The organism is Streptosporangium sp. H13245, assembly GCF_055690525.1.
The window spans coordinates 114853-171885 of the sequence record NZ_JBSZKT010000014.1; the positions used below are offsets into that span (position 1 = coordinate 114853).

Below are 57033 nucleotides of genomic sequence, written 5' to 3' on the forward strand. Positions count from 1 at the left end.
GCCTCTCGCGCCCGTTCCTCCTCCGGCAGGCCGGTGAGGTCCTCGACGGGCAGCTCGACGCGTACGCCGGGGTCGAAGCGCAGCACCGGCACGTCGCCGACGAGTGCCACGCGGGCGCGCAGGTTCTCGTGCCGCGCGACCAGCGCGTCGAACGCGGCGCGCAGGGCGTCCACGTCGAGCGGGCCGCGCACCCGGTAGGTGACGGCGGCGATGAAGTCGCGGGCGTCGCCGCCCGCCAGCTGCTCGTTGATCCAGATCTGCAGCTGCGCGGTGGACAGCGCGCTGGTGTCGGGCTCCTCGCCGTCCCGCTCGATCTCTCCCACGGGTGCCGTACGGCCCGCGCGACCGGCGCGGCCCGCGTCGCCGAGCGTGTGCTCCAGCGCGGGATGCCTGGCCGCCATGTAGTCGGCGAGGTCGGCGGGCGTGCAGTTCTCGAACAGGGCCATCAGCGGTACGCGTACGGCGAGCACGGAGGCGATCTCGCGTACCAGCCGGGCCGCCAGCATCGAGTGGCCGCCCAGGGCGAAGAAGTCGTCGTCGGGCTCCACCTCGTCGAGGTTCATGACGCGCGCCCAGATGACGCAGAGCGCGGCCTCCAGGGCGGGCAGCTCGGTCCGCTCGCCGCGCTCGCCCGCGTCGGGCAGCCGTCCGGTCTCGACGCGGCCGTCCTCGGTACGCGGGATGCGGTCCACCGGCACGATGACGGCGGGCACCATGTACTGCGGCAGCCGCTCGACGAGGGTGGCGCGCAGCGCGTCGGGCGACGGGCCCTCGACGGTGTAGGCGACCAGCTCGCGGCCCGCGCCGCCCTCGACCGCCACCACGGCGGCGTCGCGTACGGCGGGATGGGCGCGCAGGACCTCCTCGACGTCCTCCAGCTGCACCTGGAACGGGCCGAGAGCGACCAGCCGGTCCTCGCGCCCGCGCTCGACCACCCGCCCGTCGGGCCTGCGGATGGCCAGGCGGCCGGTGGGACCTGCCCCCGGGGAGTGGCGGACCAGCTGGCCGACGGCCCCGGCGGGCAGCACGTTGCCGTCGTGGTCGAGCACGGTCACGTCGCCCTGGGTGAGGGTGACCCGCTCCTCCGGGGTGATCATCGGGATGTCCGCCAGGGGCTGGGCGGGATCGTCGGCGACCGCCCGCAGCACCCGGTCGTAGTGGCGCATCACGCGGGCGATCGTGGCCTCGTCGAAGAGGGCGTCGTCGTACTCGACGAAGAAGTCGACCCGGTCGCCCCGGCGCACGGCCTCGACCGCGACGTCGAAACGGGACCGGCCGCGCGTCACCTCGACCTCGGCGGCGGGCACGCCGCCGATGGAACGCTCGGCCGCCCCGGCGTCCCACATGGTGAAGACGACCTGCACCAGAGGGGTGTGCCCGGCGTCGCGCTCGGGCTGCAGGAACTCCACGAGCTTCTCGAATGGTACGTACTGGTGGTCGAAGGCGTCGAAGGCGGCCTCGCTGACCGCGTCGGCCAGGTCGGCGAAGGGGGTCTCGCCCGCCGGGCGCAGCCGTACGGGCACGATGTTGGCGAAGAAGCCGAGCGCGCCGTCGAACTCGCGCCCGGGACGGCCGGGGGCGCCGGTGCCGAGCACCATGTCGCCGCGCCCCGTGTATCGGTAGACGGTCGCGGCGAAGGCGGCCAGCAGCACGGTGAAGACGGTGCCGCCGACCCGCTCGGCGACCTCGCCGAGCGGTCCCGTCAGGGCGGGGTCCAGCGGGAAGCGCTCGCGCCTGCCCGCGCTGGCCCGGCGGCGCGGCCGGGGCCGGTCGGCGGGCAGTTCCAGCACGGTGGGCGCGCCGTCGAGCTCCTTCCGCCAGTGGTCGACGTCGGCGGCCAGACGGCCCCCGGCGAACTGCTCGCGCTGCCAGCGGGCGAAGTCGCCGTACTGGGCGGGAAGCTCGCTTTGGGACCCGCCCTTCGACTCACCGCGTGATCCTGGCTGCGGCTCATCGGGGGACCCGCTCTGTGAGTCGCCGGGGAGTTCGCCCCGGTAGGCGGCGTCCAGTTCGTCCAGCAGCAGGTTCATCGAGAACCCGTCGCTGATGATGTGGTGGACCCCGAGCACCAGCGCCTGCCTGCCCGTACCGGGCGTATCGGGCGTACCGGGTGTGCCGAGGGTGACGAGCGAGGCGCGCAGCAGCGGTCCCGAGGCCAGGTCGTAGGGGGCCTCGGCGACCTCGCGGGCGTACTCCATGAGCGCCTGCTCGCCGCCGACGGCCGCCTCGCGCAGTACGGGGCCCCGGTCCCAGACCGCCTGCACCGGTTCCGCGCCCTGGTAGACGAAGGTGGTGCGCAGCACGTCGTGCCGCGCGACCACCCTCTCCAGCGCCCGCCCGAGCCTGGCGGCGTCGAGCGTGCCGTCCAGGACGAGCACCTTCAGCTCGTTGTACGAGCCGTTGCCCGGATCGTCCTGCTCGACGAACCAGAGCTGTTCCTGGAGGTAGGACAGCGGGGCGGTGCGGACGGGCAGACCGGTCACGACGGCCCCTCCGTCTTTCTCGCGATCACCCAGAGGAAGCGCGACTCCCCGAGCGGTGTCCGCTGCGCCACGACCTCGTCGCGTTCGGAGACCAGGCCCGCCTCGCGCAGCAGGCGCAGGTTCTCCTCGGTGGGGAAGCCGGAGAAGAACATGGTCGAGCCGAACCACTCCTCCACCGCGCCGGGGATGTCCTCGGTCATGAGCGTGGCCAGCAGCAGGCCGCCCGGCTTCAGCCAGCGGGCGATGCCCTTCAGCAGGCCGGGCAGTTCCTCCCTGGGCAGGTGGGTGAGGGTGTAGATGGACACGACGGCGTCGAAGGAGGCGTCGGGGAACTCCGCCTCGGCCATGTCGGCCTGGACGAGCGTCGCGCCGGGCAGGGTCTTCTCGGCGAGTTTGAGCTGTTCGGCGGAGATGTCCACGGCGGTGAGGTCGTGCGCCTCGGCCAGGCGGCGCGACGACTCGTGGCCGCCGCCGACGCCCAGCTCCAGCACGGCCGCGCCCTGGCCGGGCAGCATCCCGAGCAGGTGGTCGGTCCAGGTCATACGGGGACCGTCGGAGAACTCCGACTGGAAGGCGGCGTAGCGGTCGGCGATGTCGTCCCAGCCCTCGCGGACGATGTCCTTGATGTCGGAGCGGACCTCGGAGTCGACGGCGTCGGCGACCCCGGCGATGGTGGGCCGGTCGAAGAACTCGACGACCGGCACCTCGATGCCGAAGGTGGTGCGGACCTTGCCGAGGAGCTGGATGACCTGGATGCTGGTGCCGCCCAGCTCGAAGAAGTGGTCGTGCGGGCCGAGGGAGTCGACGCCGAGCAGCGGTTTCACGATCTCCTCGGCCACCCTGCGCCGGGTCGGCGTCCAGTCGGCGTCCTCGGCGTTACCCACGGTGCCGGTACGTTCCCCCCTGGCCTCGGCCAGGGCGTCGCGGTCGACCTTGCCGGCCGGGGTGAGCGGGATCTCGGGCACGTGGACGAACTCGTTGGGCACCAGCGGGGCCGTCAGCCACCGGGCCGCGGTCTCGCGCAGCTCGGTCACGCCGGGCGGCTCCTCCGCGGTGCAGACGACGTAGGCGATCAGGCGGGCGTCGCCGTCGTCGCGCGCCTCCGCCTCGACCACGGCGTGCGCGATGTCCGGGTGCCTGCAGAGGGTCGCCTCGATCTCCTCCAGCTCGACGCGGACGCCGCGCACCTTGACCTGGCGGTCGGCCCGCCCGGCGAAGACCAGCTCGCCCTCGGGGGTCCAGCGCACCAGGTCCCCGGTGCGGTAGAGGCGCTCGCCGGGCGTGGTGGCGAACGGGTCGGGGACGAAGGAGGCCGCGCTCGTACCGGGGAGGCCCAGGTAGCCGCGTCCGAGGCCGGGGCCGCCGACGTACAGCTCGCCGACCGTGCCGACCGGGACGGGGCGCATCGACTCGTCCAGGGCGTAGGCCCGGTGGTTGGGCATGGCGCGGCCGATGGGCGGCGAGGCGTCCCAGCTTCCCGCGCACTCCTGGGTGATGACGCCGACGGTGGTCTCGGTGGGCCCGTAGCTGTTGACGAACCTGCGCCCGGCCGCCCAGCGGGTGGTGAACTCGCCGGAGTAGCTCTCGCCGCCGACGGCGATGACCCGCAGGTCGGGGAAGTCGCCGGGCTCCAGCAGCCTCAGTACGCCGGGGGTGCCCATGTAGACGGAGATGCGGCGCTCGCGCAGCAGGTCGCGGAAGCGTTCGGAGGAGGTGCGGGTCTCGGTGGAGGCGACGTGCAGGGCCGCCCCCGACAGCAGCGCCCCGAAGGCGTCGAAGGTGGAGACGTCGAAGGCGATCGAGGAGAACTGCACGAAGCGGTCCCGCTCCGAGAGCCCGTACAGGTGCTGGGCGCCCCGGACGAACGCGGTGACCGCGCGGTGCTCGATGAGGACGCCCTTGGGTGTCCCCGTGCTGCCCGAGGTGTACATGACGTAGGCGAGGTTGGCCGGGTGCAGCGGCACGCCGGGGTCGCTCTCGTCGCTGCCCGGGTGGGTGTCGACGTTGACCACGCACCACGGGCCCGGCGGCACCTCGGCCTCGGTGGTGGAGTCGGCGAGCACCACGGCGGTACCGGCGTCGCGCAGGATCGCCTCGACCCGCTCGGGCGGGTTGCCCTCGTCGACCGGGACGTACGCGCCCCCGGCGGCCAGTGTCCCGAACATGGACACGACCATGCCCGCGGAACGGCGCTGGTAGATGGCGCAGCGGTCCTCGCGGCGCAGGCCCAGGCCGAGCAGGTGCCCGGCCAGGCGGTTGGCGGCGCGGCGTACCTCGTCGTAGGTGAGGGCGGCGCCCTCCTCGTCCGTCAGCGCGGGGGCGGCGGGCGACCTGGCGACCTGGGCGGCGAACCGTTCGATGACGGTCGCCGGCTCGTCGGCCAGCTCGGTGCGGTTCCACTCCTCGACGACCAGGCGCGCGTCGTGCTCCTGGATCGTGTCCATCGGCTCCTCCTTAGGGACCGTCCTCGGGGACCGTTCGTCGGCGGGCCTGCGGGTCAGGAGCCCTCGCCGTCCATCCAGCGGCGCAGGCTCAGGGGCCGCATGTCCGTCCAGACCTCCTCGATGTGGGCGAGGCACTCCTCGCGGGTGCCGTTGTGGCCGACGCTCCGCCAGCCCTCGGGAATGTCACGGTCGGCCCACCATATGGAGTACTGCTCCTCGTGATTGCGCACCACTGTGTACTCGGTGGTCTCCACTGAGTCTGCCATTCGGGTCTCCTTTGCCTCATTCAGCATTCGACACGACGTTGCAATCAAACAATGCCATGGTCAAGCAGAAGCGATTTAACGTACTTTCCGCGAAATGTTAGGGTTTTGAAGGGGAGCTATGTGTGGAATAGCCGGCGTATCTGTTCTCGACGGGACGGCCGGGCAGCCGGCCTTCGATGGGCTCGTCACCCTGCAGCACCGTGGCCAGGAGTCATGGGGCATCGCGGTGGCCGGGCCGGACGGTGTGGAGGTCAGGCGGTCGCTGGGGTTCGCCTCACGCTCGGAGCGCGGTGACTGCGGCGGCTGGCCGGACGGGAGGCTGGCGGTCGCCCACACCCGATACTCCACCACGGGCGCCACGCTGCTGGAGAACTCCCAGCCCTTCGTCCACGAGGCGAGGCGTATCGCGCTGGCGCACAACGGGGACCTCACCAACGCCGCCGACCTGCGCGCCAGGCTCGGCCGCGAGGGCTACGGGTTCCGCTCGACCAGCGACTCCGAGGTCATCCTCGCCCTCCTCGCCGACGCCCTGGACACCCCGGACGCCTCTGATCCCCAAGACCCGGTCGTGGCGGCGGTCGCGCGGGCCGTACGGGTGCTGCGGGGCGCGTACTCGGTGGTGTGCGCGGTCGGCGACCTGCTCGTGGCCTTCAGGGACCCGCACGGCATCCGCCCCCTGGTCGCGGGGTTCGCCGAGGGCAGGGCGGCCGTCGCCTCGGAGACCTGCGCGCTCGACGCGCTCGGCTGCTCCGGGCAGCGGGAGGTGGAGCCGGGCGAGCTGCTGATCCTGCGCGACGGCCGCCTGGCCGGGACGCACCGCGTGGCCGACCCCGCGCCGCGCAGCTTCTGCGTGTTCGAGCACCTCTACCTGACCAGGCAGGACTCCAGGATCGACGGTTCCAGGACCGGCGCGACGCGGCTGGCGTTCGGCGAGCGGCTGGCGCTGGAGGCCCCGGCGGACGCCGACCTGGTCGTGGCCGTCCCGGCCTCCGGCGTGCCCGCCGCCCGGGGGTACGCGCGGGCGGCCGGGCTCCCGCTGGCCGGGGCGCTGGTCCGCGACGAGCAGGTGGGCAGGACGTTCATCGAGCCCGACCAGCGGCGGCGCGAGCGCAAGCTGCGGCGCAAGTTCTCCATCGGCTCGCCGGTGGACGGGGCCAGGGTCGTGGTGGTCGACGACTCGATCGTGCGCGGGTCCACCATGCGGCGCATCGTCACGCTGCTGCGCGAGTCGGGGGCGAGCGAGGTGCACGTGCGGATCGCCGCCCCGGCGCTGATCGCGCCCTGCCACTACGGGGTGGACATCGTCGACACCGGCGAGCTGGTGGCGACCGGCCGCGAGACCGAGGAGGTGTGCCGGATCATCGGCGCGACGAGCCTGGCGTACCTGTCGGTGGCGGGCATGCGCCACACGGTCGGGAGCGCGGCGGGCGAGGGGTTGTGCGAGGGCTGCCTCACCGGCGAGTACCCCACCCCGGTGACTCCGGGACGCGACAAGTTGAAGCTCGTACCCGCACAGGCCCCACGGCACGTGACGCCTCCGGCGGCCGTCCACCCCCGTTGACGGTGATCAAGGCCACGCCTAGCCTCCGCCAAATGGGACCTAACACACAGCCGAACGGCTACGACGACGGTGGTTGCGACGCCCGCTACACCAGGACCGCCTGCCTGTGGGGACGCAGGCCGGACCAGATCTCCGACGTGCTGGGGGACGCGCTCTCCCTGCCCGGAGCGCCCGAGGAGATCGGCCCGCCCGCCACCCCGCCCGGCCCGGACGCGCCCGCCGTCCTCGACGTGGGATGCGGCGAGGGACGCAACGCGGTGCGGCTCGCCCAGCGGGGCGCGCGGGTGCTGGCGATGGACGTGTCTGCCGCCGCACTGGAGAACGGCGCCCAGGCGTGGGGCGACGCCGGGGGGATCGAGTGGCGGCAGGGCGACGCGCGCACCGCCGGGCTGGAGCCCGCCTCGCTCGACGGGGTGCTGGCGTGCAGCGTCCTGCACTGGCTGGAGGACGAGGAACAGGTCGCCGACGTCGTCGCCAGACTCCAGGCCGCGACCAGGCCGGGAGGGGTCAACGCCCTGCTGATGTTCAACCGCGGCCACGCCTACCTGCCTCCCGCCGGCGAGATGCGCATGCCGGTCCTGCTGCCCCACGACTGGTACCTCGCCCGGTACGCCGGGTGGACCGTGCTGAGCGCCACCGACACCGACTCCACGCACACGCACAAGGGCCACGAGGAGCCGCACACCCACGCGGTGACCAGGCTCGTGGCCCGCAAGGGGGACGGCTCATGAGCCCGCTGAAACCCGGAGAAACGGACGCGCGACAGACCGGCCACACGGACGCGCGGGAAACCGGGCCCACCGGCCGTGAAGCCGGACTCGCCGGTCGTACGGCCGTGCGGCAGGCCGGGCTCGCGGTCCCCCCGAAGACGGAAGCCGAGTCCCCGGGACCGCCGCATCCGCTCGAATGGCCGGTCTACGACGACGGCGTGGCGGCCAGGGTCACCGAGCTGATCACCCAGGGACGCACGTTCGACTACGACTACGGACCCGAGCTGGCCGAGCTGGAGCGGTCGTTCGCCGAACGGCACGGCCGCGCCCACGCCCTGGCGCTCACCTCGGGCACGACGGGACTGCTGGCCGCGTACTTCGCGCTGGGCGTCGGGCCCGGCGACGAGGTGATCGTCCCGGACCTCACGTTCTTCAGCACCGCCTCGCCGCTGTTCCTGCTGGGCGCGGTGCCGGTGCTCTGCGACGCGGGCGACGCCACCGGGAACATGACCGCCTCGGACGTGGAGGCGCTGGTCACACCCCGTACGGTCGCGATCGTCGTCACCCACCTGTGGGGGCACAGCTGCGACATGGACGCCCTGCGCGCGGTGGCCGACCGGCGCGGGCTCGCGCTGGTCGAGGACTGCTCGCACGCCCACGGCTCCACCTTCCGCGGCCGTCCCGTGGGCTCCATGGGCGACATCTCGGTCTTCAGCGTGGGCGGCAGGAAGCTGATCTCGGGGGGCATGGGCGGCATGCTCCTCACCGACTCCGAGGACGTCTTCGCCCGCGCCTGCCTGCTGACCAACTTCCGGCACCGCACCGACCTGACCATCGACGCGGTCCGCTACAAGCCGTTCCTGCTGACCGGTCTCGGCGGCAACTTCCGCATCTCCACGCCGGGCGCCGTGCTCGCCCAGAGCCACCTCGACCGGCTGGACGAGCTGGTGGAGCGCAGGGTGTCCAACATGTCCGCCCTCTCCGCGGGGCTCGGCGAGCTGCCCGGCGTGCGCCCCTCCCCCGTCGCCGAGGGCGTCACGATGGGGGCCTGGTACGACGGGGTCGTCGAGGTGACGCCGGAGTGCCCGTTCAGCCGGGACGGGCTGGTGGCGGCCGGTCAGGAACGCGGCCTGAAGGTGCGCGCCCCGGCCACCCGGCCGCTGCACGTCTTCCCGCTCTTCCAGGGCACCGCGCCCGACTGGTCCCCCCAGGTCGCCGCCGCCGTACGGGCCGCCGCGGCGGTGAACGACCGGCCGTTCCCGCGTTCCACGGAATTGTTCGCCCGGTGGATGAAATTGCCGGTGAATTTTCTCTGGGAACCGAACTCACCGCTGGTCGGCGCGTATCTCGAAGCGTTCGACGACGCATTCTCGATGGCGCGAACCGCGTAACGTCATTCCTGTTTCCAGCGTCGATTCCGGAGTAATCCACATGAGCCGACAAATGTCTCCCGTCATCCACGCCGTCGCCCCGGCCAGCCTGGAGAGCTGGTTCGGCCACTTCGTCGACCTCGGCCCGCGGGACCGGACCGTCTTCACCGGCGAGGACCACCGCGTCGACATGGCCCCGCTGCTCGACGCGATCGGCGGGGCGCCACGGGCGACGGTGGTCTTCCACTCCAGCCACACGACGCTCGGCCGCGACCAGCTGCTGGCCTTCCGGCTCCGCGAGCTCGGCCACCGGGCCGAGTGCCAGTCGCGGCTGTGCGCCTCATTGGGCAGCGACAAGATCCTGATGAAGGAGTTCTTCGACCGCTACCGCCTGGTCTCCCCGCCATGGGCGCGGGCCGGCCAGCCGCTGCCCGAGACGGACCCCGACACCCCCGTGGTCATCAAGGACCGGCACGGCACGCAGAGCGTCGGCACCCGGCTGGCCCGCGCGGACGAGTGCCACCTGGCCCCCAACGAGCTGGGCGAGCTGTACGTCGACGGGATCGAGTACTCGGTGCTGATCTACCGCGACGAGCACGGCACGGCGACGTTCCCGCCGGTGTGGAAGGGGGCGACCTCGCCGGAGCTGGTCCCGCCGTGGCAGCGGCTGCGGCTGTGCCCCGGCCCGGCGCTCGGCGGCACCTGGGAGCGCAAGCTGCGGGCCGTCGGCAAGCGGCTGGCCGACCTGGCCGAGGCGCACGGCTACCTGGAGGTGGAGTTCCTGCTGACCCGCAGTGGCGAGGTGCACCTGCTGGAGATCAACCCCCGGGTGTCGGGCACCATGCGGCTGGCCGCGATGGCGACCCAGCTGCCGATCTTCTCCCTGCACGCCAGGCCCGAGCTGCGCGACCATCTCTGTGCCGCCCGCTTCAGCGGCGAGGTCCCCTACAGCGGCGACCCGATCACCGACGCCGACGGCGAGGTGTTCGCCACCTCCCGGCTCACCGTCGCCGGGGAGAGCCCGGACGAGGTCCGCGCCAAGCTGCGCGAGCTGGGCACGGAACCCCAGGCGCTGCCCCGCGCCTCCTGACCTCGCTCCTCCAGGAAAGCCGTTCCTCGTTCCTCTCGGAAACCCGTAACCCGTTCCTCCCGGAAATCCCGTTTTCCCCGGTCCGCGAAGCCCGGGTCCCAGGCGCCCAGGCCCTCGGGCCTCGGGGCTTGGGCCGGAAGGCCCGGCCCCGCTCCCCCGATCTCCCGTTCAGGCCGATCGGCGTACCGCTCCCGCCCCCTCGGGCTCCCCGGGCACCCCGTCCCGCGCCCTCGCGTCGCGCCGCGCGTCCCACCGGTCCAGCAGCCCGAGCAGGGGCGCGGTCGCGGCCGTGGAGACCAGCGCGACGATCACCAGCATCGTGAACAGCACCTGGGTGATGATGCCGAGGCTGAGGCCGATGCTCAGGATGACCAGCTCGGTCACCCCCCGGCAGTTCATCAGCACCCCGAGCCGCATGGCCTCCCGCCCCGGCACGCCCATCGGCCTCGCGATGACCAGCACGCCGCCGACCTTGCCCGCCACGGCGACGACGAGGATCAGCAGGCACCAGCTCCACATGGTCAGGTCCTGGCTGAGCAGCCCGATCTGGGTGTTGAGCCCGACGAAGGCGAAGAAGGGCGGCAGCAGGAAGGAGGTGGTGAAGTCCTGGGTGCGCTCGCGGACCCGCCGCAACCGTACGTCGCCGTCGCGCGGGAACAGGGCGCCGAACAGGAAGGCACCGAAGATCAGATGGATGCCGATCAGCTCGGTCAGCAGCCCGGAGACGAGCAGGCCCACGATGACGATGGGCAGCGTCGCCTCCTGGGAGAGTCCCCGGCGCAGCAGCCGGGTCAGCAGTGGCCGTACCACCCCGACCATGACGGCGGCGAAGGCGATCGTCAGGCCGAGCGTGCGCAGCGCCTCGGCGGGCGAGGAGCCCTTGGCCATGGTGACCGCCACGGCCAGCAGCAGCCACGCGGTCACGTCGGCGATGGCGGCGCAGGTGACGGTGAGCGCCCCGGTCGGGGTGTGGAAGAGCCCGCGTTCCAGCAGGATCCTGGCCAGTACGGGAAACGCGGTGACGCTCAGCGCGGCGCCGATGAACAGCGCGAAGACCGGGAAGCCGACGGGCGCGGTCGCCAGCGGCGTGTAGATCAGCAGGGCCAGCGCGACCCCGAGCGCGAACGGGATCGCCACGCTCGCCTGGCCGCAGAGCACCGCGACGCGGCCCCGCCCGCGCAGCAGGTCGCCCCGCAGCTCCAGCCCGACCAGGAACATGAAGAAGGCCAGCCCGAACTGGGCCAGCAGGTTCAGGTACGGCATGACGGCACTGGGGAACAGCGCGCGGTAGGCCTCGGGCCACACGGCACCGAGCAGGGAGGGGCCGAGCACGATGCCCGCGGCCATCTCCCCGATCACCCGGGGCTGGCCCATCGCGCGGAAGACGGCCCCGCCGAGATGGGCCAGCGCGACGACCACGGTGATGGACAGCAGCAGCAGGGGCGTGGCCGGAACCGCCTCCTCCCGTCCCGGCTCCACCGAGGGCACGGGGACGGGCCCGGTGGCCGTCCCCGGGTCGAGCCCCAGCATCAGCAGCGCCAGCACGGAGGGCAGCACGACCGCGAGACCGTACGCGATCAGGGAGCGACGCAGCGTGTCTTTATTCGCCGACCGAAACCATGGATATGTCATGATTGATTCCATTTCCGAGAGGTTGAATTCCGAACCGGCGCGTATATCACAGAGCGAAAAAAATTGCCGAGCTGATTGGAGACTCAGCTGGTCAACGGCTTGATTCCGTCTTTCCGTTGTACCTCAGGAAGGCCATCTGAAAATTACTCATGATCGAAAGTGCGCTTTCCAGAACCACGGGTAAGGGATCGTCCTGACTCACTCCAAGTGCACAGAAATCCGGAGGAACAGTCGCATGCAGGTGCTCTCCCCCAACCGAGAGGCGAACCGCCAAACCCCGCCGTCCTGTGATGAGAGGCCCCCCGTCCCGGCCCCGCGCCGAACCCCCGCCCCGGGCTCCAAGCTGGCCCTGGACGCGTCGGCCAAGCCGCGGCGAACCGGGCTCCAGCTCCCGTCGAGCCTCCCCTTCGACACCTGGCGGCGAATCGGCCACCAGATCTCCCTCATCGCCGACTCGTCCGCGTGGTGGCTCGGCGACTGGCTGGTCTACGGCGAAACCGAATACACCGACCGCTACAAGAGAGCGGTCGAGGAGAGCTCCCTCGATATCCAAACCCTGCGCAATTACGCCTGGGTCGCGCGGCGATTCCCGGTATCCCGCCGGCGAGACAAGCTCAGCCTTCAGCACCACGCCGAAGTGGCCGCGCTTCCCGAGCACGAGCAGGTGCTCTGGCTCGACCGCGCCGAACGCTTCAGCTGGTCCAGAAACCGGCTCCGCAGCCAGATCAAGGCGCACCGCACCGCCGCCCTGTCCGCCTCGGGCCGGGCCGCGGAGGCGGCCAAGGAGAAGGCCGTCATCCACATCGACGTACCGGTCGACCAGGAACAGTCGTGGCGTGACGCGGCTCGCCGGATGAACCGCAGCGTGGAGGAGTGGGCGCGGCTCATCCTCAACCAGGTCGCCACCGGCGAGATCCCCGCCCGAGGGATCCACGACGCCAAGGCCGGGTGAGGAACGGAGGACAGGTGGGCACCGTCCACACGCTGTTCGAGAGAAAGGCGTCCGAGGTACCGGACAGGACGGCCCTGGTTTCCGGGGCCGTCCTGTTCACGTATCGGGACCTCGACGCCCGTGCCAACGGCCTCGCCCTGTCGCTCCTGCGACGCGGCGTCGGCCCCGAGACCCTGGTCCCCCTGAGGCTGGACCGCTCCCCCGACCTGCTCGTCGCGCTGCTCGCCGTCTGCAAGGCGGGCGGCGCGGCGGTACTGCTCGACCCCGGCTGGCCCGAGGACCGCGTCGCCGAGGTCCTCGACGGCGCTCCCGTGGTGATCGGCGGTCCCCCCGGCGCCCCCGGCCTCCCCGGTCCCCCCGACGCACCCGACACCCCCGATGCCCCCGACATCCTCAGCGCCTTCGACGCCGAACCCTCCGCCGAGGGTCCCGGCGTGCGCGTGCACGAGGACCAGCTCGCGTACGCGGTGCACACCTCCGGGTCGACGGGGCGGCCCAAGCTCGTCGGGGTGACCCACCGGGCGATCGCCCACCGGGTCGCCACCCACGCCGAGGCGTACCGCATCACCCCCGCCGACCGCTCCAGCTGGCTCGCTCCCCCGGCCTCGTCGGTCTCGGTGGTGGAGCTGTGGCCGTACCTCTGCACCGGCGCGAGCGTGCACGTCGCCGACGCGGCGACCGCGGGCTCGCCGCCGGAACTGCGCGACTGGATGGTCGCCTCCGGGATCACCCGCTCGTACGTGAACATGCCGCTCGCCGAGCTGCTGTACGGCCTGCCGTGGCCGGAGGAGACGGCGCTGCGGCTCATGACGGTCGGCAGCGACGCGGTGCGCGTGTGGCCCTCGCCCGGCCTGCCGTTCGAGGTCGCGGTGGAGTACGGCTCCGCCGAGGCCAACGGCGTGACGAGCTGCCTGGTCCCGCTGGACGACCGCTGCACCTCGGTCACGGCCGACGAGACCGCCAGGCGCGCCCGGCCCCCCATCGGGCGCGCCTGGCCCGGCGTCGGCGTCCCCGTCCTCACCTCCGGCCTGGAGCCGGTCGCGGCGGGCGAGGTCGGCGAGCTGTTCGTGTCCGGGCCCGAGCTGGCCCGGGGCTACCTGGGCGAACCGGCCCGCACCGCCGAACGCTTCCTGCCCGACCCCTCGGGCGGGGGTGGCCGCGTCTACCGGACCGGCGACCTCGTACGGGAGCGGCCGGACGGGCGGCTGGAGCACCACGGCCGCGTCGACCAGCAGGTCAAGATCCGTGGCCACCGGGTGGAGCCCGCGGAGGTGGAGGCCGTGCTGCTCGACCACCCCGAGGTGCGCGAGTGCGTCGTGACGGGCGTACCCGGCCCCGGCGGCGACCTGAGACTGTGCGCCTACGTCGTCCCCACCGCAGGCAGCGCGGGCGGCCCGGACAGTACGAACGGTGTCGTGCGCGGAACGTGGGCCGGGGAGCTGCGCGCCTTCGCCGTGACGCGGCTGCCGGGACCGATGGTGCCGACCTCCTGGACCGCGATGGAGCGGCTGCCGCTGAACTCCAGCAACAAGGTGGACCGCCGCGCGCTGCCCGCGCCCTCGTGGGGCGACTCCCCGGCGACCGTCCCCCTCCCGGAAGGCGACACCCCGGAAGGCGACGCTCCAGGAGCCGACACTCCGGAAGGGGAAGGCGGGCCCGACCCGGTGACGACCGGGGTGCTTGAGCTGTGGGAGCAGGCACTCGGGGCGCGCGGCGCGCTGGGCGACCACTTCATCCGCTCCGGCGGCGACTCCCTGTCGGCCACCCGTCTCGTCGACCGGATCGGGACCCGCTACGGCGTGCGGATCCGGCTGCGTGACTTCCTGAGGGCGCCGACACCCGAGACCCTCATCCGGAACATCAAGGCGGAAGGAAAGACCAGATGACCGACCAGGTGCCCGAGAGGAAGCGGAGGAAGAGCCGCCCCACGTGGCTGCTGCGCACCCCCGACCCCGAGGCGAGGGCCAGGCTGTGGTGCCTGCCCTACCCGGGGTCGGGGGCGTCGATGTACCACGGGTGGCCGGCCGAGGTGGACGGGGTCGAGCTGTGCCCCGTGCAGCTGCCGGGCAGGGAGAACCGGCTGCGCGAGCCGTTGTTCGAGAGCTACGCGGCGGTCGCCGCCGAGATGCTGGAGGGCCTGGAGCCCTACCTGGACCGGCCGTTCGGCTTCATCAGCCACTGCGGCACGGTCTTCATCGGCTACGAGGCGACGCTGCTGCTCATGGAGCGCGGCGGGCCGCTGCCCGCGCACCTGTTCGCCTCCTCGATGGTCCCGCCGCACCGGGCCTCGTGGCCGAGCATCCTCAAGCTCGACGAGGAGCAGGTGGGCGCGCTGGTGTCGGACCTCATGCGGGCGCGCGGCGCGGAGCCGCTGCCCGAGCTGGTGGAGATGGCCGCGGACATCATGCGCGCCGACGTGGCCGCCTACAGCCGCTTCGACAAGACCGACCCGGTGGAGCTGCCGTGCCCGATCACCGCGATCGGCTGGTCGGGGGACACGCAGATCCCCCCGGAGCAGATGGCCGGCTGGGAGTCGTACGGAGAGGCCCGCTACACCGTGCTGGACGGCGGGCACTGGAGTTACCTCCAGGCGCCCGCCGCCCTGCTGGGCGAGATCTCGCGGAGCATGTCCGCGCGCGTCCCGGGCTGAACGGTTGACCTCAGGCGCCCTTGCCGTCCCTGTCCTCGCGCCCGCCGGGTCCATCGGCCTCGGCGGGCTCCTGGATGTCCTGAAGGAGCTCGGCGTCCTCCAGCCGGCGCAGGTTCGGCACCGGCGACAGGAACAGCAGGATGATCCAGGGCAGCAGGAACGCGGCACCGGCGTAGATGGCGGGCTTGATGCCGATCAGCTCGCCCAGCACCCCGGCCAGCATCGCGGCCAGCGGCAGGATGCCGAGGTAGACCGCGCGGCTCGCGCCGATGACCCTGCCCCGCAGGTGGTTGGGGATCACGTACTGGAAGAGCGTGAGCTGGCCGATGTTCCCGGCCACCACGCCGAAGACCGTGACGAACCAGATCACCGAGAACAGGGTGATCTGCAGCCACTGCGGACCGGCCACGAACGGCGTGAAGCACAGCACCCGGAACGCGATCAGGGCGGTCATGATGCCGCGCCCGTAGCCGAACTTCTCGAACAGCTTGCTCGCGAAGACGGCGCCGACGACGCCACCGATGCTGCCGATGGCGTAGATGAAGCCGATCCAGGTGCCCGACATGCCGAGTTCCCTGGCCGCGTACAGGATGAACAGGGTCAGGATCATCATCGACCCGAAGTTCGCCCCGGCGGAGTTGAGGATCAGCGGCCGGGCGTAGTCGTTGCGGTAGGTGACCTTCAGGCCGTGCTTGATGTCGTGGAGCATCGCCGCGACGGCGCCCCGGCCCTGGTTGCTCTGGCGCTCGACGGGCGGCTCGACGTGGCGGATGCGCGACAGGGCGAAGGCGGAGACGAGGAAGGAGACCGCGTCTCCCAGCATCACGTACGCCGGCTTGAACAGGTCGATGAGCACGCCTCCGGCGCTGGAGCCCGCGATGGCGCCCACCGACTCGGTCGCGGCCATCCGGCTGTTCCCGGCGACCAGCTGCTCCTCGCTCAGCAGGGTCGGCATGTAGGCGGCGTAGGCGATCTCGAAGACCACCGAGAGGCCGCCGACCACCACCGCGACCACGTAGAGCACCCACATGTCCATGAAGCCGACGAAGGCCGCGATGGGGATGAGGGCCACGACCGCGGCACGCCCGATGTCGGCGCCGACCATCAGCGGCCTGCGGCGGTAGCGGTCGATGAGCACACCGGCGATCAGTGTCAGCAGGAGCGCGGCGATCGTGCGCATGGTGTTGAGCAGGCCGACCTCCAGGGAGCTGGCCTGCAGCATGAGGATCGCGGTCAGCGGCAGGGCCAGGGTGGTCAGCTCGGAGCCGAGGACCGAGATCGACTGACCGGTCCAGAGCCGGTTGAAGTCGGGGTTTCGCCAGAGAGAGGGCGGCTTTTCCTCCGGCGCCCTGACTTCCGCTCTCTGAGTGTCCATAAGATCATTCCGTCCTAGTCGGGTTTCACCTCTGGTTGACTGGAATAAGGTTTTTGTTAAGGGTGATGATATGCGAAATCAGCGTAGAGGCACACTGGAAAACAATCAGCGGGTGCGTCAGATGACACTCCCGGACGGTCATGTGGTATTCCAGCTCAATCCCGCCGAGACCAGCCTGCAGTATCGCAGTATCGTGGGCGACAGAAGCTACTTCAGGCATGACGTGCGCCTTGAGCCGGGAATGACGGTGTTCGACGTGGGGGCTAACATCGGAATCGCCGCCCTGGCGTTTCATTGGGAATGTCCGGGCACACGGATTCTCGCCTTCGAGCCCGCCAGGCCGCTTTACGACGCGCTGTGCGCGAATCTGTCCGCCCACGGCCTGAACGCGAAGGCGTTCGACTGCGCGCTCTCCCATACCCCGGGTACGGCGGTTATCACCGTCTACCCGGAGACGACCGCGATGTCGGGGATGTACACCGACGTCGACCACGATGCCGAGGTGACCAGGACGTTCCTGGCCAACAGCGGTTTCGCCCCCGAGGACGTGACCGACATGGCCGAGGGCAGGCACGTCACGGAGAAGCAGGAGTGCCAGGTGCGGACGATCTCCGAGGTGATGGCCACCGAGGGCGTCGACCGCATAGGACTGCTGAAAATCAACGTCGAGAAAGCCGAATGCGATGTCCTGGACGGAATCGCTCCCGGCGACTGGGAGGCGGTCGATCAAATCGTCATGCAGGTCCACGACATCAACGGCAGGCTCGCGTCCGTGCGCGACGGTCTCACCGGTCGTGGATTCCAGGTCGACATCGGCCAGGATCCCCTGCTGAAGGACACGGACATCTTCGACGTGTACGCACGGAGGAATTCCCCATGACAGTGGACACGACCGTGAATCTGAACGATCTGGACCTGGCGGATCCGGACATCTACACGGCCCCCGACTCCGGTCTCGGCGTCCTGCATTACCTGCAGGAGCACCGGCCGATGTTCTGGAACAAGAGGTCGGACGGGCCGAGCTTCTGGGCTTTCACCAAATACGCGGACGGCGTCGCCGTCTATCTCGACAAGACGAATTTCACCTCCGAGCGGGGCATGCAGGTCGGGCAGACCGAGTCCGCCGCCCGCGCCGCCGCGGGCAAGATGCTCATCGTCACCGACGGCCGCCACAGCCAGCTGCGCGACGTGATGAACCCCGCGCTCACCCCCCGGGTGGTCCGCCGCCTGGAGGGCGCGATGCGCGAGACGGTCGGCGGGATGCTGGAGGAGAACGCCCAGAAGGACTCCTTCGACTTCGTCGACACGGTGGCGGGCAGGCTCCCGCTCTCGGTCATCTGCGAGCTTCTGGGCGTGCCCCGCGCCGACTGGGACCTGATGATCCAGTGGACGCGCACCGCGTTCGGCTCCGCCACCTCCGACGACGTCATCTCCGACGCCGAGAAGGCCGAGGCGAACGCCAACATCTTCGCCTACTACGCCGACCTGCTGGCCGAACGGCGCGACAACCTCGGCGACGACGTGATCAGCGTGCTGATCCGCGGCCAGATCGACGGGACGCCCCTCACCGACGAGGAGATCCTGCTCAACATCAACGGCCTCATCACCGGCGGCAACGAGACGACCCGGCACGCCTCCGCGGGGGCCGTCATCGCCCTCGTGGAGAACCCCGGCGAGTGGCGGCGGCTGCGCGAGGACCGCTCGCTCATCCCGACCGCCGTGGAGGAGGTGCTGCGCTGGACCGCCCCCAGCCTCAACGTCATGCGGACCGCGCTGCGCGACACGAAGATCGGGGACCAGACCATCCGGGCCGGTGAGCGGGTCAGCGTGTGGCACCCGGCCGTCAACCGCGACGAGGACGCCTTCCCCGACGCGCGCCGCTTCGACGTCGGGCGCACCCCCAACAGGCACCTCACGTTCGGCCTCGGCAAGCACCTGTGCATCGGCGCGGCGCTGGCCAGGTTCGAGCTGCGCGTGCTGCTGGAGGAGCTGACCGGCCGCGTGGCCCGCATGGAGCTCACCGGGCCGGTCAAGCGGCTGCGCTCGAACCTCATGTGGGGCGTCGACCGCGTCCCCGTCCACCTCGAACTCGACCACGCCGGGCACTGATTGGAGCACCCCATGCCGGACAGTAAGACTCCGCTGTCGCCGATCCAGGAGAGCGGTTGGAGGTCCTACCGGGCAAAACCCGCCGGGGACCACACCGACCAGGTCACACTCGCGGCGCGGCTGCGCGGGCCCGTGGACGAGAAGGCCCTGGCCGCCGCGCTGGAACACGTGCTGGAAGCGCGCGAGGACCTACGGCCGGCGTTGCCCGGCGGTTCCGGGGCCGAGCCCCGGCCCGTCACCGTCCCCTCGCCGGTGGAACTGGGCAGGCACGACGCGAGCCGCCGCGAGGAGGCGCTGGCGCGGCTCGTCTCCGAGCAGGTCAACCGGGGCCTCGACCTGGAGACCGGCCCGCCGGTCCGGGTCGCCCTGGCGCGGCTGGCCGACGACGACCACGCGATCGTCGTGACGGCGCACCGGCTCGTGGCCGACGAGCGCGTCCTGGCGGGCCTCGCGGAGGAGATCTCCCGGGCGTACGAGGACGCGTCGGGCCTGCCGGGCGCCACCACCTCCCCGAACGGCTCCCCGAACGGCCACGCGCCCGCCAACACCCACACCCCCAACGGGCACGCCGCGAACGGCACCGCCGAAGGCGGGGAGGCCGCCGACCTCGCCTACTGGCGTGACCGGCTCGACGGCATGCCCCCCGCCCTGGACCTGCCCGCCGACCGGGGCCGTCCCGCCGTACCCGGTTTCGCGGGTGCCCGGGTGACCTTCACCGTGCCGCCGGAGACGGCCGCGCTGGTCGAGACCCTCGCCCGCGAGGCGGGCACCGGGACCGTCACCCAGGCGGCCCAGGCGGTTCAGGCGGCCCGGACGATGACGCTGTCCCGCTGGTCGGGCCAGGACGGGACCGCCCCGGAGCCCGGCACCGACACCCGGGCCGTCACGCTGGCCGCGTGGGCGGTCGCGCTGTGCCGCTGGTCGGGCCAGGACGAGGTCGTGGTCGGCGTACCCGTGCCGGGCGAGGGGCGCGCTCCCGCGTTCCCGATCCGGATCGGCTGCGCGGGCGACCCCTCGTTCGCCGCCGTCGTCGCCCAGGTGCGCGACGCGCTGGACGGAGCCGCCGCGCACGGCTCCCACCCGGCGCACCGGCTGGCCGAGGCCCTGGAGCTGGACGCCTCCAGCGGTGTGCAGCCGCTCTACCAGGCGGAGTTCGACCAGACGGTCCCGGCCTGGAGCGCGCTGCGGCTGCCGGGCGTGGAGACCTCCGAGCTGGTGGCGGGCCGTTTCCCGCTCGCCTCGGACCTGGCGCTGGTCCTGGTGCCGGGCTCGCTCGACGGCGAGCTGCGCTACGGGCTCGACCTGTTCGACGCGCCGGGCGCCCAGACCAGGGCCGGGCAGTACGTCACCCTGCTGTCCGACGCCGTACGCGACCCCGGGCGGCCCATCTCCTCGCTGTCCCTGCTGGACGCCGAGCAGCTGCGGCTGGTGGTCGAGGAGTGGAACCGCACCGAGACCCCCTTCGACGAGGAGGCCGGGGTCGGCGCCCTGTTCGAGGCCCGCGCCGCCGAGACGCCGGACGCGCTCGCGGTGCTCGCCGGTGAGCGGCGGCTGACCTACCGGGAGCTGGACGAGCGCGCCAACCGGGTGGCCCACCGGCTGATCCGCGACGGGGTGCGGCCCGGCCACGTCGTCGGCTCGATGACCGGCCGCTCGGCCGAGGCGCTCGTCGCCTTCCTCGGCATCGTCAAGTCCGGCGGGGTCTACCTGCCGCTGGACCCGGCGCTGCCGCCCGACCGGCTGGGCTACATCCTCGACGACAGCGGGGCCCGCCTCGTCCTCACCGGGGTCGAGCACTCCGGCCGGGTGCGTGACGACCGGGTGCGCACGATCGAGCTGGACGCCGAGTGGCGGACGATCGAGGCGGAGGAGCCGGGTACGAGCCCCGGCGTGACGGCCGCGCCCGACGCCCCCGCCTACCTCATCTACACCTCGGGCTCGACCGGGCAGCCCAAGGGCGTGGAGGTGCCGCACCGCGGCGTCAGCAACCTCGCCTCGACGCTGTCGCGGGAGTTCTCCCTGGCGCCCGACGACCGGGTGGCGCTGTTCGCCTCGCTCAGCTTCGACGCGTCGATCTGGGAGATCACGATGGCGCTGCTGAACGGGTCGGCGCTGTGCGTGCTGGACCCGTCGGCGATGACCCCGCAGGAGACGGCGAAGGCCATCCGCGACCAGGGGGTGACCGCGGCCACGTTCCCGCCGACGTTCCTCAGCACGCTCAGGGGCGACGAGCTGGACACGGTCAGGCTCATGGTCGTCGCGGGCGAGCAGTGCCCGACCGGGCTGGTGCGGACCTGGGGTCCGGGCCGGATGTTCGTCAACGCCTACGGGCCGACGGAGACGACCGTGTGCGCCACGATGGGGGCCTGCGACCCCGCCGCCGCGTACGCGCCGCCGATCGGACGGCCGCTGGCCAACTTCAGGACCTACGTGATGGACCGCTGGCTCAACCCGCTGCCCGCGGGCGTGCCCGGCGAGCTGTACGTCGGCGGTACCGGCCTGGCCCACGGCTACCGGGGCAAGCCCGGCCTGACCGCGCAGTCGTTCATGCCCGACCCGTACGGCCCTCCCGGGGCGCGGCTCTACCGGACCGGCGACCTGGTCCGCTACCTGCCCGACGGGCGGCTGCAGTACGTGGGCCGGGTGGACCACCAGGTGAAGATCCGCGGGTTCCGGGTGGAGCTGGCCGAGATCGAGGCCGCGATCACCCGCTACCCGGGGGTGCGCGAGGCGGTGGTCAGCGTGCGCGACGACCGGCTCGTCGCCTACGTGGTGCTCGACGACGCCTCCAGGATCATCGCCGACCGCAGCGGCCTCACCGGCGAGCTGCACCGGTTCCTGCAGGGCTCGCTGCCCGCGTACATGCTGCCCTCCTCGTACGTGACGCTGGACGCGATGCCGCTGACCTCCTCGGGCAAGGTGGACCGCCAGGCGCTGCCCGAGCCCGGCCTGGACGGCGGCGGGGAGGGCGGTGACGACGACTTCGACGCGCCGCAGACCCCGACGGAGCAGACGATCGCCGGGATCTGGGCCGAGGTGCTGAAGCTCAGGCGGATCGCCCGCGAGGACGACTTCCTGGAGATCGGCGGTCACTCCCTGGTGGCCGCGCAGGTGATCACCCACGTGCGGGAGAGGTTCGCGGTGAACGTGCCGATCCGGGTGCTGTTCGAGAACCCGGTGCTCGCCGACTTCGCCGAGGCGGTGGACGCCGCTCTCGCCAAGGCGGAGGCCAAGGCGGCGAAGGTCTGAGCTGGGGACCGGCGGGCGGGACATCCCGCCCGGCGGGATGCCCCGCATGACGAGGGCCCGTGAGGATGATCCTCACGGGCCCTCGTCATGCGCGCCCCGCCCTGCCCCCGAGGGCGGCCCGGCGGCGGCTCAGCGGCGGCCGGGCAGCGCGGCGGTCTCGGACTCCGGCCGCCAGGTGGGGAGATACTCCCGCAGCCGCAGCACCATGCCCTGGCAGTAGGAGGCGTTGTGCTCCAGGCTGCGCTCCGGCATGAACGGCAGCTTGCGCCCGCGCGGGTGGTCGAGCTCCAGGCGGGTGAGGTGCTCCTGACCGGCCTCCAGGCCGGTCACGTCGAGGTCGATGAGGAGGGCGGCCAGGTCGGCGGGCATGTCCACGACCGAGGTCGTCTTCCCGCGCGCCCCGGCCCGCGACTCGACGCCCAGCTCGGCGAAGTCGTAGCGGGGCGGCTTCGGCTTGGCCAGGTAGATGTAGGGCCGGGCCAGCAGGTCGAGCTCGAACGCGGCCCGCGCCTTGGGGTCCTCCCACCAGGGCTGGCTGCGGGCGAAGTCGACGATCAGCCCGTCGAACTCCTCGCGGTGCGAATGCAGGACGATGTGCGCGACCATCCCGAAATTGTGGAAGTCGTAGTTCCAGAGTTTCTCCACGGAATCGCGGAAGAAAGTCGCGACCTCGGTGTCCGTACGGCTCTCGAAATACGTCGCCGCATCGGTGAAGAAGTCCTCGAACCTCCGGGTTCCCGACCGGTCCAGGTAATTGGCGAGGTAATACAGGCCGCGCAGGTTGTAGAGCGAGTGGACCGCGTAGTAGAACCACGTGCCGCGCTCGCACTCCTCGCGGCTGACCCAGTTGGTGCCGACCACGACATCGGCCTCGGTAACGTCACTGGGAACGCGTTCGACCTGCACCCCGAGAAGGTCTCGCTTGGCGTAGATCGAGGTGTTGTGAAGAAGGAGCTGCGGATAGACGATCAGGGTGTCGGCACGCAGCCGGCACAATTCCGCGACCCCTTCCTTGTACGAGGGCAGGGTTTCCCCGGGAAGCGGCCAGATCAGCTCGATGTAGGAGCTGATGCGCTTCTCCCTGAGCGTTCTCTGCAGCTCGGTGTAGGTCGCGGGCTTGATGTTGGAGCGGTCGACCAGTTCGAGGGTCTTGGAGCTCATCGACTGCAGGGAGATGGGCTGGCTGGTCAGCAGGCCGCCCTGCACGAGGATCTCGGTGATCTCGGCCATCCGGTCGGGCTTGTTCTTGGCCGCGGCCATCGAGACCATCACCGGGTAGCCGTTCTCCTCGCTGCACTCCACCAGGTGGCGGGTGAGCTCCACGTCGCGCGGGGCCATGCCCCAGTTCGCGTCGGCGATGAAGATCGACACGAAGTTGTTCTTGCTGATCCAGGTGATGTCGTCGCGGACGCGCTGGTCCTCGAACTTGTGCACCTTGTCGTTGGTCGCCGCGCCCCAGAAGCAGAAACCGCAGCTGAACGGGCATCCGCGGTTGGTCTCCAGGATGGCGGTGGTGTACTTGCCCTCCTCGAAGACGCCGGAGGTGAAGGGCGAGGGCACCTCCATGAGGTCGCGCACCCGCTCGGCGGCCTCGGTGGTGACGAGCTCCCCCGAGCGCCAGAAGCTGATCCCGTGGACCTCGGCGAAGTCGGGTTCGTCGCCGATGATCTGGCGCAGATACTGCACCATCGTCTTCTCGCCCTCGCCGTTGCAGACGACGACGTTCTCCTTGTCGGGGGAGACGTACTCGTCGGCGTGCAGCATGACCTGCGGGCCGCCGAGGATGAACTGGGCCTGTGGGAGCCGTTCGTGCAGCGCGTCCAGCACGGCGCGGGCGAATCCGATGTTCCAGATGTAACAGCTGATGGCGTACACGTCGCTGCGTTTGCCGAGGAGTTCGTCGATCACTTCCTCGCGGTCGGCGGACACGGGGGCGGAGAAGATTTCGAACTCACATCGCGGTCCCACCTCCGGGTCGTGTTGCGCGTAGGCCTGCATGTAACCGGAGGCGAGGGGCAGGATGGCCTCGAATGCAGACAGCTCGACGAATGTGACTTTGGTGTTCATGACGCTCGTCCCTGCGTAGTCTGAGTAATTGCTGAAGCCGATCGGATGGAATCCGCTCATGGTTTCACAGCGGGACGGGACGAACAACGCGCGCCATTTGCGGTCACCACTCGCGTGTTACGGTTCTGGAAACCCCGATAACCACGGACTCGATAACCACGGAGGAGAAACCGCATGCCGACTCCCAACTACGAGACCGGCCTCGGGACGCTCTCACTCGACGACCGGATCGCGGAGCATCTCGAAAAGACCTTTCAGGACCCCTGGGAAATCCGCAAATTGTCGCATGATTTCCGCAGGAACGGCTACGTCAAGCTGCGGGACGTGGTCTCCGGCGAGGTCAAGAACCTCGTCTCGGACGAGGTGAACCGGCTGCTCGACCTGCACGCGCGCCGGATCGACATCAACCTCAAGGAGACCAGCAACTCCCCGAGGAAGATGAGCACGGTCAGCCAGCAGTCCATCGGCCAGGACAGCTCCCTGATCCCGGAGCTCTACGAGTCCACCGCCCTCAAGGGCTTCCTCGGGCAGCTGGCCAACGAGCCGGTCGTGAACTGCCCGTGGGACGAGGAGAAGTACGTCATCATCCGTCAGGAGAAGCAGGGCGACACCCACGGCTGGCACTGGGGCGACTTCAGCTTCACCCTCATCTGGATCATGGAGGCGCCGAGCAGCGAGTACGGCGGCATGCTCCAGTGCGTCCCCCACACCAACTGGGTGAAGGAGGACCCGCGGGTCCACGACCACCTCATCAAGCAGCAGATCAGCACCTACGCCCACGAGACCGGCGACATCTACTTCCTGCGCTCCGACACGACGTTGCACCGTACGGTGCCGCTCTCCGAGGACCGCACCCGGATCATCCTCAACACCTGCTGGGGCAGCGAGTCCGACGCCAAGAAGGAGCAGTCGCACGAGACCATGGAGGCGATGTTCAGCTGATGTCCAGCTGAGCCCCCGCCCCCGGCGGCTCCGGGACACCTGGGAGACCCGGAGGGGCCAGGGGAACGCGGGAACGACGAGACGGCCCGGTCGGATGACCGGGCCGTCTCGCCCTTCTCACAGCCCGGCTCCAGGGGGGTGAGCCGGGACGAGCCCGTCCGCTCGCCACACCCGGCAGACAAACCGGGCGTACTACCGCGGACGGACAGGGTGGGTTACGGCGTACGAACCAGGGTGAAGTCGTCCACGTCGAAGTCCGCGCCGGTGAACACCAGGTAGAGCCTGGCGGTGCCGGAGGGGACCCCGGTGAGCGCGGTGGAGATGTCGGCGTACGTCTCCCAGCCCGCGGTCGCCGGGACGGTGACGCTGCCGAGCAGCGGGCCGGTGGGCGAGCCGGTGCGGATCTGGAGGCCGCCGGTCGGGGTGGGACCGGCGATCCTGGCCCTGAAGCCGGTGACGCCGGTCAGGTTCACCGCGTCGTAGGCGGCCCAGTCGCCGGGGTTGACGTAGCCGAGCACGGTGCCGCCGTGCGCGGGGGTGTGCGGGTAGGGCTGCACGCCGTTCGCCTCCGACCAGCTCTCCGCCTGGATGGTCGTGTCGCCCCCGGTCGCGCCGAGCTCCTTGATCCTGATGTTGCGGAAGGACACGTCGTCCCCGGCGCCGTGGTTCTGGATGCCCACGTACCCCTGCTGGAGCGAGCGGGCGGGGTCGGTGTTGGTGAAGTCGTTGATCTTCACGCCGTTGAGGAGGATCTGCAGCCTCTCCCCCTCGACCAGCAGCTCGTAGGTGTTCCACTGCCCCGGCGGGTTGAGCGCGGCGTCCCTGGCCGCCAGGTCGGCGGACTTGAAGCCGTAGACGGAGCCGGTGGTCTTGTCGGCGGTGTCGGTGGCGTCGATCTGGATCTCGTAGCCGTTGCCGACCGCCGAGTTGGGGTCGGTGGAGGCGGGGAAGCCGATGAAGACGCCGGAGTTGTCGTCCCCGGCCATCCGCCAGTCCAGCTTCAGCGAGTAGGAGCGGTACTCCTTCGCCTTGTACCAGAACAGGCCCATGCCGCCCTGCGAGGTCAGGGTGGCGTCGGCGTTGGCGAAGCTGCCCGGCCCGGCCTGCTCCCAGCCGGTGACCGAACCGTCGTAGATCGGCGTGTAGCCGTTCTCCGCGCGGCAGTCGGCCTTGGACTTGCCGGTGGCGTAGTTGATGCCGCCCAGCAGGTGCTGGCGGAACGCGGGCTCGGCGAAGGAGGCGGCGGTGTGCCCGCCGCCGGTGTAGAAGGACCGTCCCCCGTCGTAGGCCTTGCACCAGGCGATGGGGTGGTCGGCGCCCATGCCGCCGCCCGTGTAGGTGGACTCGTCCAGGGTGGCGAGCACCCGCGCTCCGGTGCGGGCGTTGGTGCGGTAGTCGTACCACTCGTCGGTACGGCTCCAGGTGGGGCTCAGGTGAGCGGTGGACGGGTGGGCCCGGTCCTGCACCTTGACGGTGGCCTGCTGGACCGCCGGGTGGGAGGCGAACCAGGCGCCGACCAGGTTGCCGTACCAGGGCCAGTCGTACTCGGTGTCAGAGGCCGCGTGGATGCCGACGTAGCCGCCGCCCGCCCTGATGTAGGACTCGAAGGCGGTCTGCTGGGCGGCGTCGAGCACGTCGCCGGTGGTGCTGAGGAAGACGACGGCCCTGTACTTCGCCAGGTTGGCGGTGGTGAAGGCCGCCGGGTCCTCGGTGGCGGCGACGGTGAAGCCCAGGTCCCTGATGGCCTGGACGCCCGCGGGGATCGAGTCGTGCCTGAAGCCCGCCGTACGGGAGAAGACGAGGACGTCCCCGGTGCCGGTGCCGGTCCCCGGGTCATCCACGCCCGTCCCGCCGGGCGGTGTCCAGTTCTGCGCGGCGCTTCCGTCGCAGGTCCTGATGACGAGCTGCGCGGCGTTGGCGCCGTCGAGGCACTTGCCGAGCGCCCTGAGGGTGGAGCCGTTCACCGTCCAGCTCTGCGCGCCGGTGCCGTTGCAGGTGTAGATCTGCACCCTGGTGCCGTCGGTGGCGACGCCGCCCGCGACGTCCATGCACTTGCCGAGCGCCCTGAGGGTGGAGCCCTCCCTGGTCCAGTTCTGCGCGGCGGTGCCGTTGCAGTCGTACAGCTGCACCTTGGTGCCGTCGGCGGTCAGGCCGCCCGCGACGTCGGCGCACTTCCCGCCGGGGCCGGTGATCTTTCCACCGGCCGGTCCGGCGCCCCCTCCGGTGAGGGTGAAGTCGTCCACGTCGAACAGCGCGCCCGCGCCGCCGGTGAAGACCAGGGTGAGGTCGGTCGTCCCGGCCGGTGCCCCGGCGAGCGGTGCCGAGACGTCCACGAAGGTCTCCCAGCCGCCGGTCGGCGCCACGGCCACCGTGCCGAGCAGGGTGCCGGTCGCCGAGCCCGCGCGGACCTGAATGGAGCCGCCGACGCCCGCCGAGGAGACCCGCGCGTCGATCTTCGTGGTCCCGGCCAGCTCGTAGCCCTTGAAGGTGATCCAGTCGCCGTTGTGGACGTCGCCGACGGTCCTGCCGCCGTGCGCGGCCGTCTTGGTGATGAGCGAGACGCCGGACATGGTCGCGTAGTGCTCGGCCTGGCGCTTCCTGGGCTGCAGGATGTGCTGGGTGTGGGTGGTCAGGCCGCCCTGGTCGGTGTACTCGGCGTCGAAGACCGCGAAGATGTTGGCCGCGTCGTCGTGCTCGCCGTCGACCGGGATGGCCAGGTCACCCGAGCAGCCGTTCTTGGAGGTGATCTGGTGGCCGTGGGTGTCGTGGCCCAGCACGTAGGTCATCTTGACCTTCGCGCAGTCGACCGTGCCGTCCTCGGGGTCGGTCACCTTGACGGTGAACGGCACGGTGTCGCCCCACTGGAACAGCTGGCCCTGCCGTGGCCTCTCGATGGTCACCGTGGGCGCGGTGTTGCCGACCGTGATGGGCACGCTCGCGGTGCCGGTGGCGCCGAGGGAGTCGCGCACGGTGAGCGTCGCGGTGTAGTCGCCGTTGGCGGTGTACGTCTTGACGGGGTTGGCGGCGGTGGAGGTGGTCCCGTCGCCGAAGGCCCAGGAGTAGGTGATGGCCTGCCCGTCGGGGTCGGCGGAACCGGCCGAGGAGAAGGTGACGGTCAGCGGGCTCACGCCCGACGTCTTGTCGGCCCTGGCCGCGGCGACGGGCGCGCGGTTCACGCCCTTGATGTACTCGACGCGGTAGAGCGCGGAGTTGGCGTCGCCGCCGAAGTAGCCGGAGCCGTAGTCGAGCACGTAGAGCGCGCCGTCGGGGCCGAAGGCGAGGTCCATCACCTGGGTGCCGGTCCACGGGAAGCCCGCGATGGCGCCGCGCGCGCCACCGGTGCCCACCTCGATCGCCTTGATCCACCTGCGGCCGAACTCACCGGCGAAGAAGTGGCCGTTGAGCTCCTGGGGGAACTTGACGCTGGAGTTCAGCGCGGCGTCGTAGCGGTAGACGGGGCCGCCCATGGGTGACTCGGAGCCGCCGCCGAACTCCGGCGGGGTACCGGCGTCGCCGCCGTACCTGATCCAGGCGGACTGGGCGGGCGGCAGCTTCGGCAGGCCGGTGTTGCGGAAGGAGTTGTTGGCCGGGCCGCCCGAGGCACAGTCGTACTTCGGGCCCGCCGGGCCCGAGGGGAAGGTGTACTCGCCGTAGGTCTCGGCCAGGGTGTTGGTGCCGGTGCAGTACGGCCAGCCGTAGTTGCCAGGACCGGTCACCCGGTCGAACTCGACCTGGCCGCTGGGCCCCCGGGCGGCGTCGGTGCTGCCCGCGTCGGGGCCGTAGTCGCCGACGTAGACGACGCCGGTGGCCTTGTCGACGCTGAGCCGGAACGGGTTGCGGAAGCCCATGGCGTAGATCTCGGGCCTGGTGCCCGCCGTGCCGGGCGCGAACAGGTTGCCCGAGGGGACGGTGTAGGCGCCGGTGGCCGGGTTGACCTTGACGCGCAGGATCTTGCCCCGCAGGTCGTTGGTGTTGCCCGCGCTGCGCTGGGCGTCGTAGGCGGGGTTGCGGTTGGCGCGCTCGTCGATGGGCGCGTACCCGGCCGAGTCGAAGGGGTTGGTGTCGTCGCCGGTGGACAGGTACAGGTTGCCCTGGGCGTCGAAGTCCATGTCGCCGCCGACGTGGCAGCACATGCCCCGGTCGGCCGCGACCTCCAGCACCGTCCGCTCGCTCGCGGTGTCGAGCGTCCAGTCGGCCTTGACGGTGAAGCGCGAGAGCCGGTTGACGCCCTGCCACGCCGTCCAGTCGGTGCCGGTGGCGGGGGCGTCACCCGCGGGGGTGTTCAGCTTCGGCGCGTAGTACAGGTAGATCGTCCTGTTCGTGGCGAATCCGGGGTCGGCGGCGACGCCCTGCAGGCCCTCCTCGTCGTGGGTGTAGACGGGCAGCGTGCCGACGACGGTCGTCGCCCCGGCCGCGCTGGTACGGCGCAGGTTGCCGTCGCGCGCGGTGTGCAGCACCGACCGGTCGGGCAGTACGGCCATGGTCATCGGCTCGCCCATCTCGGCGGCGCCCTTGGCCAGTTCCACGCGCTGGTAGTCGGCGGGGTCGATGGCCGCGACCGCCTGGGCCGGGGCGGTCGTGGTGAGCACGGTCGCTCCGGTGAGGGCCAGGAGCACGGCGCAGAGCCGCGCGATCCTCCGGCGAGGGTGGGTTGGTCTCCGCCTGGGGGGCATGGCGGGGTTTCCCTTCGGTTGGTGATGCACGTCCCGGCTCGGAACGGGACGTATGTCCTACATGTTTCGCGACGGTAGATCGGACTTATGCCGACTGTCAATGAAAGTCCGTCGATCGAATACATAACTAGCCGAGGACATATACCCCATATGCCGCATTTCCGGATAAAGCGACGTGAGAGCCAACCGAGAAGGGGGCCTTGTTTAGCCGTGACCCGCCGTGACCCGCCGTGACCCGAAATCCGGCCGTAGCCCGAAAACCGACCGTGACCCGAAAACCAGCTATGACACGAACCGGTTCAAACCCCGGCGAGGAATCCGGCGGAGACCGGGCGCACGGTGCCCAGCAGGGCGAGCAGCTCCGCCTCGCCCGCGTTGACGCCCTCGATCTGGATCAGGGCGTCCCCCTGCCGGGCGAACACCCCGACCCTGGTCGCGGGGGCGCGGCGGACCCAGCGGTCACCCGCGACGGCCCGGCACGGCTCCCCCTCGCTCCCCCAGGTGTCGGAGGGGTACGGTGAGGCGCACGCGGCCGAGGGAGTGGCGGCGGAAACAGGACGGACGAACACCTTGATCTCCGACCAGTCCCCGTTCGGCGCGTCCATGCGCCCGCGCTCGTACACGAGCTGGATCGACGGCCCGTCACCGCCCTCGCCGATGGACCCGGGGAGGGCGTCCGCGCGGGAGAGCCGGTGACCGGGGACCTCCGGGGCGAGCAGCGGGACGCCGAGCCGTTCGAGGGCGCGTGCCTCGTACCAGGTGCCGAGCGGGTCCCGCAGCTGGGAGGAGACCAGCGGGAACGCGACGAGCAGCCCGGCGACGGCGATCCTCGGCCACAGGACGCCCTCCGTGCACAGCACCCACGCCGCGGCGGTGTAGCCGATCACTTCGGCGAGCACGACCACCCCGCTGAGAAGCCATTCCTCGAAGCCGAAGAGGTAGTGGCCGGGAGCGAGCTCCAGAAGGGCCCGCGACAGGAACCAGCCCGCGAACGGACCGGTCAGCGCCATGGCCCACCAGCGCGGCAGCCGGGCCAGCCTGCCCAGCACGGCCCCCAGGGGGAAGGGGATCAGCATCATCGCGAAGGCGTTGACGAGCCCGTCGAGCCCCCGCCGGTTGGTCACGGAGTCCGCCCAGATGACGGCGACGACGAGACCGACCCCCAGCCCCACCAGAGCCCCCCGGCCGGCCACCCTGAACGTCGTTTCCCTCATACGGCGATGTTGCCCCCCGGGCGACCGGCGCGACAGCGTTCACGTACTCAGCCGTTTCTGAGTATGTGGACTCGGGGGACCCGGTCGGCCGGGCAGGCCGTCGAGAAGCGGCTGAGGACGTCGGCTCCGCCACCACGGCACGAACTGGACGACACCGAACGCCACCTCGGCGGCGAGGAACAGCCACAGCAGTCGCGTGGCACCGTGGGCCAGCGCGTACACCTGCCACATCGCGAACAGTGCGCGCGCGGCGCCGTCGAACAGTCCGTGCACCGGTAGTGGCCTGACGAGGCGCAGGCAGGCCCAGACGACGACGACCGAACCCATCAGGTTCGCGTACAGGGTCTGCATCGGGTCGAGGGCGGGCAGGGCGCCCAGGCCGAGCGCGTCACCCCACGACGACAACGCGCCGTGCAGCAGCGCGTACGTCCACGGCGTCGCGAATCCCGCCGTGACGACGAGGTCGTACCAGGCACTGGCGCGTACGACGCGAAGATAAGCGGGGCTCGAAGGGGCGAAACGGTGGATCACGATGAGCCTCCTGCTGGTCTCACGGCAACGACGCCTCACGGTAAAGGGTGGAGTACGCTCCAAGGTCAAGCCCCGGAATCCGACGGAGGGTCATGCGTATCGGAGAGCTGGCCGCGCGGGCGGGTATGACCAGGGACACCATCCGGTTCTACGAGAAGGTCGGCCTCGTCGCGGGCCGACGGCTGGCCAACGGCTACCGCGACTTCCCCCCTGAGACGGTGGCCTGGCTGCACTACGTCCGCACGGCGCAGACGCTCGGATTCTCACTGGGAGAGATCGCACGGCATGGCGAGGAGCTGAACGACGCGCCGGACGCCGCGGAAGCGTTGTCCGCGCTGTTCGAGGAGAAGATCCAGGTCGTCGATGCGCGCATGGCCGAGCTCACCGCCCTGCGGGCCGAGCTCACCGCGCGTGTCGGCACCGGATGTCCGTTGCGGGCGATCGACCAGGCCGGCTGAGCACGAGGGCGGCGGAGACCCGCGGAGCGGGCCGACTCCGCCCGTCACGTCCACGTCACCGCCCGGTGCGCCCGAAGCGGCCCCGTCACCGGCGGCTGTTCACCGCCCCCGTCTCAGCGGCGGCCGGAGCGGGGCGGGCGTCCGCTTCCCCGCGTCACGTATCCCCGCCCGCCGGGCCCGGCCTGCTCCTGCTCACGCTGCCTGCGCCGCCGTCCCAGGAACCAGCCCACCCCCAGGATCGCCAGCCCGATCGGCGTACGGGCCAGCCAGCGCGCCACCACGACCTTGAAGAACTTTTTCATGGGAGTTCCCTGCCCTGCGGCGGTCCGGTTAGGCATCCGCGTCTCCGGCGCGCCGCGCCGCCTCCCGGGGCGGGTTGACTGGTAGTAACACACCCAGTCAAATCGGACAGGCTGGACGTATGCTTCCTCAATGGCCAGTGAAAGGCTGCTTGGCGGGTTCCTTCGCGCCCGGCGCGCCGTCACCACTCCCGCCCGGGCCGGACCTCCGGACGCCGGGGAAGCGCCATGACGAGCCGTCCCCTGCCGTCGTTCCGGACCCGCCGGACGGTGGCGACCGCCGCCGTCGCGGCGTGCGTGTGCGTCGGCGTCGGCCTGCTCTTCCTGCTGTTCGCCGGGGCCAGGGAGGCGGAGTACGCCCAGGTCCGCGTCACGGACGCCTGGAACCGGGTGGTCCCCCTCATCCGGCAGGGCCCGCTCCCGCTCGTCCTGGCCAAGGGCGAGGTCGAGGCGATCCAGGTGCTGGACGCCCGGGGCCGGGTGGCCGCCTCGACCCTGGGACTCGTCGGCAGGCCGCCGATCGCCACCTTCCGCGCCGCCGACCAGAACGTACGGACCACCCGGGTGCTGTGCCCGCCGCGCGGGCTGGAGGGCTGCGCGACCGTCACCTCCTACAAGGTCTACCAGCCGCAGGGGGTCTGGCTGCTCTACGTGGCGAGCCCCGAGGTGCCCTGGTACGGCGCGACCACCGATCTCCTGCTGGTCATCGGCGCGTCCCTGGTGGTGACCACCCTGATGACCGCGTGGTCCTTCCGCGACCTCACCAAGGCCATGGCCCCGGTGAACGCCATCCGGGCCGAGCTCGGCGAGATCACCCTCACCGCCCTCGACCGGCGGGTCCCGGTCCCGATGAACTACCAGGAGACCAGGCTCCTGGCGGAGACCGTGAACGAGACCCTGGACCGTCTCGAAATCGCCTGCACCCGGCTGCGGCGCTTCACCGCGGACGCCTCCCACGAGCTGCGCACCCCGATCACCGCCATGCGCACCCACCTGGAGGAGGCGCTGCTGTACCCGCAGGACACCGACTGGCCCAGGATGACCCACGCCGTGCTCGCCGGGGTGGACCTGCTCCAGGTGACCGCGGTCGACCTGATGACCCTGGCCCATCTGGACGCGCGCACGTCCCTGCGCCGCGATCCGACCGACCTGCGCCGCCTGGTCACCGCCGAGCTGAACCGCCGGACCCAGCTGAACCGCCACACCCACCGAAACAGGATCATCGTGGACATGGCGGAGAGCGTCCACGTCGAGTGCGACCGGCTGCGGATCACCCGGCTGCTGGGCAACCTGCTCGACAACGCCGAACGTCACGCCACCTCGCGGATCACCGTGAGCGTTCGAAGCGAGGGGACGTCGACGGTCCTGGAGGTCGCCGACGACGGCGCCGGGATTCCCGCCGAACACCGGGAGATGGTCTTCGACCGCTTCACCCGGCTGGACGCCGCCCGCGACCGGGAGGCCGGAGGGACCGGGCTGGGACTGGCGATCGCGAGGGAGATCGCCGAGGCCCACGAGGGCACGCTGACCGTCGAGGACAGCGAGCAGGGCGCGCGCTTCGTCCTGCGCCTCCCCGCGCGCGACACCTGCCCGTCCGTCCGGACGGGCTGACGGGATGGGACCGTCCCCCAACTGGCGCGGGCCACGGGTGCCCTCAGGTTCCGGTCCCGCTCACGGTCGCCTCGATCCCGTCCAGCAGGATGGCGAGCCCGACGGCGAAGGTGTCCCTCGCCTCCTGTTCCAGGTAGGGCACGGTCTCGTCCTGGTTCCGGTAGGCGCCCTCGTCGTCGAGCCAGGCCAGCGTCGGGAACCGCTCGCGGAAGTCGGGCGCGACCTCCCCCAGCAGGGCCGAGCGGGCGTACCACCACTCCTCGTCGGACACCCCGGTCGCCGCCGGGGCCTGCCGCGACTCCGCGACCGTCTGCGCCGCGCCTCGGACGAAGCAGAACAGCGTCCCGGCGACGTGCCGCACCACCCCGGCCCTCAGGCCGGTCTCGCGGAGGATCCGCATCGCCTCCTCGATCATGACGTACTCGTTGGGGCCCAGCACGGGACGCGCCTGTGACACCTGCAGCATCCACGGGTGCCGTACGTAGAACTCCCAGGTCTCCCCCGCCCAGGAGGTCACGGCCGTCCGCCAGCCCGCCGCAAGATCGTGGCGGGCGGACAGCTCGGCCAGGGCCCGGTCGTACATCAGGTCGACCAGCTCGCTCTTGCTGGGGACGTAGGTGTAGAGGGCCATGGCGGTGCGTCCGAGCCGCTCGCCCACCGCGCGCATGGAGAGCGCGGCCATCCCCTCCTCGTCGGCGATCGCGACGGCCGTGTCCACGATCAGATCCACGCTCAGAGCGGGCTTGGGCCCGGGACGCCCCTCCCCCGACCTCGTGGTACGCCACAGCAGCGCCATCGAACGGCGCGCGTCGCCCTGTCCGGCGAAGACGACCACTTGCAACTCCTTACGGCATAAACTAACTTGGCCGAGCCAACTCTTTACAGCATAAGGATATCAAGTGAGAAGGTTCGTGTTCCCATCCGCCCCACCGGTCGGCGTCCACCGCTCGCGGCACGGCCGGGCCGCCGCGGACAGCCACGACATGATCGAGGTTCGCGGCGCCAGGGAGAACAACCTGGCCGACATCTCGCTGGACATTCCCAAGCGGCGGCTCACCGTCTTCACCGGCGTCTCCGGGTCGGGGAAGTCCTCCCTCGTCTTCGGCACCATCGCGGCGGAGTCGCAGCGCCTGATCAACGAGACCTACACGGCCTTCATCCAGTCGTTCATGCCCGACCTCGGCCGTCCCGACGTCGACGCCCTGCGCAACCTGAGCGCGGCGATCGTCGTCGACCAGGAGCGGATGGGCGCCAACTCCCGCTCCACGGTCGGCACCGCGACCGACGCCCAGACGATGCTGCGGATCGTCTTCAGCCGGATCGGCACCCCCCACGTCGGCACCTCGACCGTGTTCAGCTTCAACAGCGCCGAGGGCATGTGCCCGGAGTGCGAGGGGCTCGGCCGGGTGTCGGACATCGACGTCTCGCAGTTCGTCGACGTCGACCTCTCGCTCAACGAGGGCGCGATCACCGTCCCCAACTTCACCGTGGACTCGTGGTACTGGCAGGGCCTGGCCCACTCCGGGCTCTACGACCCCGACGTCAAGCTGAGGGACTACACCCCGGCCCAGTGGGAGGACTTCCTGCACAAGCCCGCCACCAAAATCAAAATCGGCACGATGAACACCACCTACGAGGGGCTCCTGGTCAAGGTACGGCGGCTCTACCTGACCAAGGACCGGGAGTCGATGCAGCCCCACATCCGGGCGTTCGTGGACCGGGCCGCGACGTTCACGAACTGCCACGCGTGCGGCGGCACCCGGCTCAACCCCGCCGCGCTGTCCTCGAAGATCGACGGCCGCAACATCGCCGACTGCGCGGCCATGCAGATCAGCGACCTGGCCGGGTTCGTCAGGGGCATCGAGGACGCGTCGGTGGGACCGCTGGTCGCCACCCTGCGCAACACGCTGGAGTCGCTGGTCGAGATCGGCCTGGGCTACCTGAGCCTGGACCGCGAGTCGTCCACGCTGTCCGGGGGCGAGGCCCAGCGGGTGAAGATGGTCCGCCACCTCGGCTCCAGCCTGACCGACGTCACGTACGTCTTCGACGAGCCCACGGTGGGACTGCACCCGCACGACATCGAGCGGATGAACAACCTGCTGCTGCGCCTGCGCGACAAGGGCAACACGGTCCTGGTCGTCGAGCACAAGCCGGAGACGATCGAGATCGCCGACCACGTGGTCGACCTGGGCCCGGGGGCGGGCTCGTCCGGCGGGCGGGTGTGCTTCACCGGCGACGTGGCCGCGCTCCGGGCCTCGGACTCCCTGACGGGCCGCCACCTGGACCACCGGGCCCGGCTGCGCGAGCGGGTACGGACGCCGCGCGGGCAGCTGTCGATCACGGGCGCCACCCTGCACAACCTCAAGGACGTGAGCGTCGACATCCCCCTCGGCGTGCTGACCGTGGTCACCGGCGTCGCCGGGTCCGGCAAGAGCTCGCTGATCCACGGCTCGCTCCCCCGCAGGGAGGGCGTCGCCGTGGTCGACCAGACCGCGATCCGCGGGTCCCGCCGCAGCAACCCGGCCACCTACACCGGGCTGCTCGACCCGATCCGCACCGCCTTCGCCAAGGCCAACGGCGTCAGGGCGGCCCTGTTCAGCGCGAACTCCGAGGGGGCCTGTCCCAACTGCAAGGGCATCGGCCTGGTCTACACCGACCTCGCCATGATGGCCGGGGTGGCGTCGGTGTGCGAGCGGTGCGAGGGCAGGCGGTTCACGCCCGAGGTGCTCACCCACAAGCTGCGCGGCAGGGACATCAGCGAGGTGCTGGGCATGTCGGTGACCGAGGCCCGCGACTTCTTCGCTCCCTCGGGTTCTTCAAGTTCTTCGGGTTCTTCGGGTGCGGGGGCCTCGAAGGCGAGCTTCGGCGCGGCGCGGGCCGTCCTCGACCGGCTCACCGATGTGGGCCTGGGCTACCTCGGCCTCGGCCAGCCGCTCACCACCCTGTCCGGGGGCGAGCGGCAACGGCTCAAGCTGGCCATCCGGATGGCGGAGAAGGCCACGACGTACGTGCTGGACGAGCCGACCACCGGCCTGCACCTGGCGGACGTGGACCAGTTGCTCGCCCTGCTGGACCGGATCGTCGACGACGGCAACACGGTCGTCGTCATCGAGCACCACCAGGCCGTGATGGCCCACGCCGACTGGATCGTCGACCTCGGCCCGGGAGCCGGACACGACGGCGGCCAGATCGTCTTCACCGGCACCCCCGCCGACCTCGTCTCCCGGGGAGACTCCCTCACCGCCCGGCATTTGCGTACCTACCTGGGGAAGGGCACCGACCGGGAAGAGGCGCGGAACGTCATGGCGAACCTCTGAGCCCGAGGCGGCCAGATCGAACAGCCAGAAGTCATTTCCGGGCAGAGCTGTGGCGGACACGAGTCGCCGAGGCACCCAGCGCGGGTCTTCCCCGGCCATGACCTTGAGGTCGTTCATCTCGTGACACCAGCGCTGATACTCCGAGAGCGGTTCGGAAACGACACACAGACGCCGGTAGGTCTTCCCTCTGGCGACTCCGTCCCGGACCTGGTCGCACCATGGCCGCATGTCGGCCTTGACGCCTTCCCGGTCCCCTGAACGCCAACGGCCGAACCACGGCCTGTCGCCCTCGTAGTTGTCCCGCATCTCCAGATGCAGGGCCTCACGGCTGAAGCCGGAGATCAGCGCGCTACGGTCCTGCGGAGAGATCGACTCCATACCGCTCCCTTACCTACATGCGCGCGAATCTGTCGGCGAGCGTGTGGTGATCTCTAGTGCTGTGGATGATTTACAGGTTGTTCAAGTAGAAGTTGACGAGCCGGTCGACGGCGGCCTCGACGTACTTGGGCTCGTCGTACATCTCGTAGTGGCCGGCGCCGTCGATCACCATGAGGTCGACCGGGTTGGGTGCCAGCTTCCACAACCGCATGCCGGACTCGTAGGAGCCGGTGTTGCCGATGCGTCCGGCGAGGATGACTTGCAGTGGCTGGGTCATGAGCTGGTCGACCAGGTGATACGCGTCGTAGCCCAGCAGCAGCGAGTCGCCGCGCGTGAGACGGCGGTTCGTGGAGTGTTCGTTCCTGCCCCGCTCGGTGCGGTAGTAGGTGATTGCCTGGGTCGTGTCGATATCGGTCAGCCCGGCCGCTGTGGCTTCCTCCAAGGTGTCGGGCAGCCAGTTCACGCGGGTCAGCTCGCCGGAGCGGGTCTCTTCGATGCGCGCGTCGGCCATGGTGTCGAGTGCCTCCGCCGCACCATCCGGCTGGAAGCTGCGGAACGACGTGCCCATGTTGCTTGGGACGACCGTGCCGACCGCCTTGATGCGATGGTCCGTGCGGGCGGTGTGCACTGCGTAGCCTCCGCCGGCGCAGATGCCGAGGACGCCGATGCGCTCCGGGTCGATGCCGGGGATCGTGCTGAGCGCGTCGATCGCGTAGGAGATGTCCTCACCGCGGCGGTAGGGGTCTTCGAGGTCGCGAGGCTTTCCGCCGCTCTGACCTTGATGGGCGGGGTCGAAGACGAGCGCCGCGACGCCACGGGCGGCGAGACGGGATGCGTAGTTCGCGCCGATCTGCTCCTTCACGCTACTGCCGGGCGTGGAGAGCACCACGGCGCGCAGCGGCGCCGCATCGTCGATGCTGTCGGGCAGGTAGAGGTCGGCCGCGAGATCGATCGGTCCGCGCGGGATCGTGATGTGCTGAAGCATCTGATGGCGCCTTTCGCGTCGGTATTTGTTCCACAGCCATCCAGTACGAAACGCCCTCTGGTACAATTTGGGACTAGTTTAGAACTGTACCACCTGGACCGATGGAGGGGCTTGCGTGGCGGTTGACGGGGCGCAGCTGTGGACACTGAACCAGCGTCTGCTGAGCGTCGTGATGGATGCCTGCGGCGCTGAGCTGGCCGAGCTTGGGCTGGAGACGAAGGAGTTCTTCGTGCTGGCCGAGGTGGCCGCGTCGCCGTACCCTGCCGAACTCGCGGCGGCGCTGATGATCCCTAAAGCGAGCGTGACGGTCTACGTCCGCAACCTCGTCGCAAAGGGGTTCATACGGCGCGAGATCGACGACGAGGACCTGCGGCGGCATCGGCTCATACTGACTGCCGAGGGCGAGGCGGCGCGGGACCGCGCGCTCTCAGCGCTCGCGGCGGAGTTCGACCGCAGACTGGCGAGGATTACCCCGCAGGACCGCACCGATCTGCAGCGCATCCTTCTGGAGATGCTCAGGTCGCCAGAGTAAGACCATGACGACGAGCGGTTGGTCTTCCCAGCAAACGCCTTGCCCGCCGGCGTCCGCCCCAGCGAATGCCCTTCTCGCTTCGGATGCGAGCGCGTTCCTTGCGTTCGGCAGCCAGGACGTCGCGGTGACGGTCGTTGGCGTTGCGCCAACGCAGGTAGGCGCGCAAGGCCCGGGTCTGCACGGTGTGGCTGGGATGGTTGGAGTTGGCGATGGCGAACTGCCTCAGCGGTCCGAAGTGCGCCTGGACGGTTGACACCCCACAGGCGGTCGTCGCCGACCGAGTAGCAGCCGTGGAAGTAGCGCACTCCGTGGGTGCGGTGATAGGTGGACCGCACACGGAGGCCGACGTCCACGGATCCGATCCCACCTCGTCCGGGACGTCGGCCTCCCCCATCCCCGTCACGACGGAAAGCGGCGGTTCCCATGGCCGCCTCCGCTGAGGCCCTGGCCTCCCGGCGTACGTGAATCAGGTGACGTACCTGCTCACCGGCCGGTCGGGCACCGGTAGTGGGGGGCGTGAACGTCGGGGCAGCCGACCACGGCCGTGAGGCCGAAGCGTTCCGCCCTCAGCCAATGCCCCCAGGCCATGCTTCCGCAGTGCCGCAGCGCGTCCCGGGCGTCCTTGAGCCGTCCTTCGTCACCGCCCAGACGCTGTTCCCGGTCGGGATGGGCGAAGGACGGCTCAAGCTGGCGCCATTGTTCTTCCAGCCAGGTGAGCGCCGTTTCGAGATCCCCGGTCGCCTTGATGTGGGTTGGCGGCTTGAGAAGCCAGTCGCACATTCGGAAGGGCGGTAGCGGGGAATTTCGGAAATCGTCCGCAGGGGTGGGCGGGAGCGGTGGCCTGCGGACCCCGTCCGCTTTGTCGAGAGAAGTGGCCTGGCCGATCCACTGATAAGAATGGTAATGCCCCGACATCTCATCCTCGCTAAGAACAACAGCCCCCGCGTGGAGACACGCGGGGGCCTTTTCCGATTTCACAGCGTACCCACACCGGCGGCGAAGCCGACCAGCTCATCGTGCGTGAACCGCAGCGTGCCCGCCGCCGGGTTCTTGCTGTCCCGCAGCGCGAACATTCCCGGCCATCCCGGAACATCCGCTATTTCCACACAGCTTTCCTGCTCCTCCTCCTGTTGATTACCCCCGCAGAGACGGCGGAATGAGGCCCCGGTCATATCCACGGTGTAAATATCCATTTACGTACACCTCCCTTCATGCCTTCTTGGAATTCCCGGAGGGCCGGGGAGCGGGTCATGGGTGTGAGGCCGCACCGGGGAAGGCACCCGGCCCTCCGGGAAGTAAAGGGGAGAACTCACGCCACGTTCAGAGGCCGCATGTCATCGATGCGGACGAGCAGCTGGGTGGCGAGTGCGCTGCGCAGCAGGTGTGGTTCGTTCAGGCCGATCAGGACGTTGTGCTCGCCGGTGTGGACGGCCAGGCCGCCGGGGCCGGGGCTGAACATGTCGGCCAGGACGGCGGCGGGCTCGCTGCGGGCCACGGTGTAGACGGCCGACGACAGGTGGAGCCGGGGACACGTGCCGAGCGATTCGGGGATGCACGCCCGGCAGGTGGCGGGCGCGCTGGTGTAGCCGCTGTTCGGCACGTCGGGGATGGCGCGGAAAGCCGTGGCGGTGGTGATCCATGGGATGCGTCCCGTCGCCGGGTCCCTGGCGTCCAGGCCGCAGACCTGGCACAGGTTCCTCTCCATGCACCGCCACTGGCGCAGCGTGTTGAGCTTGCGCCACTGCGGCGCCCCCTGACGGCTGTTCAGGACACGGGCACGAAGCACCCCGTGAGCCACATCGCCCCGGCGCGGGTCGTCGTAGGCGAGCCGCAGCCCACCGAGCGGACGACGGGCGAACCGCAGGCGTTGCGGTACGGCCTCATCGGCGTGCGCGATGACGTAGGGGACACGAAGCGCCCCCGGCGCGACGCCGCTCACCACATCTCCCCGCTCGGCCTCGTTACTGTCTGTCCGGATGCCATGACTCAGAGGGTAGGAACAGTGTTATCGAGGTAGCCAGGAAGTTTCCCGAGATTGCAGATGCCTCTGAGCTGCCTCGATCTCAGCTCGAGCGGCGTCGCCGTAGACGGCCTGCTCCCGCAACAGGTTGAAGATCTTTAGGAAGGTGGCAATCTCAACCGGCCTGCTCGTCTCGTACGTCCCGGTCCACTGATCGCTACGCACGGTGTGCTCATCAAAGATGTAGAAATTCTCCCCCGCCCAAATCCGGCTACGAGTCGTTCCCAACGGGATGATGCCTAGGGACACGTGATTCATCCGCGTTGCCGCGATAAGGAAGTCGAACTGTTCATCCATCGTGGCCTGGTCCCCGAGAGCCACGTACAACGCTGACGCCTCGACTGCGAAAGCGAACTGACCCGGTCCTGAGGTCAGGACTTGGAGACGACCCAGTCGGGCCTGGACCGCTTCGTCTATGTTGTCCGGAAGCTTATGGAACTGCGTTACCGCTTCTATCACGGCACGGACATACATTGGCTTCTGCAGGAAGCCAGGGATGTTGAGCGACGTGTAAACGCGCATGAGCTTCGTTCGCTCATACAGCGGCCTGTTCTTCGCTGAGAGGTTCTTGAGCCCTTGTCGTAGCTGCTGCCGGTGCTCCTGCCACATCTCGTCGATCTGCCGATGGGCGGCAATCAACTCGGGTATCTGGTCCTCTGCGGAGCACGCCCGACACCACGTCCTGATGTCATCCTCTGAGGGGTTCTGCCGAGCGTGCTCGATACGAGAGATCTTGGACGGTCGCATGCCTGCTATCGCTGAGAGCTGGCGACCACTCAGCCTCGCGTCAAGACGTAGGTCCCGAAGCCGGATACCGAACGCCTTCTTGGCTTCTGCTTGCTGCTCGGACACTGACTATGGCAGTGAATACTCGTGGTGCGGGATCGACAGATCCCAGAGCCTGGCAAAGGTGTCCAGGCAGAACCGTACGACTTCCGGGTCTCGGGAAAGCAGGATGTCCGTTCGCATGTCGTTGCCGTCGAAGAGGCCGAACGTCACGATCTCGGAGTCGAACAACCAGAAGTCATTTCCGGGCAGAGCTATGGCGGACACGAGTCGCCGAGGCACCCAGCGCAGGTCTTCCCCGGCCTTGACCTTGAGGTCGTTCATCTCGTGACACCAGCGCTGATACTCCGAGAGCGGTTCGGAGACGACACACAGACGCCGGTAGGTCCTCCCTCTGGCGACTCCGTCCCGGACCTGATCGCACCATGGCCGCATGTCGGCCTTGACGCCTTCCCGATCCCCTGAACGCCAACGGTCGAACCACGGCCTGTCGCCCTCGTAGTTGTCCCGCATCTCCAGATGCAGGGCCTCACGGCTGAAGCCGGAGATCAGCGCACTACGGTCCTTCGGGGAGATCGACTCCATACCGCTCCCTTACGTACATACGCGCGAATCTGTTGGCAAGCGCGTCGGGGATCTCTAGATAGGTCTCATGGTCGGCAAGGGCCGTCAGCTTTGGGGCCACCTCAGGCCCCATGCTGTCGCCCTGCACCACCCATGACTCCCGGTTCGTCCGATAGAACGTCGCACAGTCGTTCTGGAAGTTCGAATCGGGGTCCTTGCAGTAGAAGGTAACCGCTAGATCGTCATCGCCGTGAAGTTTCCCCATGTTGCGCGCTCCCGATTGGTCGGTGGCCACCATCCGAACCCGGACAGTCTCGGCAGTCAAGCGGTTCACGGAACTACGGCCACCACAGGCCATCACGAGGTCGGCGCACGTCAGCATCGGCGCTGATGACAATCCGGCGCAACGGACATCAGACGGCCTGCGGCGGGGAGTTGGTTCCGTCGACAAGGCCGTTGCCGGTCGCCTATGTTGCGGATCATGACAGACAACCCCGGCATGGGTCGGTGCGAATGCGGTGCGACCGGCGGCCCGCTGGGCGTGTGTGCGGACTACTATCACGGGATCCTGGCCGAAGAGCAGGCTGACCCTCAGATGTACAGATGGCACGCGCCTGTGGTCTGCGCGTATCTCCTGCAGCACCCTTCCATGGCCCATCCGAAATACCTCGACGGCCAGTTCCGCCAGTTGCAGCTCTACCTGGACAAGGGTCTTGACGCGTTGCTCCGTGTGTCGGCCCATCAGGTGGCGCGGAACGGGCACAGGGCGCAGTCGGGTTACGACATGGCGCCGTTCGAGGCGTACACGCCGCTCCCGCCGGGCGGATCTCCCGGCCACTTCCGCGCTACGTTCTGCGGGCTACCGTTCAGGGACGGCAGCTTCGTGTCCGATGGGCATCCGGCGTACGGACGCCACATCGAGATCATCGCCGAGGCGACGGTGGAGTCCTGGAGATCCATCCAGCCCTGACGCGCGATCCCGGCCGACAAGGCGAAAAACGACTGGTCGCACCATGGCCGCATGTCGGCCTTGACGCCTTCCCGATCCCCTGAACGCCAACGGCCGAACCACGGCCTGTCGCCCTCGTAGTTGTCCCGCATCTCCAGATGCAGGGCCTCACGGTCGAAGCCGGAGATCAGCGCGCTACGGTCCTGCGGAGAGATCGACTCCATACCGCTCCCTTACCTACACGCGCGCGAATCTGTCGGCGAACGCGTCGGGGATCTCTGGACGGGTCTCGTGGTCGGCGAGGGCCATCATCCGAACCCACGACAGTCTCAGCAGTCAAGCGGTTCGCGGGTCCGCGAGCCGTTGTTTAATGCGTGTCGGGGTGCCTGCCGTGGGTGGCATGCTGGCGGCGTGAGCGAGAAATCCGATGTCCACCTGCGCATCGCCGACGAGTTGCTGCTGTTCCTGCCCGCGCGGCGGCGGCGTGAGTGGCAGCGGGTGGCACCCGACGGGACATCGACGCTGGGCCATGTCGTGGAGTCACTCGGCGTTCCGCTGCCCGAGGTGGGGCCGCTGATCGTCGAGGGCGCGGAGGTCGGCAGGTCCTATCAGCCCGTCGCCGGTGACCTGGTCCACGTCCACGCCGTGTCCCGCCCCCAGCGGGTGCCCCTCGAACCGGGGCGGCACGCGCCCCGGTTCCTGCTCGACGTCCATCTGGGCACCCTCGCGCGACGGCTCCGGCTGCTGGGCCTGGACGCGACCTACCACAACGACATGGACGACCCCTCGCTGGTCGCCGAGGCGAACAGGGAACGCCGCGTGCTGCTGACCCAGGACCACGGCCTGCTGTTCCGCCGGGCGCTCTGGTTCGGCGCCTACGTACGAGGCACCAAGGCGCCCGACCAGCTCCGCGACCTGCTGGAGCGGTTCGCGCCGCCGCTGCGGCCGTGGACCCGCTGCACGGCCTGCAACGGGGAGCTCGCCCCGGTCGACAAGACCGAGGTCGACCGCCTGCTGGAGGCCGGGACCAGGCGCTCGTACGACGTCTACGGCCGATGCTCCGAATGCGGCCAGATCTACTGGCGCGGCGCGCACAGCGAGCATCTGGAGGAGATCGTACGGTCGGCCATGAGCATGGTCCGCCCGGAGTCGCAGGTCGGCGGGGGTCCGCGCTGAGGCGGGCCGGTCTCGTTTCGAGAGCGCCGCGGCCCGCTGCCGCCGGCTCGGGGAAGCGCTCTTCCTCGGCCGTGACGCCCCGGCGGGGGGCGCTCAGTCGTCGAGGGCCGTCAGGTCGAGCCGGTCCAGGCGGTCGGGGTCGGTCAGCACGTCGATGGCGACGATCTTCCCGCCCGTGACGGTGAAGGCCATGACGGACAGCGGCCGTCCGTGCGCGACGACGACCCCGGCGGCTCCGTTGATCAGCGCCGGGCGCGCGAACGGGGAGAGCCGTCCGAAGGTGAGCGCCTGCTCGGCCACGGTCCGCGCGCCGGTGATCGCGACCGTGTGGCGGGCCCGCGCGGCACCGCCGTCCGAGCGGAGTACGACGTCGGGGTCGAGTACGGCGACGAGGGCGTCGAAGTCACCGTCGCGGGCGGCGGCGAAGAACGCGTCGACGACCTCGCGCTGGCGGGCGAGGTCGGGGTCCGGGACCGGGGCCTGCCCCCGTACCCGGCGGCGGGCGCGGCTCGCGAGCTGCCTGGCCGCGGCCGGGGAGCGCTCGATCATCGGCGCGATCTCCTCGAACGGCACGGCGAACATGTCGTGCAGCACGAACGCGAGCCGTTCGGCGGGCGACAGCGTCTCCAGCACCACCAGCAGCGCCAGCCCGACCGAGTCGGCCAGCAGCGCCTCGTGCTCGGGGTCTCCCCCGTCCTCGTGGCCGACGATCGGGTCGGGCACCCGCGTCTCAAGGGGCTCCTCGCGCCGCTGCTCGCGTGAGCGCAGCACGTTCAGGCACACGCGCGCCACGACCGTCGTCAGCCACGCGCCGAGGTTCTCCACGCCGCCGGTGTCGGCGCGGCGAAGGCGCAGCCAGGCGTCCTGGACGGCGTCGTCGGCCTCGCTCACCGAGCCGAGCATCCGGTAGGCCACCGCTCGCAGCCGGGTCCGGTGCTCCTCGAAACGATCTGTCAGCCACTCGCGCTCGTCCACCGTGTCACATTCCTTCCTCGCGGGGGGTCGTACCGGTTAGACCCGCGAAACCTAGCCGATGTGACGGGGAGACCGGCTCACCGGCCGAACGAACTTGGAGAAACCATGACGTCATCCATCCTGGTCACCGGTGGCACGGGCACCCTCGGGCGCCTCGTCGTGCCGCTCCTGCGGGAGGCGGGCCGTACGGTGCGGGTGCTCAGCCGGCACGGCCACGAGCCCGGGGACGGGGTTGGGTACGTGACCGGTGACCTGCTCAGGAACGAGGGGATCGAGCCCGCGATGAACGGGGCCGAGATCGTCCTGCACCTCGCGGGCGGCCCCAAGGGCGACGACGAGGCGACCGGGAACCTGGTGCGGGCCGCGTCGCGGGCCGGGGTGCGGCACCTGGTCTACATCTCGGTCATCGGGGCGGACCGGGTCCCGCTGGGCTACTTCAGATCCAAGCTGGGCGCGGAGCGGGCCGTCGCCGACTCCGGCCTGCCGTGGACGACGCTGCGGGCCGCCCAGTTCCACGACCTGGTCCTGAACGTGGTCCGGCAGATGGCGAGACTGCCGGTGATACCGGTCCCCGGCGGCCTCCGGTTCCAGCCGGTCGACGCGCGCGAGGTGGCGGCCCGGCTCGTGGACCTGACGCTCGGTGAGCCGTCCGGCCCGGTGCCCGACCTGGCCGGGCCGAAGGTGTACGGGATGGCCGAGCTGAGCGGCGCGTACCTGCGGGCGCGCGGCGGGCACCGGTTGAAGGTGCCGGTCCGGATACCGGGAAAGGTCGGCCGCGCGTACCGGGCGGGCGAGAACCTGTCCCTTGAGGGGGCCGCCGTGGGCAGGCGGACCTGGGAGGACTTCCTGGCCGAGCGGTTTCCCCGGCACCGGTGAGGACCGAGACCGGGTTCACTTGCCCACGTACGACCGTGGACGGGCGTAATCTCCCTGCAAAGACACCGGAAGGTAGGAGATCCCCATATGGTCGATGAGTCAACCGTCTCGAACCCGTCGCCCGAACCGTCGGAGGGCGTGGAGAGACCCGGGATGGCACGGATCAACGCCGAGGTGCCGCACTCGGCCCGCATCTGGAACTACCTGCTGGGCGGGAAGGACAACTTCGCCGCCGACCGCGAGGCGGGCGAGAGGGTGTCCGCCGTCTTTCCCGGCATGGTCGACGTCGCCCGCCACTCCCGGTACATGCTCGCCCGCGTGGTGCGTCACCTGGCGGGCGAGGCGGGCATCCGCCAGTTCCTGGACATCGGCACCGGGCTGCCCACCGTCGACAACACCCACGAGGTCGCCCAGCGGGTGGCGCCGGACTCGCGCATCGTCTACGTGGACAACGACCCCCTGGTGCTGGTGCACGCTCGGGCGCTGCTCACCAGCACGCCCGAGGGCGCCACCGACTACATCGAGTCGGACGTGCGCGACCCCGAGAACATCCTGCGGGCGGCGGCGAAGACGCTGGACCTCGGCAAGCCCACCGCGCTCATGCTGATGGGCATCATGGGCCTGATCGGCGACCACGACGAGGCGCTCTCGATCGTGCGCCGGTTGATGCGGGACCTGCCCTCCGGCAGCTACCTGGCGCTCTACGACGGCTCCGACACCGACCCCGCGTACGTGGAGGCGATGCGCCGCCACAACTCGGGAAGCGGCGTGGTCCCCTACACGCCGCGCAGCCCGGAGCTCATCGCCCGCTACTTCGACGGCCTGACGCTGCTGGAGCCCGGCGTCGTGCCGGTGCAGCGGTGGCGGCCGGAGCCCACCCCCTGGGGCGACGCTCCCGAGGTGGCCTGCGCCGGTGGGGTCGCGCGCAAGCCCTAGGCGCCGCGTATGAGCCCTGACCCCGTCACCGTGCGCCACGCTCGCCCGGGAACCGGGCCCGACGGAGAGCCGGTCGATCTGGGCGGGCCGCGAGACGCCACGGTGTCGGCGGACGTGCTCCCGGGCACCCTGTACGGCGAGGCGCCGGGAACGCCGCACGGCTACACGGTGAAAGGGACCGGCCGGGCAGCGTGGGTCAGGTGCCCGCGGTCACCGCCTTGAGCCCCGCGAACGACTCTCCGACGAACTGGGACAGGTCCTTCTGCCCGGCCTGCCCAGCCTGCCCAGGCTGCTCCGCCTGCTCTGTCCAGCGCCGGAACGCGACCTTGAAGATGGCGACACCCGCCTCCGCGGCGAGGCTCGCGGAGGCGTCGTCGACACCGCGCTGCCGCAACGCCTCGGCGAGCGCGGCCGACAGCGAGGCGAGTTTGATCAGCTCGCGTTCCTGCAGCTCGACGTTGGCGGCGATGACGGCCTGGCGCCGGTGGGCGTGCTCCTGGCGTTCCTGCAGCATGGTCGCGGCGGCCCGGAGGGCGCCCACCAGGGCTTCCATCGGGGTGGCGGGCTCGGGAGCACGGGCGACCGTGTCCACGAGAAGCTCCTGCAGCGCGCTCGAACCCGCGAACAGCACTTCGCGCTTGTCCGCGTAGTGCCGGAAGAACGTCCGCTCCGTCAACCCCGCCCGTTCGGCGATCTCCGCCACCGAGGTCCGCTCGAAGCCGCGTTCGAAGTAGAGATCCAGTGCCGCCTGTTCGAGGCGGCCTCGCGCGTTCGGCTCCCATCTCCCCATGCCCGGCATCGTACCGGATGACAGTGACTGACATCAGGTGCTACCGTGCGATGACAGTGACTGACATCGCCTGGTCGCCCGGTGCGCGTTCCCCGCGCGAGGACGACCGGCCCGGGCTGGAGGCTTACTCATGCGCGTTTTCGTCACCGGGGCATCCGGATGGATCGGCTCCGCACTCGTGCCCGAACTCATCGGCGCGGGTCACCGGGTCGTCGGGCTCGCCCGCTCGGACGCCTCGTCCGCCGCCCTCGCCGAGGCCGGGGCCGAGGTGGTGCACGGCACCCTCGACGACCTCGACGTCCTGCGCGACGCGGCCGCCGCGTCGGACGGCGTGGTCCACCTCGCGTTCAAGCACGACATCGCCTTCACGGGAGGCTTCGAGAGCGCCGCCGACGCGGACCGCCGCGCCGTCGAGACGTTCGGGGAGGCGCTCGCCGGTTCCGCCCGGCCGTTCGTGCTCGCCTCCGGGCTGCTCGGGCTCGCCCCGGGCCGTGTGGGCACGGAAGAGGACGGACGCACGCCCGACACGCTGCCCGCGCACCTGACCGGCGGCCTGCGGACCCGGATGGACACCGCACGCCTGACCCTCGCCCTCGCCGACAGGGACATCCGCTCGTCCGTCGTACGGCTCCCGCCGACCGTGCACGGCGAGGGCGACCACGGGTTCATGGCGGCTCTGGTCGGCATCGCCCGGGACAGGGGCGTCTCCGGCTACGTCGGCGACGGCTCCCAGCGCTGGCCCGCCGCGCACCGTGCCGACGCCGCACACCTGTTCCGGCTCGCCCTGGAGAGCGCACCGGCCGGATCGGTCCTGCACGCGACCGCCGACCAGGGCGTGCCCATCCGCTCGATCGCCGAGGTCATCGGCCGCCACCTCGACCTGCCGACCCGCTCGATCCCCACCGGCGACGCGGCCGGGCACTTCACCTGGCTGGCGGAGCTCCTCGCCCTCGACAGCCCCGCCTCCAGCGAGCCGACCCGCGCACTGCTGGGGTGGCGGCCGACCCAGCCGGGCCTGGTCGAGGACCTGGAGAAGGGCCACTACTTCCGGACCGACCGGCCCGTGTAGCCGTGACCGCCCGGTACGTCAGGGCCCACGTCGTGTCGACAAGTGTCCGGCGTGCGCGGACGGTATCGCGCGGGGCGGCCCGGAACCGCCCTGCCCGGGGGCCTCGGGAACTCGCACCAGGACTTCGGAGCCGGTCGGGCCTCAGGGGCTGTTGATCACATTGGTGGACAGGAGCACCTCGGCGAACCGCCACACGGGCCAGGGCAGGGCGAGCAGAAGCCACCATGACCGTACGGGCCATCGCAGGATCCACCGGAAGGACGCGATCGCCACCAGCCCGCAGAGCAGCGAGGCGAGGAGGGCGGGGACGCTCTCGACGGCCCGGCCCCAGCCCGGCGGGGTGACGGTGTAACCGGCCCAGGCCGCGAGGAACACGGACCAGTAGCCGAAGAAGACCAGGCTCGCCACGGCGAGGACGGCGGCCAACCGGCGGTTGCGCAACGGGGACACTCCTTGGACGGCACGGGGCGGGCACGTGTGCGCCCGCCCCGTGAGGCTGGGGCCGTCTGCCGACGGCCCGGGTGACCGGTCTACCTGACGTACTGGTAGCGCCAGGTTCCGCAGCCGGGGACGGCCGACACCAGGCAGGTGGGGGCCTTGAGCTTGTGCGTGAAGATCTTCCGCAGGCCGCTGGTGCCGTCGGAGTAGATGTCCTGACGGTACATCTCGTGGGTGGGCATCTTGTCGTGGTTGCCGTACAGCCAGTGCTTGCCGTTCTGGTACATGTCCTGCTGGTTGGCATAGGTGACGTCGGCCATCGGGGAGCAGAACGGGTCGTTCACGCTGTGCTCGATGACCGCGCGGCCGTAGCGGCCGTTGTTGGAGAGCGACCGTACGTGGAACTTGCTGCCGCTGGCGGTCTTCTTGGCGTTGAACTGCATCGAGCCGTTGCTCAGCCGCTTGTACCGGTTCGTACTGCGGATGTGCTTGTAGGTGGTGTTACGACGGCTGCTCCAGTCGTACTTGACCGCGGCGCGGGTGCGGTACTTGCCGGTGTTGAAACCGGCGCCACGGCCGTCGCCGGTGTACCACCAGTCGGCACCGGTCTGGCAGGTGACCCACTGCCCGATGATCTCCGGTCCGTCGATCCAGCCCCACGGGATGTAGTTCTCGTAGGTGGTCCAGGAACGGACGATCCGCCTGGGGGCGGCGGCGCGCGCCGTCGCTCCGGAGCTCTGCCCGGTCGCGGGCTGGGCCTCGGGGTCGGGTGCCGCCTCGGGCGTGATCTCCACACCGTAGGCCAGGTTGGCGGGCTCGGTGGACACCTCCTCAGGCACCGGCGGCGTGTACGGGTCGGACTCGCCGTTGCCGTCCCCGCTCTCGTCGGCGGGAGGATCCACCGTGGGCTCGACATCGACCGGGAAGCTGCCGGGGTCCTGGCCGTCCGGGATGATCGGCCCGGACTCCATCTGGTAGTTACCGCTCTCGCCGAGCCTGGTCGCGGCGTACGCGATCGGCTCCGGCAGGATGGTCTCGGTCTGCGTCGGGTCGGTGAGGCGGTACTCCTCCTCGACCGCCGGGTCGCCCGCGTCGGGCTGCTGCCAGTCGATGATGCTGTTGGCGGTGCTGGTCGCCACCAGCACCGGCGCCTGGTTCGAGCCGGCCGCCGGTACGGTGACGAGGAACTTGGCGATGTCCTTGACACCGGTGGCGGTGACCGCCTTGGCGATCAGGCTGCGGTAGGCCGGTGCCTGGATGGGCAGATTCACGCTGGTGGCCGCGCCGCGCCACACCTCGACGCTCTCGTTGTCGTCGTAGAGCAGGTAGGCGGTGGCGCCGCTCTGCCCGCCCCAGCGCAGGTTGACGGTCCCGCCGGACAGGCTCACGTCGGTGGCGCGGGGCTCGTGGTCGACCACCAGCTTGGGCCGGTGCGCGGTGTCGCTGTTCTCGCTGGAGTAGTACATCCGCCAGTTGCCGGTGTCGGTCTCGCTGGCCGCGCGCAACTGCACGCCGTAGCCCGGCTTGCCGTCGGCCCAGTCCTGGGTGATGCCCTCGATCGAGTAGAACAGCTCGCCGCTGGCGCAGTCGGGCTCACCGGCCGCCGTCTTGAGCGTGACGGCGTCCTCGCTCGTGGTGGGCGGCTGTCCGGCCATGGTCAGGTCCGCCGACTTCCAGAAGGAGGTGACGCGGCGTACCTGGATGCCCGACCCGACCGACGTGCCGCAGGCGTTGGACTTGTAGTTCCACATCCGCAGGTCGGCGTTGACGACGCGCGAGCCCAGGATGGGGGCGGTCTCGAACTTCAGGTAGCTGCGCGCGGTCTTGGCGCCGCTGCCGAACTTACCGGCGTGCAGCCACGTGGAGGCGCTCTGCCCGGTGGTGTAGTCGGACGAGACGAAGGTGTCGGTCTTGATGGACAGGGTCGTCCACGGGTCGATCGTGACCGGGTACCGAGTGGCCGGGTCGTCGAGGAAGGCGGCGTCGGGCTTGAGCACGAGCACCTGCCTGCCCCGCTCCTGGACGACCTCGGTGTCGACCCGCATGCGCCGCCCCGCGTCCGGCGAGGCGTCGGCCGCCGCGTCCCACATCTGCGGGGCGGGCGCGGAGGCCAGCAGCGAGCCGAAGTCGTCGTTCAGCCGCAGCCTGCCCTGCTTGTCCTCGGCGAACTTGATGCCGGTCAGGTCCAGCGGCATCGGGATCCGCAGCGGAGCGGAGGGGCGCTCGCGCAGGACGACGTCGTGGGTGATGCCGGTGGGCAGCGCGGTGACCACGAGGTCGCCGCCCCGCACGACGTCACGGTAGGTCGCGGTGTTTCCCCGTACGACCGGGGCGGGCAGTTTCCCGTCCCAGCGGACGCCGAAGGACTTGTGGGCGCTGTGCCTGAGCTTGGCGACGGCGCCCTCACCGCCCGCCGAGATCTCGATGTCGGCCTTGGCGGCACGCGGCCTGAGGACGCCGCCGCTCTGCTCGAGCGTGGTGTCGATCGGCACCCAGGCGCCGTTCCTCTTCACGCGTTCGGGTCCGGAGGACAGTTCGGTGCGTACCAGCCCGCTGGGCAGGGCCCAGCTGGTGGAGCGCTCGGTGCGCTCGGACTCGATCTCCACCGGGGCCTGCCGCTTCTCGGCGGCGCGCATGGCTGTCAGCAGCGGTGACAGCGGGGCCGGTGGTGCCGTCACCGTCGAAGCGGCGGTAGCCGGGGAGGCGGGATAGGCGGGAAGGCCGGCTACCAGTACGGCAGCCAGCACGCCTAACCCAAGAATGCCTCTGCGAGGTAACAGACGCTGGTCCAACGCTCCTCATCTCTGTCGATCGGATGCAGCTGACAGAACTTAAGAAAAATGTAAAAGAAGGTCAAAACGAACTTCGGCGCGGAACGGCCGTTCGCGCGGCGCGGATATGTCACGCGCAGGTAACTATTGGACCGCTTGCAGGCCCTCCGCTCCCCGCTTCGAATCGCGCGGACAGCCTGGAGGACGTCCGGCTGTGATGGATGTCACCTCGGGCCGAACCCCGCCGGGCGTTGTCGCTTTCCTCGACGACCGGAGGGCCGTAAGTCCCGGGAAGGGGCCTCAAATGCCGAAAGCCCTGCTCACGGGGGTAGGGCCGTAGCCGGAACCGGGCGGCGCCAGTCTTCGCAGGTCGGAGGTCGTTTCACCGGCTCAGGGGAACCCGCCGGGCCGAGGCGTACGGTCCGAGCGGAGGCGACGCCTGGGCGCGACGTGGCGTGAAGGCGCGCTTCGATCCCGGCACGGACGGCGGTTTTCGAGCCTTTTATCCCATGGGCCTCTGGGAAATCCGGCTCTCGGCCGGATTTATCAATGTCGCCCTTTTGTATAGGGCGTGTGTTTGGATGACCCGCACCCGGAATATGCGGGTCATCCACTTACACCGGCGATTCGGAAGAGCTGCCGACCGGTCTCATCAGGCCCTGGACGGCTACGACGCCTTTTCCGTACCGGAACTCGGCTGTCTTTCGATTCCGGTTCTAAACGGTCGCGAAAGTCAGGAGAACAGGGCGCGGCCCCAGTAGTCGCCCGCGTCGCGCACGCCCGGCGGGCAGGCGAACAGGCCGCTGGAGACGTGCTTGATGTACTCGTTGAGGGTGTCCTTCCCGGCCAGGGACCTCTGCACGGTGACGAACTGCCGGTGGGGGTCGCGCTGGTAGGCGATGAAGAACAGCCCGGCGTCCAGGCGGCCCAGCCCGTCGGAGCCGTCCACGTAGTTGTAGCCCCGGCGCAGCAGGCGCGCGCCGCCGTTGTGGGAGGGGTGCGCCAGCCGTACGTGCGCGTCGTCCTTGATCAGCTTTTCCCCGTCGGGGCCCTTGGCGTCGAAGTCGATCACGTCGAACTCGGCCTTCCCGCCCAGCGGGGCCCCCTCCCCCTTGTTCCGGCCGAAGATCTGCTCCTGCTCGGCCAGCGGCGCCCGGTCCCATGTCTCGACCAGCATCCGGATCTTGCGGGTCACCAGGTAGCTGCCCCCGGTCATCCAGTCGGCGCCGTCGCCGGGCCCCACCCAGAGCTGCTCCCTCAGCAGCGCCACGTCCTCCAGCTTGAGGTTGGCGGTGCCGTCCTTGAACCCCATCAGGTTGCGCGGCGTCGCCTGCGCGCGCGAGGTCGACGACGTACGGCCGAAGCCGAGCTGGGACCAGCGCACCGAGACCCGGCCGAAGCCGATGCGCGCGAGGTTGCGGATGGCGTGCACCGCCACCTGCGGGTCGTGCGCGCACGCCTGCACGCACAGGTCGCCGCCGGAGATCTCCGGCAGCAGCGCGTCACCGGGCAGGTGGGGCAGGTCGGCCAGCGCGGCCGGTCTGCGGGAGGCCAGCCCGAACCGGTCGTCGAACAGCGACCCGCCGAAGCCGACGGTCAGCGTCAGCCCGGAGGCGGGCAGGCCGAGGGCCTCGCCGGTGTCGTCGGGCGGCGCCTCTGGCTGGCCGCCGACCGCGCCGAACGCGCCCGCCTCCTGGCCCTGCGTCATCCGGGCCGCGGCGGCGGTCCACTCCTGCAGCAGCTCGGCCAGCTCCGCCTTCTTGTCCGTCGTCACGTCGAAGGAGACGAAGTGCAGCCGGTCCTGGGCCGGGGTGACGATACCCGCCTGGTGCTCGCCGTAGAAGGGGATGGGATCGGAGGTGGACGCGGCCTGGGCGGGCGTGGGCCCGCCGCCCGCCCCGCGCACCGCGATCGCGCCCGCCCCGGCGACCGCCACGCCCGCGGCGCCCATCCCGAACAGCTTCCTGCGACTGATCCGCTCGCTCATCGAACCTCTCCCCTACGGCTACGACGGCCCGTTCGCTACTTGGCCACCACTGCGGCGATCTTGCTGATCGGCTCGGCGAGCGCGTTGATCGCGTCCGACAGCTTCTTGAGGTCGTCCTTGGACAGCTCGGTGTGCAGCTTCCAGCCGTCGCCCTTCTGGTGGGCGCCGAGCGCGGCCTCGGCTCCGGCGAACTTCTCGTCCAGCGTCTTCACCAGGTCGGGGGCGCGCTCCTCAAGGACGGGGCGCAGCGCCTGGACCGCGGCCTTGGAGCCCTGGAGGTTGGCGTCGAAGTCCCACAGGTCGGTGTGCGAGTAGCGGTCCTCCTCGCCGGTGATCTTGCCGGAGGCGACCTCGTCGAGCAGGCCCTTGGCGCCGTTGGCGAGCAGCACGGGCGACAGCTCGGCCGCGTTGGACTGTTCCACGATGGTCTTGATGTCGGCCATCAGCTTGTCGGCGACCGGCCCGTCCTTGCTGACGTTCTTGGCGACCCAGAGGTCCTTCTCGATCTTGTGGAAGCCGGTCCACTCCTCGCCCTCGGCCACGTCGTTCTCGCGGGCGTCGATGGCCGGGTCGAGGTCGCCGAAGATCTCCGCGACCGGTTCGATCCGCTCCCAGTACGTACGGGAGACGGGGAAGAGCTCCTTGGCCTTGTCGATGTCCTCGGCCTTGACCGCGTCGACGAACTCCTGCGTCTTGACCAGCAGCGTGTCGCTCTGCGACTTGATGTAACGCTTGTAGCCCGCGGTCGCCGCGGAGAGCTGGGCGTCGTCGCTGAGCGGCTTGTGCTCACCGGTGACCTTCAGCGGGCCGCGGACGCCCTTGCCGACCATGCCGGGCTTGCAGGCGGTCTCGTAGGCCCCGGCCGGAAGCTCCACGATCACCTCGCGGGTCAGGCCGGGCACGATGTTCTCCACCTCGCCCATGACGCGGTCACCGGCGGCGTAGACGTAGAACTCCGTCACCTTGCTGCCGCCGTTGGTGATCGAGAACGTCGAGGTGCCCGCGGCCACCTCGGTGACGGCGACCTTGCACTCGGTGTCGGTGGCGGCCACCGCGACGGGGCCGCCCTTGGCCGGGGCGGCGGACGCTCCGGCGCCCGTGCCCGCGGCGGGCGCGGTGGGCTCGGAGGAGCAGGCGGTGAGTCCGGCGAGCGCGAGAGCGCCCGCGGCGATGACGAGAGAAGTACGCATGGTCGTCCTGTTCAAGCGGTTTCAGCCCGCGGGCTGCGGGTCGGTCGGGGAGGACTGGGAACTCGGGGACGCCGGGGAGGCGGTGGGCGAGGGAGTCGGGCGGTCGCGCCTCGGCCTCAGGAAGAGGGCGAGCGTCGGCACCGCGTAGGCGGCCCACGCCACCATCTCCAGCACGCTCGGCTGCGGGGTGATGTTGAACATCCCGGACAGCAGGGCGCCGTACCAGGAGTCGGCGGGCAGCACGCCGCTGATGTCGAAGGCGTGGGTGGACAGGCCCGGCAGCACCCCGGCCTCCTGCAGGTCGTGCACCCCGTACTTGAAGATGCCCGCGGCGACCAGGATGAGCAGCAGGCCCGTCCAGGTGAAGAACGTGGTCAGGTTGATCCGCATCGCGCTGCGGTAGATGGCCCAGCCCAGCGCGACCGCGGTGAGCAGGCCCAGGCTGATCCCGACCAGCGGGACGGCGGTGGTGGTGGCCCCCTGCACGGAGGCGAAGAACAGCAGCGCGGTCTCCAGGCCCTCGCGCGCCACGGCGAGGAAGGCCATCACGACCACCGCGACCGCGCCGACCTCCAGTGCCTGGCTCAGCTTGGCGCGCAACTCGCCGGAGAGGGTACGGGCGGCGCGGCGCATCCAGAAGATCATCCAGGTGACGAACACGGTGGCGAGCAGCGAGGTGATCGCCTCGAACAGCTCCTGCTGCCGGTACTCCAGGTGCGCGACGGTGAAGGTGAGCAGCGCGCCGAACGCGACCGACAGGACGAGGGCGGCGCCGACCCCGGCCCACACGAGGGGCAGCCGGTCGCGCCGGTCGCTCTTGACGAGGAGGGCGACAAGCACGGAGACGACGAGCGTGGCCTCCAGGCCTTCGCGCAATCCGATGAGGTAGCTGGCGAACACCGTCACTCCATAGATGGAAAGCCTTACCTAAATTAGGGCAGGGCAACCTTACTCTCCGCAAGGGGGTGAATCACCACAGGGGTACGGGTCTGAGCAGGGACGATGATCACAACGGGCGGACGGCCGGATCCGTCTCCCGTGGACCGCGCCACCGGGTCCCCACAGGGGGATTCCCCCTCGGAGCGCGGGCGACACCGGGGCGCGCGGCCGCGCCTGGAAATAGATCCGATGACTCGGGATCGCCCCGTGAACGAGAAACGACACCCCGTTGACATGGACCGATCCATATTCCAGCCTGAGCTGGGAACTTTCCGGAAAGAGGTTACCGGCTTTTTTCGGCACATCTCTTAAGTGTTGCGTTTGGGTGTCAGATCCTGTCAGGATGACCACAAGCGGTCCGATGTTAAACGGCGATGACATATACCGCTTCGCGTCCCCGGGTGGCGTTCCGCCGGGCTGAAGACCGGCCGGGCAAGGGCCCCACCGCGCTCTTCCTCGTGACGCGGCGATCGCTCATCGTCGGCCGGACACGCCCGGCTCAGAGCCCGATGGCGACAACCGCCGATCGACGTACGGCTCCGGCGGACGCACGCACGAATACTTCCGCAACTACCCCCAAGGAGTTCACGTGGCCGTCTCGCGTCGGAGGTTCATCACCTCCGTGGCATCCGGGTCCGCTCTCGCCGCGGTGTCGTCGTCGCAGCTACT

At 70.3% G+C, this 57033-nt stretch carries 45 protein-coding genes and 3 pseudogenes (1 of these 48 only partly in view); 20 read left to right on the forward strand and 28 right to left on the reverse strand.

Features of this window, described 5'->3' with window-relative positions; all coding sequences use genetic code 11:
• The 3 genes in view from ACW9TB_RS21775 to ACW9TB_RS21785 are tightly spaced (at most 53 nt apart) and all read right to left on the reverse strand, a layout consistent with a single transcriptional unit that may run on beyond the window.
• A protein-coding gene (locus ACW9TB_RS21775; RefSeq protein WP_472749875.1) for a condensation domain-containing protein crosses the window boundary here: on the reverse strand, positions 1-2483 show its 5' portion. Its footprint begins 1009 nt before the window's first position; only the first 2483 of its 3492 coding nucleotides appear in the window; it begins with the start codon at positions 2481-2483; the stop codon falls past the left edge of the window.
• Positions 2480-4927 (reverse strand): non-ribosomal peptide synthetase, encoded by a 2448-nt coding sequence (locus ACW9TB_RS21780; RefSeq protein WP_472749876.1) that lies wholly within the window; start codon positions 4925-4927, stop codon positions 2480-2482. The genes ACW9TB_RS21775 and ACW9TB_RS21780 overlap by 4 nt, the downstream gene beginning before the upstream one ends.
• Positions 4928-4980: 53 nt before the next feature.
• Complete coding sequence (locus ACW9TB_RS21785) at positions 4981-5193, reverse strand: MbtH family protein (RefSeq protein ID WP_472749877.1); 213 nt, start codon at positions 5191-5193, stop codon at positions 4981-4983.
• Positions 5194-5311: 118 nt separating this feature from the next.
• Here ACW9TB_RS21785 and purF point away from each other — a divergent pair, with 118 nt between their 5' ends.
• Genes purF through ACW9TB_RS21805 form a run of 4 tightly spaced genes read left to right on the forward strand, consistent with a single transcriptional unit; the run spans position 5312 to position 9924 of the window.
• Positions 5312-6754 carry an amidophosphoribosyltransferase gene (purF, locus tag ACW9TB_RS21790; protein WP_472749878.1) on the forward strand — a complete coding sequence of 481 codons (1443 nt, stop codon included), beginning with the start codon at positions 5312-5314 and terminating at the stop codon, positions 6752-6754.
• A gap of 32 nt (positions 6755-6786) precedes the next feature.
• Positions 6787-7485 carry a class I SAM-dependent methyltransferase gene (locus ACW9TB_RS21795; RefSeq protein ID WP_472749879.1) on the forward strand — a complete coding sequence of 233 codons (699 nt, stop codon included), beginning with the start codon at positions 6787-6789 and terminating at the stop codon, positions 7483-7485.
• The gene (locus tag ACW9TB_RS21800) at positions 7482-8855 is read left to right on the forward strand and encodes a DegT/DnrJ/EryC1/StrS family aminotransferase (RefSeq protein WP_472749880.1); all 1374 of its coding nucleotides are present in this window, start codon (positions 7482-7484) and stop codon (positions 8853-8855) included. The genes ACW9TB_RS21795 and ACW9TB_RS21800 overlap by 4 nt, the downstream gene beginning before the upstream one ends.
• 52 nt (positions 8856-8907) lie before the next feature.
• Complete coding sequence (locus ACW9TB_RS21805) at positions 8908-9924, forward strand: ATP-binding protein (protein WP_472749881.1); 1017 nt, start codon at positions 8908-8910, stop codon at positions 9922-9924.
• 168 nt (positions 9925-10092) lie between these two features.
• On the opposite strand, the gene ACW9TB_RS21810 is transcribed toward ACW9TB_RS21805, so the two are convergent.
• The gene (locus ACW9TB_RS21810; protein ID WP_472749882.1) at positions 10093-11556 is read right to left on the reverse strand and encodes a cation:proton antiporter domain-containing protein; all 1464 of its coding nucleotides are present in this window, start codon (positions 11554-11556) and stop codon (positions 10093-10095) included.
• Positions 11557-11791: 235 nt separating this feature from the next.
• Between ACW9TB_RS21810 and ACW9TB_RS21815 the strand changes: the two genes are divergently transcribed.
• From ACW9TB_RS21815 to ACW9TB_RS21825, 3 genes are read left to right on the forward strand one after another with little or no spacing between them, the layout of a single operon-like run.
• Positions 11792-12508: an LmbU family transcriptional regulator gene (locus ACW9TB_RS21815; RefSeq protein WP_472749883.1), complete on the forward strand. Its 717-nt coding sequence runs from the start codon at positions 11792-11794 to the stop codon at positions 12506-12508.
• 14 nt (positions 12509-12522) lie between these two features.
• Positions 12523-14394, forward strand: a complete 1872-nt coding sequence (locus tag ACW9TB_RS21820) for a non-ribosomal peptide synthetase (RefSeq protein WP_472749884.1) — start codon at positions 12523-12525, stop codon at positions 14392-14394.
• Complete coding sequence (locus tag ACW9TB_RS21825) at positions 14391-15158, forward strand: thioesterase II family protein (protein ID WP_472749885.1); 768 nt, start codon at positions 14391-14393, stop codon at positions 15156-15158. The genes ACW9TB_RS21820 and ACW9TB_RS21825 overlap by 4 nt, the downstream gene beginning before the upstream one ends.
• A gap of 10 nt (positions 15159-15168) precedes the next feature.
• Here ACW9TB_RS21825 and ACW9TB_RS21830 read toward each other — a convergent pair whose 3' ends face one another.
• Positions 15169-16533, reverse strand: a complete 1365-nt coding sequence (locus ACW9TB_RS21830) for an MFS transporter (protein WP_472749886.1) — start codon at positions 16531-16533, stop codon at positions 15169-15171.
• A 121-nt stretch (positions 16534-16654) separates the two neighbouring features.
• Here ACW9TB_RS21830 and ACW9TB_RS21835 point away from each other — a divergent pair, with 121 nt between their 5' ends.
• The 3 genes from ACW9TB_RS21835 to ACW9TB_RS21845 are packed head-to-tail and all read left to right on the forward strand — an operon-like array spanning position 16655 to position 21891.
• Complete coding sequence (locus tag ACW9TB_RS21835; protein WP_472749921.1) at positions 16655-17413, forward strand: FkbM family methyltransferase; 759 nt, start codon at positions 16655-16657, stop codon at positions 17411-17413.
• Positions 17410-18642 carry a cytochrome P450 gene (locus tag ACW9TB_RS21840; protein WP_472749887.1) on the forward strand — a complete coding sequence of 411 codons (1233 nt, stop codon included), beginning with the start codon at positions 17410-17412 and terminating at the stop codon, positions 18640-18642. Before ACW9TB_RS21835 ends, ACW9TB_RS21840 begins: the two co-directional genes overlap by 4 nt.
• A gap of 12 nt (positions 18643-18654) precedes the next feature.
• Positions 18655-21891 carry a non-ribosomal peptide synthetase gene (locus tag ACW9TB_RS21845; protein ID WP_472749888.1) on the forward strand — a complete coding sequence of 1079 codons (3237 nt, stop codon included), beginning with the start codon at positions 18655-18657 and terminating at the stop codon, positions 21889-21891.
• A 129-nt stretch (positions 21892-22020) separates the two neighbouring features.
• Here ACW9TB_RS21845 and ACW9TB_RS21850 read toward each other — a convergent pair whose 3' ends face one another.
• Positions 22021-23958, reverse strand: a complete 1938-nt coding sequence (locus tag ACW9TB_RS21850; protein WP_472749889.1) for a B12-binding domain-containing radical SAM protein — start codon at positions 23956-23958, stop codon at positions 22021-22023.
• 174 nt (positions 23959-24132) lie between these two features.
• On the opposite strand from ACW9TB_RS21850, the gene ACW9TB_RS21855 reads away from it, so the two are divergent.
• Positions 24133-24900, forward strand: a complete 768-nt coding sequence (locus tag ACW9TB_RS21855; protein ID WP_472749890.1) for a HalD/BesD family halogenase — start codon at positions 24133-24135, stop codon at positions 24898-24900.
• Between the two features lie 215 nt (positions 24901-25115).
• Here the strand turns inward: ACW9TB_RS21855 and ACW9TB_RS21860 are convergent, their stop codons facing one another.
• The 3 genes from ACW9TB_RS21860 to ACW9TB_RS21870 all read right to left on the reverse strand — a co-directional run bounded on the left by ACW9TB_RS21860 (position 25116) and on the right by ACW9TB_RS21870 (position 31318).
• Complete coding sequence (locus ACW9TB_RS21860) at positions 25116-29573, reverse strand: ThuA domain-containing protein (RefSeq protein WP_472749891.1); 4458 nt, start codon at positions 29571-29573, stop codon at positions 25116-25118.
• Between the two features lie 299 nt (positions 29574-29872).
• Positions 29873-30787, reverse strand: coding sequence for a hypothetical protein (locus ACW9TB_RS21865; RefSeq protein WP_472749892.1), 915 nt, complete (start codon positions 30785-30787; stop codon positions 29873-29875).
• 39 nt (positions 30788-30826) lie between these two features.
• Positions 30827-31318 (reverse strand): hypothetical protein, encoded by a 492-nt coding sequence (locus ACW9TB_RS21870; RefSeq protein WP_472749893.1) that lies wholly within the window; start codon positions 31316-31318, stop codon positions 30827-30829.
• A gap of 92 nt (positions 31319-31410) precedes the next feature.
• Here ACW9TB_RS21870 and ACW9TB_RS21875 point away from each other — a divergent pair, with 92 nt between their 5' ends.
• Positions 31411-31776, forward strand: coding sequence for a MerR family transcriptional regulator (locus tag ACW9TB_RS21875; protein WP_472749894.1), 366 nt, complete (start codon positions 31411-31413; stop codon positions 31774-31776).
• A 113-nt stretch (positions 31777-31889) separates the two neighbouring features.
• Here the strand turns inward: ACW9TB_RS21875 and ACW9TB_RS21880 are convergent, their stop codons facing one another.
• The gene (locus ACW9TB_RS21880) at positions 31890-32078 is read right to left on the reverse strand and encodes a DUF6203 family protein (RefSeq protein WP_472749895.1); all 189 of its coding nucleotides are present in this window, start codon (positions 32076-32078) and stop codon (positions 31890-31892) included.
• Between the two features lie 225 nt (positions 32079-32303).
• On the opposite strand from ACW9TB_RS21880, the gene ACW9TB_RS21885 reads away from it, so the two are divergent.
• Positions 32304-33686, forward strand: coding sequence for a sensor histidine kinase (locus tag ACW9TB_RS21885; protein WP_472749896.1), 1383 nt, complete (start codon positions 32304-32306; stop codon positions 33684-33686).
• A gap of 43 nt (positions 33687-33729) precedes the next feature.
• Here the strand turns inward: ACW9TB_RS21885 and ACW9TB_RS21890 are convergent, their stop codons facing one another.
• Positions 33730-34521, reverse strand: a complete 792-nt coding sequence (locus tag ACW9TB_RS21890; protein ID WP_472749897.1) for a TetR/AcrR family transcriptional regulator — start codon at positions 34519-34521, stop codon at positions 33730-33732.
• A 148-nt stretch (positions 34522-34669) separates the two neighbouring features.
• Between ACW9TB_RS21890 and ACW9TB_RS21895 the strand changes: the two genes are divergently transcribed.
• A complete protein-coding gene (locus ACW9TB_RS21895; RefSeq protein WP_472749922.1) occupies positions 34670-37003 on the forward strand; it encodes an ATP-binding cassette domain-containing protein in 2334 nt (777 codons plus the stop codon).
• Between the two features lie 27 nt (positions 37004-37030).
• Here the strand turns inward: ACW9TB_RS21895 and ACW9TB_RS21900 are convergent.
• Positions 37031-37381, reverse strand: a pseudogene (locus tag ACW9TB_RS21900) (DUF6879 family protein); the annotation flags it as partial.
• A 70-nt stretch (positions 37382-37451) separates the two neighbouring features.
• Positions 37452-38366, reverse strand: coding sequence for an alpha/beta hydrolase (locus ACW9TB_RS21905; RefSeq protein WP_472749898.1), 915 nt, complete (start codon positions 38364-38366; stop codon positions 37452-37454).
• Between the two features lie 115 nt (positions 38367-38481).
• Here ACW9TB_RS21905 and ACW9TB_RS21910 point away from each other — a divergent pair, with 115 nt between their 5' ends.
• Positions 38482-38898: a MarR family winged helix-turn-helix transcriptional regulator gene (locus ACW9TB_RS21910; RefSeq protein WP_472749899.1), complete on the forward strand. Its 417-nt coding sequence runs from the start codon at positions 38482-38484 to the stop codon at positions 38896-38898.
• Here ACW9TB_RS21910 and ACW9TB_RS21915 read toward each other — a convergent pair.
• The 7 genes and pseudogenes from ACW9TB_RS21915 to ACW9TB_RS21945 all read right to left on the reverse strand — a co-directional run.
• Positions 38882-39236, reverse strand: a pseudogene (locus ACW9TB_RS21915) (hypothetical protein); the annotation flags it as partial. The gene ACW9TB_RS21910 and the pseudogene ACW9TB_RS21915 overlap by 17 nt on opposite strands.
• Before the next feature lie 145 nt (positions 39237-39381).
• Positions 39382-39678, reverse strand: coding sequence for a hypothetical protein (locus ACW9TB_RS21920; RefSeq protein ID WP_472749900.1), 297 nt, complete (start codon positions 39676-39678; stop codon positions 39382-39384).
• Between the two features lie 194 nt (positions 39679-39872).
• Positions 39873-40091, reverse strand: coding sequence for a DUF397 domain-containing protein (locus ACW9TB_RS21925; protein ID WP_472749901.1), 219 nt, complete (start codon positions 40089-40091; stop codon positions 39873-39875).
• Positions 40092-40207: 116 nt separating this feature from the next.
• A complete protein-coding gene (locus ACW9TB_RS21930) occupies positions 40208-40837 on the reverse strand; it encodes a hypothetical protein (RefSeq protein ID WP_472749902.1) in 630 nt (209 codons plus the stop codon).
• Between the two features lie 66 nt (positions 40838-40903).
• On the reverse strand, positions 40904-41770 hold the full coding sequence (locus ACW9TB_RS21935) for a Scr1 family TA system antitoxin-like transcriptional regulator (RefSeq protein ID WP_472749903.1): 867 nt from the start codon (positions 41768-41770) through the stop codon (positions 40904-40906).
• Positions 41771-41773: 3 nt separating this feature from the next.
• Positions 41774-42289 (reverse strand): DUF6879 family protein, encoded by a 516-nt coding sequence (locus ACW9TB_RS21940; protein ID WP_472749904.1) that lies wholly within the window; start codon positions 42287-42289, stop codon positions 41774-41776.
• On the reverse strand, positions 42261-42593 hold the full coding sequence (locus tag ACW9TB_RS21945; protein WP_472749905.1) for a hypothetical protein: 333 nt from the start codon (positions 42591-42593) through the stop codon (positions 42261-42263). The genes ACW9TB_RS21940 and ACW9TB_RS21945 overlap by 29 nt, the downstream gene beginning before the upstream one ends.
• Before the next feature lie 156 nt (positions 42594-42749).
• On the opposite strand from ACW9TB_RS21945, the gene ACW9TB_RS21950 reads away from it, so the two are divergent.
• Entirely contained in the window at positions 42750-43238 is a 489-nt protein-coding gene (locus ACW9TB_RS21950; RefSeq protein WP_472749906.1) for a DUF5946 family protein, read from the forward strand.
• Between the two features lie 41 nt (positions 43239-43279).
• Here ACW9TB_RS21950 and ACW9TB_RS21955 read toward each other — a convergent pair.
• Positions 43280-43441: pseudogene (locus ACW9TB_RS21955) on the reverse strand (DUF6879 family protein); the annotation flags it as partial.
• Positions 43442-43628: 187 nt separating this feature from the next.
• Between ACW9TB_RS21955 and ACW9TB_RS21960 the strand changes: the two are divergent.
• A complete protein-coding gene (locus ACW9TB_RS21960) occupies positions 43629-44393 on the forward strand; it encodes a Mut7-C RNAse domain-containing protein (protein ID WP_472749907.1) in 765 nt (254 codons plus the stop codon).
• Between the two features lie 93 nt (positions 44394-44486).
• On the opposite strand, the gene sigJ is transcribed toward ACW9TB_RS21960, so the two are convergent.
• Positions 44487-45368 carry an RNA polymerase sigma factor SigJ gene (gene sigJ / locus ACW9TB_RS21965; protein WP_472749908.1) on the reverse strand — a complete coding sequence of 294 codons (882 nt, stop codon included), beginning with the start codon at positions 45366-45368 and terminating at the stop codon, positions 44487-44489.
• A gap of 105 nt (positions 45369-45473) precedes the next feature.
• Between sigJ and ACW9TB_RS21970 the strand changes: the two genes are divergently transcribed.
• Together ACW9TB_RS21970 and ACW9TB_RS21975 are read left to right on the forward strand one after the other, a co-directional pair.
• Positions 45474-46244 (forward strand): SDR family oxidoreductase, encoded by a 771-nt coding sequence (locus ACW9TB_RS21970; protein ID WP_472749909.1) that lies wholly within the window; start codon positions 45474-45476, stop codon positions 46242-46244.
• A gap of 153 nt (positions 46245-46397) precedes the next feature.
• Positions 46398-47180 (forward strand): SAM-dependent methyltransferase, encoded by a 783-nt coding sequence (locus ACW9TB_RS21975; RefSeq protein ID WP_472749910.1) that lies wholly within the window; start codon positions 46398-46400, stop codon positions 47178-47180.
• 196 nt (positions 47181-47376) lie between these two features.
• Here the strand turns inward: ACW9TB_RS21975 and ACW9TB_RS21980 are convergent, their stop codons facing one another.
• Entirely contained in the window at positions 47377-47970 is a 594-nt protein-coding gene (locus tag ACW9TB_RS21980) for a TetR family transcriptional regulator (RefSeq protein ID WP_472749911.1), read from the reverse strand.
• Between the two features lie 130 nt (positions 47971-48100).
• Here ACW9TB_RS21980 and ACW9TB_RS21985 point away from each other — a divergent pair, with 130 nt between their 5' ends.
• Positions 48101-49039 (forward strand): SDR family oxidoreductase, encoded by a 939-nt coding sequence (locus tag ACW9TB_RS21985; protein ID WP_472749912.1) that lies wholly within the window; start codon positions 48101-48103, stop codon positions 49037-49039.
• Between the two features lie 141 nt (positions 49040-49180).
• On the opposite strand, the gene ACW9TB_RS21990 is transcribed toward ACW9TB_RS21985, so the two are convergent.
• From ACW9TB_RS21990 to efeU, 5 genes are all read right to left on the reverse strand, one after another.
• Positions 49181-49480: a hypothetical protein gene (locus ACW9TB_RS21990; protein WP_472749913.1), complete on the reverse strand. Its 300-nt coding sequence runs from the start codon at positions 49478-49480 to the stop codon at positions 49181-49183.
• Between the two features lie 89 nt (positions 49481-49569).
• Complete coding sequence (locus ACW9TB_RS21995) at positions 49570-52155, reverse strand: DNRLRE domain-containing protein (RefSeq protein ID WP_472749914.1); 2586 nt, start codon at positions 52153-52155, stop codon at positions 49570-49572.
• Between the two features lie 826 nt (positions 52156-52981).
• The gene (efeB, locus tag ACW9TB_RS22000; protein WP_472749915.1) at positions 52982-54235 is read right to left on the reverse strand and encodes an iron uptake transporter deferrochelatase/peroxidase subunit; all 1254 of its coding nucleotides are present in this window, start codon (positions 54233-54235) and stop codon (positions 52982-52984) included.
• Between the two features lie 35 nt (positions 54236-54270).
• Positions 54271-55425: an iron uptake system protein EfeO gene (gene efeO, locus ACW9TB_RS22005; protein ID WP_472749916.1), complete on the reverse strand. Its 1155-nt coding sequence runs from the start codon at positions 55423-55425 to the stop codon at positions 54271-54273.
• A gap of 21 nt (positions 55426-55446) precedes the next feature.
• The gene (gene efeU, locus ACW9TB_RS22010) at positions 55447-56325 is read right to left on the reverse strand and encodes an iron uptake transporter permease EfeU (RefSeq protein ID WP_472749917.1); all 879 of its coding nucleotides are present in this window, start codon (positions 56323-56325) and stop codon (positions 55447-55449) included.
• Positions 56326-57033 lie beyond the last annotated feature (708 nt).

Coding starts and splice junctions, on each gene's coding strand:
- ACW9TB_RS21780 (WP_472749876.1), bottom strand. CDS start 4,927: ATGGACACGATCCAGGAGCACGACGCGCGCCTGGTCGTCGAGGAGTGG.
- ACW9TB_RS21785 (WP_472749877.1), bottom strand. CDS start 5,193: ATGGCAGACTCAGTGGAGACCACCGAGTACACAGTGGTGCGCAATCAC.
- purF (WP_472749878.1), top strand. CDS start 5,312: ATGTGTGGAATAGCCGGCGTATCTGTTCTCGACGGGACGGCCGGGCAG.
- ACW9TB_RS21795 (WP_472749879.1), top strand. CDS start 6,787: ATGGGACCTAACACACAGCCGAACGGCTACGACGACGGTGGTTGCGAC.
- ACW9TB_RS21800 (WP_472749880.1), top strand. CDS start 7,482: ATGAGCCCGCTGAAACCCGGAGAAACGGACGCGCGACAGACCGGCCAC.
- ACW9TB_RS21805 (WP_472749881.1), top strand. CDS start 8,908: ATGTCTCCCGTCATCCACGCCGTCGCCCCGGCCAGCCTGGAGAGCTGG.
- ACW9TB_RS21810 (WP_472749882.1), bottom strand. CDS start 11,556: ATGACATATCCATGGTTTCGGTCGGCGAATAAAGACACGCTGCGTCGC.
- ACW9TB_RS21815 (WP_472749883.1), top strand. CDS start 11,792: ATGCAGGTGCTCTCCCCCAACCGAGAGGCGAACCGCCAAACCCCGCCG.
- ACW9TB_RS21825 (WP_472749885.1), top strand. CDS start 14,391: ATGACCGACCAGGTGCCCGAGAGGAAGCGGAGGAAGAGCCGCCCCACG.
- ACW9TB_RS21830 (WP_472749886.1), bottom strand. CDS start 16,533: ATGGACACTCAGAGAGCGGAAGTCAGGGCGCCGGAGGAAAAGCCGCCC.
- ACW9TB_RS21835 (WP_472749921.1), top strand. CDS start 16,655: ATGACACTCCCGGACGGTCATGTGGTATTCCAGCTCAATCCCGCCGAG.
- ACW9TB_RS21840 (WP_472749887.1), top strand. CDS start 17,410: ATGACAGTGGACACGACCGTGAATCTGAACGATCTGGACCTGGCGGAT.
- ACW9TB_RS21845 (WP_472749888.1), top strand. CDS start 18,655: ATGCCGGACAGTAAGACTCCGCTGTCGCCGATCCAGGAGAGCGGTTGG.
- ACW9TB_RS21850 (WP_472749889.1), bottom strand. CDS start 23,958: ATGAACACCAAAGTCACATTCGTCGAGCTGTCTGCATTCGAGGCCATC.
- ACW9TB_RS21855 (WP_472749890.1), top strand. CDS start 24,133: ATGCCGACTCCCAACTACGAGACCGGCCTCGGGACGCTCTCACTCGAC.
- ACW9TB_RS21860 (WP_472749891.1), bottom strand. CDS start 29,573: ATGCCCCCCAGGCGGAGACCAACCCACCCTCGCCGGAGGATCGCGCGG.
- ACW9TB_RS21865 (WP_472749892.1), bottom strand. CDS start 30,787: ATGAGGGAAACGACGTTCAGGGTGGCCGGCCGGGGGGCTCTGGTGGGG.
- ACW9TB_RS21875 (WP_472749894.1), top strand. CDS start 31,411: ATGCGTATCGGAGAGCTGGCCGCGCGGGCGGGTATGACCAGGGACACC.
- ACW9TB_RS21880 (WP_472749895.1), bottom strand. CDS start 32,078: ATGAAAAAGTTCTTCAAGGTCGTGGTGGCGCGCTGGCTGGCCCGTACG.
- ACW9TB_RS21885 (WP_472749896.1), top strand. CDS start 32,304: ATGACGAGCCGTCCCCTGCCGTCGTTCCGGACCCGCCGGACGGTGGCG.
- ACW9TB_RS21895 (WP_472749922.1), top strand. CDS start 34,670: ATGATCGAGGTTCGCGGCGCCAGGGAGAACAACCTGGCCGACATCTCG.
- ACW9TB_RS21905 (WP_472749898.1), bottom strand. CDS start 38,366: ATGCTTCAGCACATCACGATCCCGCGCGGACCGATCGATCTCGCGGCC.
- ACW9TB_RS21920 (WP_472749900.1), bottom strand. CDS start 39,678: ATGTGCGACTGGCTTCTCAAGCCGCCAACCCACATCAAGGCGACCGGG.
- ACW9TB_RS21925 (WP_472749901.1), bottom strand. CDS start 40,091: ATGGATATTTACACCGTGGATATGACCGGGGCCTCATTCCGCCGTCTC.
- ACW9TB_RS21940 (WP_472749904.1), bottom strand. CDS start 42,289: ATGGAGTCGATCTCCCCGAAGGACCGTAGTGCGCTGATCTCCGGCTTC.
- ACW9TB_RS21950 (WP_472749906.1), top strand. CDS start 42,750: ATGACAGACAACCCCGGCATGGGTCGGTGCGAATGCGGTGCGACCGGC.
- ACW9TB_RS21970 (WP_472749909.1), top strand. CDS start 45,474: ATGACGTCATCCATCCTGGTCACCGGTGGCACGGGCACCCTCGGGCGC.
- ACW9TB_RS21975 (WP_472749910.1), top strand. CDS start 46,398: ATGGCACGGATCAACGCCGAGGTGCCGCACTCGGCCCGCATCTGGAAC.
- ACW9TB_RS21980 (WP_472749911.1), bottom strand. CDS start 47,970: ATGGGGAGATGGGAGCCGAACGCGCGAGGCCGCCTCGAACAGGCGGCA.
- ACW9TB_RS21985 (WP_472749912.1), top strand. CDS start 48,101: ATGCGCGTTTTCGTCACCGGGGCATCCGGATGGATCGGCTCCGCACTC.
- efeB (WP_472749915.1), bottom strand. CDS start 54,235: ATGAGCGAGCGGATCAGTCGCAGGAAGCTGTTCGGGATGGGCGCCGCG.
- efeO (WP_472749916.1), bottom strand. CDS start 55,425: ATGCGTACTTCTCTCGTCATCGCCGCGGGCGCTCTCGCGCTCGCCGGA.